General features: G+C 61.3%; 45 protein-coding genes, 3 tRNA genes, 3 pseudogenes and 1 riboswitch. Of the genes and pseudogenes, 30 read left to right on the top strand and 21 right to left on the bottom strand.

Annotated features, from left to right (window positions below; translation table 11 throughout):
* The first annotated feature begins 158 nt into the window (after positions 1-158).
* The 5 genes from J9889_RS00730 (at position 159) to J9889_RS00750 (ending at position 4,461) form a co-directional block, all read left to right on the top strand.
* Positions 159-584, top strand: a complete 426-nt coding sequence (locus tag J9889_RS00730; RefSeq protein ID WP_246878004.1) for a hypothetical protein — start codon at positions 159-161, stop codon at positions 582-584.
* Between the two features lie 201 nt (positions 585-785).
* Entirely contained in the window at positions 786-1,745 is a 960-nt protein-coding gene (locus tag J9889_RS00735; protein ID WP_210555817.1) for a hypothetical protein, read from the top strand.
* 52 nt (positions 1,746-1,797) lie between these two features.
* Entirely contained in the window at positions 1,798-2,481 is a 684-nt protein-coding gene (locus J9889_RS00740; RefSeq protein WP_010673557.1) for a C39 family peptidase, read from the top strand.
* Between the two features lie 7 nt (positions 2,482-2,488).
* Entirely contained in the window at positions 2,489-3,136 is a 648-nt protein-coding gene (locus J9889_RS00745; RefSeq protein WP_210555818.1) for a hypothetical protein, read from the top strand.
* Between the two features lie 74 nt (positions 3,137-3,210).
* Positions 3,211-4,461, top strand: a complete 1,251-nt coding sequence (locus J9889_RS00750) for a transporter (RefSeq protein ID WP_246878005.1) — start codon at positions 3,211-3,213, stop codon at positions 4,459-4,461.
* A 51-nt stretch (positions 4,462-4,512) separates the two neighbouring features.
* On the opposite strand, the gene J9889_RS00755 is transcribed toward J9889_RS00750, so the two are convergent.
* Together J9889_RS00755 and puuR are read right to left on the bottom strand one after the other, a co-directional pair.
* Entirely contained in the window at positions 4,513-5,790 is a 1,278-nt protein-coding gene (locus J9889_RS00755; RefSeq protein ID WP_103244474.1) for an FAD-binding oxidoreductase, read from the bottom strand.
* A 49-nt stretch (positions 5,791-5,839) separates the two neighbouring features.
* Positions 5,840-6,448: an HTH-type transcriptional regulator PuuR gene (puuR, locus tag J9889_RS00760; protein WP_029314011.1), complete on the bottom strand. Its 609-nt coding sequence runs from the start codon at positions 6,446-6,448 to the stop codon at positions 5,840-5,842.
* 309 nt (positions 6,449-6,757) lie between these two features.
* Here puuR and J9889_RS00765 point away from each other — a divergent pair, with 309 nt between their 5' ends.
* The 5 genes from J9889_RS00765 (at position 6,758) to J9889_RS00785 (ending at position 13,272) form a co-directional block, all read left to right on the top strand.
* The gene (locus J9889_RS00765) at positions 6,758-8,221 is read left to right on the top strand and encodes an NAD-dependent succinate-semialdehyde dehydrogenase (protein ID WP_182721696.1); all 1,464 of its coding nucleotides are present in this window, start codon (positions 6,758-6,760) and stop codon (positions 8,219-8,221) included.
* 232 nt (positions 8,222-8,453) lie between these two features.
* Positions 8,454-9,743 carry a 4-aminobutyrate--2-oxoglutarate transaminase gene (gene gabT / locus J9889_RS00770; RefSeq protein WP_042014742.1) on the top strand — a complete coding sequence of 430 codons (1,290 nt, stop codon included), beginning with the start codon at positions 8,454-8,456 and terminating at the stop codon, positions 9,741-9,743.
* Positions 9,744-9,976: 233 nt separating this feature from the next.
* Positions 9,977-10,114, top strand: coding sequence for a hypothetical protein (locus tag J9889_RS00775; protein WP_010673549.1), 138 nt, complete (start codon positions 9,977-9,979; stop codon positions 10,112-10,114).
* Positions 10,114-11,457, top strand: a complete 1,344-nt coding sequence (locus tag J9889_RS00780) for an APC family permease (protein WP_210555819.1) — start codon at positions 10,114-10,116, stop codon at positions 11,455-11,457. The genes J9889_RS00775 and J9889_RS00780 overlap by 1 nt, the downstream gene beginning before the upstream one ends.
* Before the next feature lie 471 nt (positions 11,458-11,928).
* The gene (locus J9889_RS00785; RefSeq protein WP_039039328.1) at positions 11,929-13,272 is read left to right on the top strand and encodes an APC family permease; all 1,344 of its coding nucleotides are present in this window, start codon (positions 11,929-11,931) and stop codon (positions 13,270-13,272) included.
* 75 nt (positions 13,273-13,347) lie between these two features.
* Here the strand turns inward: J9889_RS00785 and J9889_RS00790 are convergent, their stop codons facing one another.
* On the bottom strand, positions 13,348-13,761 hold the full coding sequence (locus J9889_RS00790) for a hypothetical protein (protein ID WP_128314149.1): 414 nt from the start codon (positions 13,759-13,761) through the stop codon (positions 13,348-13,350).
* 251 nt (positions 13,762-14,012) lie between these two features.
* Between J9889_RS00790 and J9889_RS00795 the strand changes: the two genes are divergently transcribed.
* The 7 genes from J9889_RS00795 (at position 14,013) to J9889_RS23955 (ending at position 20,208) form a co-directional block, all read left to right on the top strand.
* Positions 14,013-15,167, top strand: a complete 1,155-nt coding sequence (locus tag J9889_RS00795; RefSeq protein WP_210555820.1) for a Na/Pi symporter — start codon at positions 14,013-14,015, stop codon at positions 15,165-15,167.
* A 141-nt stretch (positions 15,168-15,308) separates the two neighbouring features.
* Positions 15,309-15,779, top strand: coding sequence for an FKBP-type peptidyl-prolyl cis-trans isomerase (locus tag J9889_RS00800; protein ID WP_010673545.1), 471 nt, complete (start codon positions 15,309-15,311; stop codon positions 15,777-15,779).
* 298 nt (positions 15,780-16,077) lie between these two features.
* Positions 16,078-16,845, top strand: coding sequence for a class III extradiol ring-cleavage dioxygenase (locus J9889_RS00805; RefSeq protein WP_041213317.1), 768 nt, complete (start codon positions 16,078-16,080; stop codon positions 16,843-16,845).
* Between the two features lie 103 nt (positions 16,846-16,948).
* Positions 16,949-17,374, top strand: coding sequence for a hypothetical protein (locus tag J9889_RS23940; protein ID WP_223931064.1), 426 nt, complete (start codon positions 16,949-16,951; stop codon positions 17,372-17,374).
* 35 nt (positions 17,375-17,409) lie between these two features.
* Positions 17,410-18,495, top strand: a complete 1,086-nt coding sequence (locus J9889_RS23945) for a transporter substrate-binding domain-containing protein (protein ID WP_264787513.1) — start codon at positions 17,410-17,412, stop codon at positions 18,493-18,495.
* The gene (locus tag J9889_RS23950) at positions 18,492-19,871 is read left to right on the top strand and encodes a PAS domain-containing protein (protein ID WP_246878006.1); all 1,380 of its coding nucleotides are present in this window, start codon (positions 18,492-18,494) and stop codon (positions 19,869-19,871) included. The genes J9889_RS23945 and J9889_RS23950 overlap by 4 nt, the downstream gene beginning before the upstream one ends.
* Positions 19,861-20,208, top strand: a complete 348-nt coding sequence (locus tag J9889_RS23955) for a response regulator (protein ID WP_279988955.1) — start codon at positions 19,861-19,863, stop codon at positions 20,206-20,208. The genes J9889_RS23950 and J9889_RS23955 overlap by 11 nt, the downstream gene beginning before the upstream one ends.
* 309 nt (positions 20,209-20,517) lie before the next feature.
* Here J9889_RS23955 and J9889_RS00815 read toward each other — a convergent pair whose 3' ends face one another.
* Entirely contained in the window at positions 20,518-20,718 is a 201-nt protein-coding gene (locus tag J9889_RS00815; RefSeq protein WP_045523888.1) for a YbfA family protein, read from the bottom strand.
* A gap of 214 nt (positions 20,719-20,932) precedes the next feature.
* Between J9889_RS00815 and J9889_RS00820 the strand changes: the two genes are divergently transcribed.
* Positions 20,933-21,220, top strand: a complete 288-nt coding sequence (locus J9889_RS00820) for a hypothetical protein (RefSeq protein ID WP_203764560.1) — start codon at positions 20,933-20,935, stop codon at positions 21,218-21,220.
* A gap of 63 nt (positions 21,221-21,283) precedes the next feature.
* Here the strand turns inward: J9889_RS00820 and J9889_RS00825 are convergent.
* Together J9889_RS00825 and J9889_RS00830 are read right to left on the bottom strand one after the other, a co-directional pair.
* A tRNA-Cys gene (locus J9889_RS00825) sits at positions 21,284-21,357 on the bottom strand.
* A gap of 55 nt (positions 21,358-21,412) precedes the next feature.
* Positions 21,413-21,488, bottom strand: a tRNA-Gly gene (locus tag J9889_RS00830).
* Positions 21,489-21,737: 249 nt separating this feature from the next.
* On the opposite strand from J9889_RS00830, the gene J9889_RS00835 reads away from it, so the two are divergent.
* On the top strand, positions 21,738-25,175 hold the full coding sequence (locus J9889_RS00835; RefSeq protein WP_210555821.1) for an ATP-binding protein: 3,438 nt from the start codon (positions 21,738-21,740) through the stop codon (positions 25,173-25,175).
* A gap of 388 nt (positions 25,176-25,563) precedes the next feature.
* On the opposite strand, the gene J9889_RS00840 is transcribed toward J9889_RS00835, so the two are convergent.
* Positions 25,564-25,653, bottom strand: a tRNA-Ser gene (locus J9889_RS00840).
* 340 nt (positions 25,654-25,993) lie between these two features.
* Here J9889_RS00840 and J9889_RS00845 point away from each other — a divergent pair.
* Together J9889_RS00845 and J9889_RS00850 are read left to right on the top strand one after the other, a co-directional pair.
* On the top strand, positions 25,994-26,911 hold the full coding sequence (locus tag J9889_RS00845; RefSeq protein WP_104454528.1) for a L,D-transpeptidase family protein: 918 nt from the start codon (positions 25,994-25,996) through the stop codon (positions 26,909-26,911).
* Positions 26,912-26,924: 13 nt separating this feature from the next.
* Entirely contained in the window at positions 26,925-27,917 is a 993-nt protein-coding gene (locus J9889_RS00850) for a DUF481 domain-containing protein (RefSeq protein WP_042864215.1), read from the top strand.
* A gap of 63 nt (positions 27,918-27,980) precedes the next feature.
* On the opposite strand, the gene J9889_RS00855 is transcribed toward J9889_RS00850, so the two are convergent.
* The 3 genes from J9889_RS00855 to J9889_RS00865 all read right to left on the bottom strand — a co-directional run bounded on the left by J9889_RS00855 (position 27,981) and on the right by J9889_RS00865 (position 30,530).
* Entirely contained in the window at positions 27,981-28,706 is a 726-nt protein-coding gene (locus tag J9889_RS00855) for a MaoC family dehydratase (protein WP_042864216.1), read from the bottom strand.
* 236 nt (positions 28,707-28,942) lie between these two features.
* Positions 28,943-29,890: a 23S rRNA (adenine(1618)-N(6))-methyltransferase RlmF gene (rlmF, locus tag J9889_RS00860; protein ID WP_104454529.1), complete on the bottom strand. Its 948-nt coding sequence runs from the start codon at positions 29,888-29,890 to the stop codon at positions 28,943-28,945.
* A gap of 151 nt (positions 29,891-30,041) precedes the next feature.
* Complete coding sequence (locus J9889_RS00865) at positions 30,042-30,530, bottom strand: NlpC/P60 family protein (RefSeq protein ID WP_039039319.1); 489 nt, start codon at positions 30,528-30,530, stop codon at positions 30,042-30,044.
* A gap of 276 nt (positions 30,531-30,806) precedes the next feature.
* Between J9889_RS00865 and J9889_RS00870 the strand changes: the two genes are divergently transcribed.
* Positions 30,807-31,529, top strand: a complete 723-nt coding sequence (locus J9889_RS00870; RefSeq protein ID WP_210555822.1) for a 4'-phosphopantetheinyl transferase superfamily protein — start codon at positions 30,807-30,809, stop codon at positions 31,527-31,529.
* Positions 31,526-32,374, top strand: a complete 849-nt coding sequence (locus tag J9889_RS00875) for a tetratricopeptide repeat protein (RefSeq protein WP_201890182.1) — start codon at positions 31,526-31,528, stop codon at positions 32,372-32,374. The genes J9889_RS00870 and J9889_RS00875 overlap by 4 nt, the downstream gene beginning before the upstream one ends.
* A 139-nt stretch (positions 32,375-32,513) precedes the next feature.
* Here J9889_RS00875 and J9889_RS00880 read toward each other — a convergent pair whose 3' ends face one another.
* A complete protein-coding gene (locus J9889_RS00880) occupies positions 32,514-32,756 on the bottom strand; it encodes an Lpp/OprI family alanine-zipper lipoprotein (RefSeq protein ID WP_010634682.1) in 243 nt (80 codons plus the stop codon).
* A gap of 225 nt (positions 32,757-32,981) precedes the next feature.
* Entirely contained in the window at positions 32,982-33,635 is a 654-nt protein-coding gene (gene ribB, locus J9889_RS00885; protein WP_010673523.1) for a 3,4-dihydroxy-2-butanone-4-phosphate synthase, read from the bottom strand.
* 104 nt (positions 33,636-33,739) lie between these two features.
* Positions 33,740-33,897: riboswitch (FMN riboswitch) on the bottom strand.
* 209 nt (positions 33,898-34,106) lie between these two features.
* On the opposite strand from ribB, the gene purU reads away from it, so the two are divergent.
* Entirely contained in the window at positions 34,107-34,943 is an 837-nt protein-coding gene (purU, locus tag J9889_RS00890) for a formyltetrahydrofolate deformylase (protein WP_029313992.1), read from the top strand.
* A gap of 58 nt (positions 34,944-35,001) precedes the next feature.
* On the opposite strand, the gene J9889_RS00895 is transcribed toward purU, so the two are convergent.
* The gene (locus J9889_RS00895; protein WP_102948767.1) at positions 35,002-36,270 is read right to left on the bottom strand and encodes a DUF945 family protein; all 1,269 of its coding nucleotides are present in this window, start codon (positions 36,268-36,270) and stop codon (positions 35,002-35,004) included.
* A 109-nt stretch (positions 36,271-36,379) separates the two neighbouring features.
* Positions 36,380-37,861, bottom strand: a complete 1,482-nt coding sequence (gene cls / locus J9889_RS00900; RefSeq protein ID WP_010673520.1) for a cardiolipin synthase — start codon at positions 37,859-37,861, stop codon at positions 36,380-36,382.
* Between the two features lie 96 nt (positions 37,862-37,957).
* Here cls and J9889_RS00905 point away from each other — a divergent pair, with 96 nt between their 5' ends.
* A complete protein-coding gene (locus tag J9889_RS00905; RefSeq protein ID WP_029313991.1) occupies positions 37,958-38,500 on the top strand; it encodes a DUF1439 domain-containing protein in 543 nt (180 codons plus the stop codon).
* Between the two features lie 4 nt (positions 38,501-38,504).
* On the opposite strand, the gene J9889_RS00910 is transcribed toward J9889_RS00905, so the two are convergent.
* Positions 38,505-38,963 (bottom strand): GNAT family N-acetyltransferase, encoded by a 459-nt coding sequence (locus J9889_RS00910; RefSeq protein ID WP_029313989.1) that lies wholly within the window; start codon positions 38,961-38,963, stop codon positions 38,505-38,507.
* 324 nt (positions 38,964-39,287) lie between these two features.
* Between J9889_RS00910 and J9889_RS00915 the strand changes: the two are divergent.
* Positions 39,288-40,027, top strand: a pseudogene (locus J9889_RS00915) (lytic transglycosylase domain-containing protein).
* Between the two features lie 105 nt (positions 40,028-40,132).
* Here the strand turns inward: J9889_RS00915 and aqpZ are convergent.
* The 4 genes and pseudogenes from aqpZ to J9889_RS00935 all read right to left on the bottom strand — a co-directional run bounded on the left by aqpZ (position 40,133) and on the right by J9889_RS00935 (position 43,280).
* Positions 40,133-40,818 (bottom strand): annotated as a pseudogene (aqpZ, locus tag J9889_RS00920) (aquaporin Z).
* 293 nt (positions 40,819-41,111) lie between these two features.
* Positions 41,112-41,633, bottom strand: a complete 522-nt coding sequence (gene ruvC, locus J9889_RS00925; protein WP_210555823.1) for a crossover junction endodeoxyribonuclease RuvC — start codon at positions 41,631-41,633, stop codon at positions 41,112-41,114.
* 233 nt (positions 41,634-41,866) lie between these two features.
* A complete protein-coding gene (locus tag J9889_RS00930) occupies positions 41,867-42,775 on the bottom strand; it encodes a Gfo/Idh/MocA family oxidoreductase (RefSeq protein WP_210555824.1) in 909 nt (302 codons plus the stop codon).
* Positions 42,776-43,052: 277 nt separating this feature from the next.
* On the bottom strand, positions 43,053-43,280 hold the full coding sequence (locus J9889_RS00935) for a hypothetical protein (RefSeq protein WP_041214736.1): 228 nt from the start codon (positions 43,278-43,280) through the stop codon (positions 43,053-43,055).
* Positions 43,281-43,914: 634 nt separating this feature from the next.
* Here J9889_RS00935 and J9889_RS00940 point away from each other — a divergent pair.
* The 4 genes from J9889_RS00940 to J9889_RS00955 all read left to right on the top strand — a co-directional run bounded on the left by J9889_RS00940 (position 43,915) and on the right by J9889_RS00955 (position 49,027).
* Positions 43,915-45,453, top strand: coding sequence for an OmpA family protein (locus J9889_RS00940; RefSeq protein WP_167825447.1), 1,539 nt, complete (start codon positions 43,915-43,917; stop codon positions 45,451-45,453).
* A 17-nt stretch (positions 45,454-45,470) separates the two neighbouring features.
* Complete coding sequence (locus J9889_RS00945) at positions 45,471-47,066, top strand: hypothetical protein (protein WP_161469719.1); 1,596 nt, start codon at positions 45,471-45,473, stop codon at positions 47,064-47,066.
* Between the two features lie 2 nt (positions 47,067-47,068).
* Positions 47,069-47,902 (top strand): hypothetical protein, encoded by an 834-nt coding sequence (locus J9889_RS00950; RefSeq protein WP_210555825.1) that lies wholly within the window; start codon positions 47,069-47,071, stop codon positions 47,900-47,902.
* A gap of 801 nt (positions 47,903-48,703) precedes the next feature.
* A complete protein-coding gene (locus J9889_RS00955) occupies positions 48,704-49,027 on the top strand; it encodes a hypothetical protein (protein WP_210555826.1) in 324 nt (107 codons plus the stop codon).
* On the opposite strand, the gene J9889_RS00960 is transcribed toward J9889_RS00955, so the two are convergent.
* Complete coding sequence (locus tag J9889_RS00960; RefSeq protein ID WP_246878007.1) at positions 49,000-49,944, bottom strand: transposase; 945 nt, start codon at positions 49,942-49,944, stop codon at positions 49,000-49,002. The genes J9889_RS00955 and J9889_RS00960 overlap by 28 nt on opposite strands.
* Before the next feature lie 81 nt (positions 49,945-50,025).
* Positions 50,026-50,839, bottom strand: a pseudogene (locus J9889_RS00965) (alpha-amylase family glycosyl hydrolase); the annotation flags it as partial.
* Positions 50,840-51,462 lie beyond the last annotated feature (623 nt).

Below are 51,462 nucleotides of genomic sequence, written 5' to 3' on the forward strand. Positions count from 1 at the left end.
GGGCATTCCCGCGGAATGCATGGTGTTTTTGCTCATGGGGGGAGCGTATCTAAGGAGCAGGATCAAGCAAGCAGGAAAGTGGGATCAAGAGACGATCGTCTCATTTTTCCTGTGTCAATACTGTTCCGGTGAATACTTACGATCTCGGTGCTCAGGCATTGAGCAATATTCGTGGTTCCATGGGCGTCAATATGGTTGCCGGCAATAACAACCAACAAGGCAATCTTGCCGCCATCGCCATTTCGGGTCCGGCCGTCATTCAATTTGGTCAGCTGAATCAATCCACCACCAATCTGAACGGCAGCCAGAGCGTCGCCATCCTGGGCTCGGCCCTGAGCCAGAACCGGGGACTGGTCGGCATCAATCAGGGGGCGGGTGAGGGCAACCAGCAACTGAACGCCTTCGCCCTGTCCCTCGATGACAGCGGCCTGGGTGTCGTGACCGACATCAATCTCAGCTCCAGCGTCGCGAAGACCCCAGGGGGAAAGCCCCCCGCCAACACCACTACCAGCATCTATCTGGATGACACCGCCCTCACGGGCAGCAAGGGGGTCATTCAGGTGAACCAGGTCACGGGGCAGTAACGGCATCCCCATGATGCCGCAGGGATAGGAAGCCAGGCCCGGGGGTATCAGCCGATGGGCATATCTTCCGCTGAAAGTTCAATGGAGAGACTCATTATGCGTGGACTTATTTATAGCTCATTAGCCGCCGCGGTCATCATGGCCATGTCGGGCACTGCATCCGCCGATTACCGCGGTGACAGAGATGAGACAGGGGCAACCTTGACCAAGAAGGTCAAGGCAGAAGTCGATGTGGAATACGAAGGCAGGGTCAATGTCGGCGGCTACATCAACGTCAACAAACTCGGCATGGCCGTCGTGGACAACCAGCAGTCCAGTTCCATGATAGGCACCGCCAATACAAGAACGGAGAACACGAGCAAGATCGACGGCTCGTTCAAGGGTGCATCCGGTAACATCGGCGCCAACATCGCAGCCGGTGACTCCAACGTACAGGGCAACAGCGCTTCCCTGGCCGCCTATGACGAGGTCGATGCCGAGTTCATCATGGGTCGTGGTCAACAACAACATGGCGCCCCTGGCGGATCGTCGGATGCCGAGGTCTTCTCCACCCAGAGCGCCAGCAACAACTGGACGACCAATCACGGCCATCAGAACAAGGCCGGTGTGGGCGATGGGGCCTTCAAGGATGCCGCAGGCAACATCGGGGTCAACGTGACCTCGGGCTCGGGTAACGTCCAGGCCAACAACATGGCAGCGTCCGTGTCCACCGGCAACATGGCCGTGGCCACCGTGGCCAACAGCCAGAGCGTCTCCAAGAACATGACCGAAAACCAAAGCCTGAGTGCAACCAAGACGGTTGACAAGGCGGGTGTGTTCCTCGGTCTCAAGGCTTGGGGCGATTACGAGGGGGGCGGTACCGGTCATGATGTCAAGAAAGGACATGACCACAACAATGACAACGACAGGTACGGCAACAACAACCCGAAAGATGATGGCAAGTTCGAGTTCAAGGAAGAGGGTGACATCAAGCTCAGTGGGTACGCCGTCGGGTATATTCCCGTGGTCAACACCTACACCAGCCGCGAAACCTTCAACCGGGCAACCATCGATGGCGGCGCCTTCAACGGTGCTGTGGGCAACATCGGGGTGAACGTCTCCTCGGGGACCAACAACCTGCAAGCGAACAATCTCTCGCTGGCCGCAGGGTTTGCCAAGTAAGTCGATGCGAGGGGGCCCAGTGCCCCCTTTTTCCCTGACACTGGAGGTCTGAATGCGCTGGCTGTTGCTGTTGCTGTTGCTGTGCTGTCCTGCCGTCTGGGCGGGCTCGGTGCCACTGGGGGAGCATCTTCCGGCGCTGGGGGATCTCAACAAACCGGTGCAGAGCATTCTGGAGCGCCGGTACGCCAACATCGAGCGCCAACATACGGATTTCAGCTGCGGGGCCGCCGCCGTCGCCACCATCTTGCGCTACGCCTACGGCCATGCAACCAATGAACGCTGGGTCATGGATGGCATGCTTGCCATGGCAGACCCGGAGCAGGTCAAGCACTACGGCTTCTCCATGCTCGACATGAAGCAGTACCTGCAAATGCTCGGCATGCGGGTCAGAGGGTATCGACTGGGCGATGAAAAACTGCGCCAGGTGAGGGTGCCCACCATCGTCCTGCTCAACATTCGCGGCTATCAGCACTTTGCCGTGCTGCGGGCCATCGATCGCCACGATCGCGTCTATCTGGCAGACCCGGCCCTCGGCAACCGGGTGATCACCTTCAAGGAGTTCAAGGAGAGCTGGAACGGCATCCTCCTCGCCGTCATCGGCGCGGGCTATCGTCCCGATGCCCCCCTTGCCAACCCCTCTCCCCCGCTCTCTGTCAGAGGCAAGGATGGGCTCTTCGCCCCGGTCAATGAAACATCCCTGCTGGAATTCGGTTTTCAGCACAAAGAGCTAATGTGAGGTCATCATGAATACCCGACCCGCCCTATGCCTCCTCTGCAGCCTGGGTGGCATCGCCTCTCCGCTGCTGGCAGCACCGGACCCGCTGGCCCATCTGTCAGACCACTTTGCGCCCGAACTGGCGGACGGGGAGCTGGCCCACCTGCGCGGCCGCTATGTCAGCAGCCATGGCATCAGCTACTTCGGCATCGAGTTCATCTCGTCACTGACCACGGCCCAGGCCCAGCAGACGGCGGCCATGAACCTGGCGCTGAGCATTGTGCAAAACAAGCCCAAGCTGGATGTGCGCGTCAAGGATGAGGTCAAGCCCGCGGCCACGCCCGCCAAGGAGGCCCAGGTGCAGGGGGCCGGGCTGGTGCAGGTCGTTCAACTGGAGGGGAGTGGCAACAGCTCGGTCAACCAGGCCGGTATTGAACTGACCACCCCGACCATGACGGGACACCTGGTTCAGGCGGGCAGCTACGAGCACCAGGGCGATCTTGGTACCGCCACCTATCGGGTCTCGGGGAATTATGCCGGCTTGCAACTACACTCTTCCGACGGCCGGGTCCTGCTGGAGCAGAGCCTGCGCGGTACCGACTTCAGCCGGGGGCTGCTGCAGTTCAACAAGGTCAGAGGGGACGGTTTGCAGACGCTCAATCAGACCCGCATCTAGTTTTCGCGCTGAGCACCGGTGAGCCCGGGGGCTGAACCATCAGAAAGGATGATAAACAACAAGGACGTATCCAGATGAAACAGTCTCGCATGCTGTTGATTGCCCTCGCCCCCTTCGCCTGCTGGGGGGCCACGGCCGAAGAGGAGTCCCTGCAACAACAGCTGGATCTCCTGCGCCAGCAACTGATCCAGCAAAACCAGGCCCTCCATCAGCTCCAGGCCCGCCTGGAGGCCGTCAAGGCCGCCGGTGCCACGACGGCAACCGCCGGGGTCGGAGCCGGGGCCGCCGTCGCCTCCACCCAGCAGGACGCCTCACGGCGCACGCCGGAAGTCGGCCGCAGTACCGAAGACCTGATGATCGAACAGCACAATGTGTTCGACCGCGCCCTGACCGTCGATGTGGGCCTCTCCTATCAGCACTACAACCGCAAGGATCTCGCCCTGCGCGGCTTCCTCGCCCTGGACGCCATCTTCCTTGGCGAAATCAACCTGGATCGGGTGCGCTCCGATCAGTGGACGGCGGATGTCATCACCCGCTACACCCTAAACGATCGCTGGCAACTGGAGCTGGCCCTCCCCTACATGTTCCGCAACACCAACTACCAGAGCACCGGCAAGGAGAACTCCAGCCGCGACTTCGAGGAGCAGAGCGTCAGCGATGGCGGTCTGGGGGATCTCAGCCTCGCCATCTACTACAGGGTCATGGCAGAGAGCGAGGATTGGCCGGATCTGGTGTGGAACTTCCGGGCCAAGGCGCCGACCGGCAAGGATCCTTACGGCATCGAGATCAACACCTCGGAATCGGGCAACCTGGTGACCCCCAAGGAGCTCGCCACCGGCAACGGGCTCTGGCAGCTCTCCACCGGCTTCTCCCTGGTCAAGACCATGGATCCCGCCATCCTGTTTGCCAGCCTCAACTATGGTCACAGCCTCAAGCAGGACTTTGACGATATCTCCTACCAGCCCGGCAACCAGCCCGGCAGCATCCAGCTGGGGGACTGGTATGAATATGGCCTGGGGGTCGCATTCGCCCTCAACGAACGCTTCAGCCTCTCCTTCAACATCAACCAGCGCGTCACCATGGAGTCCGAGCAGGGGTCCGAAGGCTTTGCCATGGAGAAGGTCACCGGCTCCGATGCCAACGCCGCCAGCTTTGGCATGGGGTCGACCTGGGCCATCACCGACAACCTCTCCATGGCGGTCAACTGGTCTGCCGGGCTCACCACGGACGCACCGGACTACACCCATCGGGATCCGCTTCCCCTACCGCTTCTAGCCCCGTCAGGACCCCGTCAGGTTGACGACAAAAAAACGAGGGAGGCATAACGCCTCCCTCTTCTTGTTGACGCCAGCCTGCCTGGCGGGCCATCGGTGACATCACACCCCCAGGCGATCGCGCAGGGTGTACCAGGCGGCGCCGGCGGCGGTGAAGGGGATGCGCAGCAGGCGGCCACCCGGGAAGGGGTAGTGCGGCAGCCTGGCGAACGCATCGAAGCGCTCCGCCTGACCGCTCAGCACCTCGGAGAGCAGCTTGCCCGCCAGATGGGTACAGGTGACGCCGTGGCCGCTGTAGCCCTGCATGTAGTAGATGTTGTGACCGATGCGGCCAAACTGCGGCAGGCGCGACAGGGTGAGCAGGAAGTTGCCGGTCCAGGTGTACTCCACCTTGACGTCGGCCAGCTGCGGGAAAGTCTTGAGCATCTTGGGGATGATCAGCCGCTCGATGTCCGCCGGATCCCGCGCCCCGTAGACCACGCCGCCGCCATAGATGAGCCGGTGATCGCCGGAGGTGCGGTAGTAGTCGAGCAGGTAGTTGCAATCCTCCAGGCAGTAGTTTTGCGGCAGCAGTGAGCGGGCCCGCTCCTCCCCCAGCACCTCGGTGGCGATCACCTGAGTGCCGCAGGGCATGCTCTTGCCGGCGAGCTCGGGCACCAGGTTGCCGAGATAGGCGTTGCCGGCCACCACGATAAAGCGTGCCTTCACCGCCCCCTTGGCGGTCTTGACCAGGGCGGGTTGACCCGGCGTGATGCTGGTGACGGCGGACTGCTCGAAGATAAGCCCCCCCTGCATGCGGATGGCTTCCGCCTCCCCCAGCGCCAGGTTGAGGGGATGGATATGGCCGCCGCTCTTGTCCAGCAGGGCGCCGACGTAACGATCGCTCGCGACCACCTCGCGCACCCCGTCGGCATCGAGCAGCTCCAGCTGGTCGTTGCCCCACTTCTCCCAGCGCGCCTTCTGCGCCTTGAGCTCGTGCAGCTGCTTCTCGGTCTCGGCGGCAAAGACGCCCCCCTCCTGCAGATCGCACTGGATGTTGTAGCGCTTGATCCGCTCGCGGATGATCTGGCCCCCCTCAAACAACATGGAGCCGAGCAGCCTGGCCTGATCCGGCGGGCAGTTCGCTTCGATGGTGTCGATGTCGCGGCTGTAGGAGTTGACGATCTGGCCGCCGTTGCGGCCGCTGGCGCCAAAGCCGACCCTGGCCGCCTCCAGCACCACCACCTTGTACCCCTTCTCCACCAGATGCAGCGCACTGGAGAGGCCGGTATACCCCGCTCCGATGACGCAGACGTCGCACTCCAGCTGCTCGGTGAGCGTGGGATAGGGCGCGTGTTTGTTGGCACTGGCTGCGTAGTAACTCTTTACATGTTCGGTCATGATCCCTGTTTCCTTACCGGTTCGTTTCCAACACAACGGGTTGTTCACATTAAAAGCTGGCCGGGGTGTGAGCGCTGACGATGCGGCAGACCTGCCCCGAGGGATTGCTGAAACTGTGGGGCTCGCCGGTGTCGATGACATAACTGTCCCCGGCGCACAGTTCATAGGTCTGGCCGGCCAAGGTCAGCAGCACCGACCCTTCCAGCACGGTGCCCACCTCCTCCCCCTGATGCTTCACCACGCCGCCGGTGTCGGTGCCGGGGGCATAGGTCTCCAGCATGAAGCCGAGCTGGCGCCGATTGTTGCCGTTGTGCACCAGCTTCATGGAGACCCCCTGGCTGCCAAGCTCGATGAGCTGCTCCGCCTTGATCACCACGCTGGGCGTGCTCGCCACCTCCTCTTCGGCGAAGAAGCGCGACAACGGCAGCTCGTAGACGCTCAGCAGCTTTTGCAGGGAGGCCACCGAGGGGCTCACCTTGTTCTGCTCTATCATGCAGATGGCGCCGTGGGTCAGGCCGCTCAGCTCCGCCACCCGGCGCTGGGAGAGCCCGAGCTCCCTGCGGATCCGGGCGAGCCGCTCCCCCATGTTTCTCTCGTGCTCCGCCAGGGGGTTGTCCGTCATGGTCCGCCACCGGACCTCGCCACGGGATTGCTCCATCGCCCACCTCCTTCCATGGTCATTCGAATACCTGGGGCCAACTGGTCAATATAGTGAGTCAGGCACGTCAGCCCCGTTCACTATCCTGCACAACCCAGAGCGTTCATTATTTTGCACACCCTGCGCGATGAAAACCGCTACAATCGCGCTCACAGCCCCATTTTTAGCATGTGACGCCCAGTTTACTCAAATATATTTAACACTTGAAAAACATTTCGGCTCATTTTATGGTCGTTACGTGCTTATTATTCTATACGGCGGTGCCCACATAAACGCGCCACCCAGACCCACTATCGAGGCCCCTTACTTATGTCAGCATCACAACCTGCTCTCTCCCTGATCAAATCCCTGGCCTATGTCGACGGCCGCTGGTGCGAGTCCCTGGGCGGGCGCCGGTTCGATGTCCTGAACCCGGCCACCGGCCAGGTCATCACCCAGGTGCCCGACATGGACGGGGAGGATACCCGCCTCGCCATCGCGGCGGCCCACGCGGCGCAACCCGCCTGGGCGGCCCTCACCGCCAAGGAGCGCAGCAGCAAACTCTACGCCTGGTTCGAGCGCATCATGGCCAACCAGGAGGAGCTCGCCCGCATCATGACCTGCGAGCAGGGCAAGCCGCTGGCGGAAGCCAAAGGAGAGGTGGCCTACGGCGCCAGCTTCATCCAGTGGTTCGCGGAAGAGGGCAAGCGTGCCTATGGCCGCACCATCCCCGGCTTCTCCGCCGATCGGCGCCTGGCCACCATCAAGCAGCCGGTGGGGGTCGTGGCCGCCATCACCCCCTGGAACTTCCCCATCGCCATGATCACCCGCAAGGCGGGTCCGGCGCTGGCCGCCGGTTGCACCATCGTCATCAAGCCCGCCGCCGAAACGCCCCTCTGCGCCCTGGCGCTGGCGGTACTGGCGGAGCAGGCGGGCATTCCCGCCGGGGTCATCAACATCGTCACCTCCCATCAGGCGAGCGCGGTGGGCAACGAGCTGTGCAGCAACCCCGTGGTGCGCAAGCTCTCCTTCACCGGCTCCACCCGCATCGGCAAACTGCTGATGCGCCAGTGCGCCGACACCATGAAGCGCCTCTCCCTGGAGCTTGGCGGCAACGCCCCCTTCATCGTCTTTGACGACGCCGACCTCGACGCCGCCGTGGCCGGGGCCCTGGCGTCCAAATACCGCAACGCCGGCCAGACCTGCGTCTGCGCCAACCGCATCCTGGTGCAGGCCAGCGTCTATGACGCCTTCGCCGAGAAGCTCGCCGCCGCGGTCAAAGCCTTCAAGGTCGGGGACGGCATGGGCGAGGGCGTCCAGATCGGGCCCCTCATCAACCCGGCCGCCGCCAGCAAGGTGGCCGAGCTGGTGCAGCAATCGGTCGCCGCCGGTGCCCGGGTGCTGGTGGGGGGCGACGCCCACCCCGCCGGTCCCCTCTTCTATCACCCCACCATCCTGACCGGGGTCACCCGGGGCAACCCCATTCTGGACGAGGAGATCTTCGGGCCCGTCGCCCCCCTGGTGCGCTTCGAGACGGAAGCCGAGGCCATTGCGCTTGCCAACGACACCCCCTATGGCCTGGCCGCCTACTTCTATGGCCGCGACATCGCCCGGGTGTGGCGGGTGGCCGAGGGGCTCGAATACGGCATGGTGGGGATCAACGAGGGGATCATCTCCACCGAACTGGCCCCCTTTGGCGGGATCAAGGAGTCGGGACTGGGCCGGGAAGGGGCGGCCGAAGGGCTGGAGGAGTACCTGGAGACCAAATACCTCTGCTTTGGCGGCATTCGCTGAGGGAAATGAAAGGGCAATCGCATCGTTAAAACAGATGCGTTATGACACAGCCCATCGCTTTTACAGATAGAAAGAGGGGGCCGCCGGTCACGACCGAGCGCCTTGTGGGCCCTGAGGGCACGCCCGGGGCCCCCTTTTGCGAACAGGCCGCCCTGCCCGAGGGCAGTTGGCGGCACACATATGGCCAGATGGCACAGGAACAGCGGGGGCCCATGCCCCTCAGGGAGGAAAGATGAGTCATTCAAGCAACAACCAGCAGTGGCAGGCCCGCCGCGAAGCGGCCGTGGTCCAGGGGGTGGGCACCCTGCTGCCGGTCTTCATCGACCGGGCGCACAACGCCGAGCTGTGGGACGTGGAGGGCAACCGCTACATCGACTTTGCCTCCGGCATCGCCGTGCTCAACACCGGCCACAACCACCCCAAGGTGGTGGCGGCGGTGCGCGAGCAGCTCGAGAAGTTCAGCCACACCTGCTTCCAGGTCACCCCCTACTCCGGCTATATCGAGCTGGCGGAGAAGTTGAATGCCCTGGTGCCCGGCCCCACCCCCAAGCGCACCCTCTTCCTCTCCACCGGCGCCGAGGCGGTGGAGAACGCCATCAAGATCGCCCGCGCCCACACCGGTCGCAGCGGCACCATCGCCTTCAAGGGGGGCTTCCACGGCCGCACCATGATGGGCATGGCCCTCACCGGCAAGGTGGTTCCCTACAAGACCGGCTTCGGCCCCTTCCCGGGGGAGGTCTATCACCTCCCCTTCCCCGCCGACTACCTGGGAGTGAGTGAAGACGATGCCCTGGCCGCGCTGGATCTCTGCTTCAGCGCCGACATCGAACCCACCCGGGTGGCCGCCATCATCATCGAGCCGGTGCAGGGGGAAGGGGGCTTCTACCCCGCCTCCGCCAGCTTCATGCAGCGCCTGCGCCAGGTGTGCGACCAGCACGGCATCCTGCTTATCTGCGACGAGATCCAGACCGGTTTCTGTCGCACCGGCAAGACCTTCGCCACCGAATACAGCGGTGTCGAACCCGACATCATGACCCTCGCCAAGAGCCTGGCCGGCGGCTTCCCGCTCTCTGCCGTGGTGGGCAAGAGCGAGGTGATGAATGCCGCCAAGCCCGGTGGCCTGGGGGGCACCTATGCGGGCTCCCCCATCGCCTGCGCCGCCGCCCTGGCGGTGCTGGAGGTGATCGAGGAGGAGCGCCTGAACCAGAAGGCCCTGGCCCAGGGGGAGCAGATCAAGGCACGCCTGCACCAGCTGGCGACACGGTTTGACTGCATCGGCAACATCCGCGGCCCCGGCGCCATGGTGGCCATGGAGCTGGTGAAGGAGGGGGATGCCGCCAGACCGGACCCGGATCTCACCAAGCGGCTGGTGGCCGAGGCGGGCAAGCGGGGGCTGGTGCTGCTGGCCTGCGGCGTGCGTGGCAACGTGATCCGTTTCCTCGCCCCCCTGACCGCCCCGGCAGCCATCGTCGACGAGGGACTGGACCTGCTGGAGCAGGCCCTGTCCGCCTCCCTGGCCTGATCCGGAAGACCGCGTTCACCCACGTGCAAAAAAATGCGTTTTTGCTCCCTTGATATGCTTGTCAAGGGGGCATCACGAATGCACAATGCGCCGCCGTATTCAAGGACCGTCCGCTCATCGGAGCCCGGTTCTTTTTTTGCGCCAAACAAATCCATAACGAGGCCGGAACAGACCGGAAATGATAACGAGGTGGCACGCCATCTCACGACACCCGCTTCTTAGTGAGGAACTCCATGGGGCATATCATCGCTTTCCTGCCGGCCCGCGCCGGTCTGCGCCATCCGTCCGCATCCCGGACTGGCGCCCCCACCGTGCAGGATGACCTCACCGTCAGCCTGATCCCGTCAGCCTGCCTGCGGGGGATCGCCTGATGCACCCGCACCCCGCCGGTCTGAAAAAAAGCCTGAAACTCTGGCACGTGGTCATCATGGGGCTGGCCTATCTCACCCCCATGGCGGTGTTCGACACCTTCGGCATCGTCACCGAAATCACCGAAGGCCATGTGCCGACCGCCTACCTGCTCGCCCTCATCGGCATGCTGTTCACCGCCATGAGCTACGGCCACCTGGTGCGCAAGTTCCCCTCGGCAGGCTCCGCCTACACCTATGCCCAGAAGGTGTTCCACCCCTATGTGGGTTTCATGGTGGGCTGGGTCTCCCTGCTCGACTACATGTTCATGCCCATGATCAACATGCTGCTGGCCAAGATCTACATGGAGGCCCTCTTCCCCGGCGTGGCCCCCTGGACCTACATCCTGGCCCTGGCCGCCGTCATGACCTTCCTGAACCTGCGGGGCATCAAGCTGGTGGCGAACTTCAACAGCCTGATCGTCATCATGCAGTTCAGCATCATCGCCGTCTTCATCGGCCTCATCGCCTGGGGCGTGAGCCACGGCGAGGGGCTCGGCACGATGGCGAGCAGCCGCCCCTTCTTCTCCGAGCAGATGCACATCAATCCCCTGCTGACCGGCGCCTCCATCCTCTGCCTGTCGTTCCTCGGGTTTGACGCCATCACCACCCTGTCGGAGGAGACCCCGAACGCGGATCGGGTGATCCCCCGGGCCATCGTGCTCACCGCCCTCATCGGCGGCGTGCTCTTCATCTCCGTCTCCTACTTCCTGCAACTCTTCTTCCCGGACATCTCCCGCTTCCAGCAGCCGGATGCGGTGCTGCCGGAGATCGCCCTCTATGTGGGCGGCAAGCTGTTCCAGGCGGTGGTGCTGGTCTGCACCACGGTGGCGGTGCTCGCCTCGGGGCTCGCCTCCCACGCCGGGGTATCGCGCCTGCTCTATGTGATGGGCCGGGATCGCGCCCTGCCGAGCCGCGTCTTCGGCTACATCCACCCCACCTGGCAGACCCCGGCTCTCAACGTGCTGCTGGTGGGCATGCTGGCCCTCTCGGCGGTGGTCTTCGATCTGGAGATGGCGCTGGCGCTCATCAACTTCGGCGCCCTGGTGGCCTTCACCTTCGTCAACCTGGCGGTGATTGCCCACTTCTATCTCAAGCTGGGTCACAACAAGACCCTGAAGGATCACCTGCTGTTCCTCGCCCTGCCCCTGTGCGGCGCCGCCTGCATCGGGGTGCTCTGGCTCAACCTGGAGCCCGCCTCCTTCGAGCTGGGGCTGGTCTGGGCCGCCCTCGGCGCCATCTACCTGCTGCTGCGCCTCACCGTGTTCCGGGTCCGACTCGGCCGCCCCGAGCAGGACGCCTCCTGAGCGAAACCGGCGCCCCCAGGGCGCCGGTTTCACATGGCGGCAAAGCAGGGCCCCGCCTGATGACAAGGTTGTCATCGACTTTTCGGCAGCGGTGGCGAAGTGATCGCTCACGGGGGGAACAAATTCCCCGCTGGCGGCCTTTTTCGCTTGTCTCCTCCCCCCCCCTGAGGGCACAATACGGCGCCCCTTGAGAGCCGATGTTTCAACAACATCGGTTCTTTGCTTTTCTGGGGCACACCACCATTCACCAAGAGGCCGGCCATGTGCCGGAATTGATACCCAGATTGCCAAGCAATCTCCCGACGTTGTGAGGAAAAACATGGGGCATTTCACTGCTTTCCTGCCGGTCCCCGCCGGCGTGCGCCACGCATCTGTGCCACAGATGGGCGCCCCCTGTGTCCAGCGACGCGTTCCCGCGTCCCTGATCCCGTCCCATTTCGCCCACGGGGCCTGTGCAGAGGAGAAAGCGTGATGGCCGGTGCCAAGCTGCTCAAGACCCTCACCCTGTTCCAGGTCGTGGTGATGGGTCTGGCTTACCTCACGCCCATGGCGGTATTCGATACCTTCGCCATCGTCGGTGACATCACGGATGGTCGCGTGGCCACCGCCTACCTGCTGGCGCTCGGCGGCATCCTGCTGACCGCGTTCAGCTACGGCCACCTGGTGCGCCGCTTCCCGTCCGCAGGCTCCGCCTACACCTATGCCCAGAAGGTGTTTCACCCCTACGTGGGCTTCATGGTGGGCTGGTCTTCCCTGCTGGACTACATGTTCATGCCGATGATCAACATCCTGCTGGCCAAGATCTACCTGACCGCCATGTTCCCCACCGTGGAGCCCTGGATCTTCATCTTCGGTCTGGTGACCGTGATGACCTTCCTGAACCTGCGCGGCATCAAGCTGGTGGCGAACCTCAACGGCTTCATCGTCTTCATCCAGATCGCCATCATCGTCACCTTCCTCGGCCTCATCGCCTGGGGCCTGAGTCACGGTGAAGGGGCCGGCACCCTGATGAGCAGCCGTCCGTTCCATGTGGAGTCTGCCAGCATGCTGCCGCTGTTTACCGGCGCCACCATCCTCTGCTTCTCGTTCCTGGGCTTCGACGGCCTGAGCTCCCTCTCCGAAGAGACCCCGAATGCCGGCAAGGTGATCCCCCGTGCCATCGTGCTGACGGCCCTCATCGGCGGCATCATCTTCGTCACCGTCTCCTACAGCCTGCAGCTCTTCTTCCCGGATCTGGCCCGCTTCAAGGAGCCGGACGCCGTGCTGCCGGAGATCGCCCTCTACGTGGGCGGCACCCTGTTCCAGAGCGTGGTGCTGGTGTGCACCACCGCGGCCGTGCTCGCCTCCGGCATGGCGGCCCACGCCGGCGTGTCGCGCATCCTCTACGTGATGGGGCGCGATCGCATGATCCCGGAGCGGGTGTTCGGCTATATCCACCCCACCTGGCGCACCCCGGCCATCAACGTGCTGCTGGTGGGGGCCCTGGCCCTCTCCGCGGTCTCCTTCGATCTGGACATGGCCCTGGCCCTGGTGAACTTCGGCGCCCTGGTGGCCTTCACCTTCGTCAACCTCTCGGTGATCGGCCAGTTCTGGGTGCGCGAGAAGCGCAACAAGAGCCTCAAGGAGCACCTGCTGTTCCTGGTGCTGCCGCTGCTGGGGGCCGCCACCATCGGCGCCCTCTGGATCAACCTGGAGCAGAGCTCCCTGGAGCTTGGCCTCATCTGGGCGGGGATCGGGGTCACCTACCTCTTCCTGCGCCTCGCCGTGTTCCGCATCCCCTTCCGTCAGTACGAGGAAGCGGCCGACGGCCAGTAAGGCGGCACACACGCCCAAACAGAAGGGGAGCCCATGGCTCCCCTTCTTGCATTCAGACGTCCGGTGCGCGGACCCTCACCCCTGATTGAGCACGGCCGTGGCAGCAGCCTTGACCGGATCCTTGGTCACGGCCTTCACGTTCTTCTCGGTCTGGTTGACTTTCTGCCGGGTCGCCTTCAGCTCCTCGTTGGTCTCCTTGAGGCCGGAGGTCTTCTTGTCCAGCGTGTCCGTGGCGTTTTTCTTCGCCTCTTTCAGCCCCGCCGTCTTCTTGTCCAGCACATCCGTGGTGTGTTTCTTCACCTCGGCATTGGCCTTCTCCTTCTGCTGGCGCACCAGCTTGTCGGCATCGCAGTTGCCCTTGACCCCCAGGGTGGCGTTCATCGCCTCGTTCCTGACCGCCTTGTCGAGGTTGCACTCGGACTTGAACACGCTGGCCTGCGCACCGGCAGACAGCAGACCCAGGGAGAGGCACAAAACCCATGCACGCATCATCACTTCCTCAGTTTCAAGACAGGAAAGTCCGGCAGCATATAACCCTGGGATCCCAGTGCAAGGGCGGGGGCCGGTGATGAGCCGGATGGCGTCATATCGGCGTTTGCTCCGACACCTTTTGTCTGCGACGCCCCCTGCCGCCCTGTCACCAAAGCATCATAAAAGTGTCACATTGTCATATTTCTGTCATGGAGCCTTGTTGTAATGCGCCCGTCCATTTTCAACGCAGAACGACCCCAAGAGGCCATATGCACAGCACCGCATCTTCCGCACCCCAGCAGATCCGTCGTCCCGGCCCCCTGTTCAACTGGCTCGCGGTGATCACGCTGATCTACCTGATCCTGGTCGCCGTTGGCGCCGTCTCCCACGGCTTCAAGGGCTTCTCCGGCGGCGCCGAGGGCGCGGCCCAGATCTTCGCCTTTGCCAACAACCCCTTCGTCGCGCTGCTGCTCGGCATCCTGGCCACCGCCCTGGTGCAATCCTCCAGCACCGTCACCTCGGTGATCGTCGGTCTGGTGGCAGGGGGCCTGCCCATGGCCATGGCCATCCCCATGGTGATGGGGGCTAACCTCGGCACCACCATCACCAACACCATCGTCTCCCTGGGGCACATCCGGGACAGAGGCGAGTTTCGCCGCGCCTTCGCCGCCGCCACCGTGCACGACTTCTTCAACCTGCTGGCGGTCTTCATCTTCCTGCCCCTGGAGCTGATGTTCGGTCTGCTGCAAAAGAGTGCGGAAGGGATTGCCAGCCTGCTGCTGGGCTCCGCCGACATGTCGATGAAGGGGATGGATTTCATGAAGCCCCTCATCTCCCCGTCCCTGGATCTCATCGACAGCGCCGTCGCCTTCCTGCCGGGCAAGGGGGGCGCCATCGCCACCATTCTCATCGGGATTCTGCTCATCCTGTTCTGCGTCACCGCCCTTGGCAAGGTGCTGCAACAGGTCATGGTGGGCCGTGCCAAGGAGCTGCTGCACAAGGCCCTGGGCCGTGGCCCGCTCACCGGCATCGCCTCCGGCACCCTGGTCACCGTGATGGTGCAGTCCTCCTCCACCACCACCAGCCTGATGATCCCCCTGGCGGGAGGCGGCGTGTTCAACACCCGTCAGCTCTACCCCTTCACCCTGGGGGCCAACATCGGCACCACCATCACCGCCCTGCTGGCCGCCACCGCCATCAGCGGTGCCGGTGCCCAGCTCGCCCTGACCATCGCCCTGGTCCACGTGCTGTTCAACCTCTTCGCCGTGGTGCTCATCTATGGCGTGCCCTTCCTGCGGGAATTGCCCATCAAGGCCGCCGAAACCCTGGCCCGGGTCGGCAGCGAGAACAAGCTGCTGGCGCTGGGTTACGTGGCCGGGCTCTTCTTCGCCCTGCCCGCCCTGATGATGGTGGCCGTCAAGTAACCCCGCGGCGGGGGCAATCAGCTGTCCCCGCCCCCTTGCCCGCCAGGTCACATCCCGGGGCGCCTCCCCTCGCCCTCTCCCCCTGGCTGGGATAAGATGCCCCCTCACTCGCACTCTGATTTCAAGGAACAGGAAAACCCGATGAAATTCATTCTGATAGCCCTTCTTATCGCCGGCGCCGCCTACTACTTCTACTCCAGCAGCAACAACCGGAAGCTGGCGGAAGAGAACGTGCGCAAGGGGGCCGAGTTCCTCGCCAGCAACCAGGAAAAACCCCTGGTGACCACCACCGCCTCCGGCCTGCAGTACGAAGTGCTGACACCGGGCACCGGTACCGTTCACCCCACCGCCACCAGCAAGGTGAAGGTGCACTACGAGGGCAAGCTGCTGGACGGCACCGTGTTCGACAGCTCCGTCGCCCGTGGCGAACCCATCGAGTTCGGCCTCAACCAGGTGATCAAGGGCTGGACCGAAGGGGTGCAACTGATGGTGGAAGGGGAAAAGACCCGCTTCTACATCCCCGCCAACCTGGCCTATGGCGACAGAGCCGCCGGCAAGATCCCGCCGGGCTCAGTCCTCATCTTCGACGTGGAGCTGCTGGGCATTCAATAAACCCGCCCTGGGCCCGCGTTGATCTTGGCGGTGGCGCTGCGGGGCATCCCGTCAGAGGCCACGTCCGACGGACCCTGATCACAACGCCGGCGCACTGCGCCGGCGTTGTCGTTTCTGCCCCGGTCTCCCTCGCCCTGATGCCAGATTATCAACCAAAAGTGAAGAGTGCTTATCCATAAAGCCTGATTGTTAACCCACCAATAGGGGCAGATAATGACCACATCGTCAGCGGCATGTCGCCCTGGCCTCGGGTTGTCGGTGCGCCACGCGCATCGGCACAACGCATATGGAGTCTGTCATGTCTATCGCCCCTGTCTGGTTCATCTCCCACGGCGCCCCGGATCTGGTCCTGCGCGATCAGCCCGCGACCCGGTTCCTGAAGCAACTGCGCCTCGAGGGTGCCAGAGGGCTGGTGGTGATCTCGGCCCACTGGTTCAGCCGAAGCGAGCTGCAGATCAACGTCGAGCCCAGCCCGGCCCTGATGTACGACTTCTACGGCTTCCCCGAGCCCCTCTACCAGATCCGCTGGCCCGCGACGAGCCCGCAATGGTTGCAGGAAGCGGTGAGCGATCAGCTGCTGCTGGCCGGCCTGCCCGCCACCCCGGTGCGCCGCGAGCTCGATCACGGAGTCTGGTCCCCCCTCTCCCTGATGGATCCGGACAGTGAACTCCCCCTGGTGCAGATCGCCATCCCGGCCAGCTTCACCCCGGCCCAGCTGTGGCAACTGGGGGAGGCATTGCAGGGGCTGCGCGAGCAAGGGATCGGCATTCTCGCCTCCGGCGCCATCACCCACAACCTGCGTGCCCTCGGGCCGGACGGCTCGCCGGTTCCCCAGTGGGCCAGTCAGTTTGCTCGCTGGCTGGAGCAGACCATGGCAGAGGGAGACAGGGGGGCGCTGGAAGATTACCGGGCCCGGGCGCCGGGCGCGGTGGAATCCCATCCCCACGACGATCACCTGCGCCCCCTGTTTGTGGCGCTCGGCGCGGCGGGGGCCGACAGACCCCGAAAGCTGCACGACAGCTGGGATTACGGCAGCCTCTACATGGGGGCCTACCAGTTCGGTTGAGGGCGGGGCGGCCAGGCCGCCCTGCTTGACGTGCTCTCGCCGACGCGCGTGGAGAAATAGCGGACTCGTTATAGCCATTTTCCGGTAGAATGGCCGCCATTGGATGAGGCTTGGCAGGGATGGCTGTCGCGTCGGGTGGCTAGATGAACCTATATCGAACACTGATCCTGCTCTGTCTGCTCTGCCTTCAACCTGTGCAGGCCCTGACCCTGCACAGCGCTACGATCCCGCCCCGCTGCCTCCCCGCTGGTCGGAGGGGGAGCTCGGATGGCTGCGCCAGCAGTCCCAACTGCGGGTCGGCATCCTGCAAGAGGACTACCGCCCCTTCACCATGATCGCTCGCCAGCGCGTCGAGGGGCTCAGTGCCGACTACATCGACCTGCTGGCCCGGATGCTGGACAAACCCGTTGCCCTGAGCGCCTTCCCCGACAAGGCGCACCTGCTCCGTGCCCTGGCACGGGGGAGATACACCTCGCCAGCCTCGGCAATCTCACCCTGGCGGACAGTGACACCCGGGCGATCCGCCTGAGCAACCCCTATTTCAGCAGCCCCCTCGTCTTCTCCGTGCCCAGACGTTATCGGGGGGCACTGCTCACACCGGGACAGCGGGTAGCCGCCGTCCGGGATCAGATAGACAGGGCGCGCTTTGGCCGCTACTACTCCACTCTCACCCTGGTGACCTATCCCTCCAACATGGAGGCGTTCGATGCGGTCTTCTTCGGCCGCGACGACATCCTGCTGGGGGATGCCCACGCCACCCACTACCTCAACAGCGAACGCTTCGACAACCTTCGCCAGCGGGGCGAGGCCCCGCCCGATCTGGCGCCTGCCGAATTCCGCTTTGCCGTCCCGGCCACCGAGCCCGCCCTGCTCAGCCTGGTCAACCGGGGGCTGGCGGCCATCGACGACCGGGCGCGCAACACCCTCTTCACCCAGTGGAACGGGCCCATCCGCGACATGAACGAGCGAAGCGCCGATCTCTATGATGCCGCCGAGCGGGCCTGGATGCGGCAAGCGCCCCCCATCAGGGTGTGGCTGATGGACAACCTCTACCCCTATGGCGCCCTGGATCATGACGGCCAGCTGGTCGGCATGACGGTGGACATGCTGGACAAGATCCGCACACGCACCGGCCTCACCTTCGAGTTCGTGCGGGCAGACTCCGAGCGTCAACTGGCAAAAGCCATGCAGTCAGGCGCCATCGACCTCATCGGCGCCATCTCCCAGCAGGTGGCTGAACACTACGGGCTGCGCACCTCGGTGCCCTACGCCACCGACAACATCTATGTGATCCTCACCCGCCAGGAGGAACAAGGGATCGACACCATCCGGAGTCTGGCGGGCAAGACGGTGGCGATGACGCACCATGTGCCCCTCGCACAGAGACTGGAGGGCAGCCGCATCACCCAGGTGGAGAGTGCCGCAGAAGCGATGGAGGTGCTCGCCCAGGGACAGGTGGATGCCGCCATCGTGCCCCTCTATTTTGCCCGCCATGCGCTGGACAATGATCCCCAGAGCCCGCTGCGCATCGCCGGCCCCGCCGATGACGAACCAATCCGGATGGGGTTTGCCAGCCTGCCCGGACAGGGGATGCTGATGGGGATCCTCGACAAGACCATCCTCGCCATCCCCCCAACGAGCTCGCCATGATGAGTTACGAGTGGCGCAACCGCAAACTGCCGGTGCCCGGCTTCATGGATCGCCACGCCCACATCGTCTACCTGGTGTTCGTGGGGCTCCTCACCCTGGCGCTGGTGCTGCTCTATCGCAACCGCATGTTCAAGCGGATGGCTAGCGCCGAGCAGGCTTCCCGCCAGCAACTGGAGGCCCATGTCAGGTTCATCCGGGCGCTGGGGGAGAGCCTGCCCCACCCCATCGTCGTGCGGGACAAGAGCGGCAAGGTGCTGCTGTGCAACAGCAAATACCTGGCCCAGCTCGGCGCCGAGCCAAAGGCCATCCTGGGTCAGCCCTTCGCCCAGGGGCTGTCAGGGGTGCTCGATGCAGACAGCATCGCCGTGCTGGAGCAGGACTTTGCCAGGGTATTGCAGGAGGGGCAGCCCATCTTTGCGGATCGCCTCTTCCATCACAGGGGAACCCAGAGCGACATCTATCACTGGATGGTGCCCTATTTCGACGGGGAGGGGGCCATCAGCGGGGTGATCGACGGCTGGATAGACATCACGGACCGCAAGCGGCTGGAAGAGGAGATGCGCGAGGCCAAACAGCAGGCCGACAGCGCCAGCCGCGCCAAGAGCGACTTCCTCGCCACCATGAGCCACGAGATCCGCACCCCCATGAACGCCATCCTCGGCATGCTGGAGCTGGCCACCGAGGATCCCGCTCTCAGCCGTCACAGCGGCGAGCTGCTGCGCATCGCCGCCGACTCCGCCAACGGCCTGCTGGATCTGCTGGGGGACAGCCTGGATATCGCCTCCATAGAGGCGGGCCAGATGACCCTGACTCCCACCCCCTGCGATCTCGCTCCCCTGCTCTCGTCCGTCACCCGGGTCTTTGCGGGCATGGCCGAGCAGAAGGGGCTGACCTATGAGGTCAGGCTACCCGACACCCCCATGCCAAGGGTGCTGATCGATCCCCTTCGCCTGCGCCAGATCCTCTTCAATCTCATCGGCAACGCCATCAAGTTCACCGAGCAGGGCCGGGTCGCCATCACCGCCACCCTGACCGGGGGCGAGCAGCCTCCTGTGCTGCACCTCACCATCACCGACACCGGAGCCGGCATTCCCGCGGACAAGCTGCCCCGGCTCTTCACCCCCTTCTATCGCGCCCACGGCCAGGGCCAGTTCCCCGGCAGCGGGCTGGGCCTCAATATCGCCCGCATCCTGTGCCAGATGATGGGGGGGGGAGATAGCCGTTCACAGCCAGGTCGGCGAGGGCACCCGCCTCGAGATAAGACTGCCCCTCACGCTCGCCCAGCAACCCCCCGCCCCGATCACGGCAATGCCGGCGCCCCAGCCCCACCAGGCTCAACCCCTCCCCCATCGGCTGCATATCCTGGTGGTCGATGACAATCACGCCAACCAGATCCTGCTGCGCCAGCAGCTCAAGCACTTGGGACACGACGTCAGTGTGCGCAGCAATGGCCTGGAGGCCCTGCGCGCCCTCGCCAGCCACCCCTTCGATCTGGTCATCACCGACTGCCAGATGCCGGTGATGGACGGCTTCGAGCTGACCCGCAACCTGCGAGCCCTCGGCCATGACCTGCCCGTCTGGGGCTTCACCGCCCATGCCCAGCCTCGCGAGCGGGAGCTTTGCCTCGCCGCCGGCATGAACGACTGCCTGTTCAAGCCCATCGGCCTCGCCCGTCTGCGCGCGGCGCTGGCCACCCTGGGGCCAGCGCCCTGAGAACCCCCAGCCCTTCCTCCCGTCATGTCGCACGGGCGCGACTGAGAATGTGGCTGAGAGTGCGGCTGAGAGTGCGCCGGCGTTTGCGGCATAAAGGGTCGCCCACAGAAACAAGAGACAAGAGACAAGAGACAAGAGACAAGAGACAAGAGACAAGAGACAACGTGGACCAGCCATGGATACAAGGCCGGTGGCGGTTCGAGCCCCATAAAAAAACCGACACCAGGGTGTCGGTTTTTTTATATCGGGAGGTGCGCCCTGCCTGCCACGCCAGTCTGGCGCCGGGTGAAGCGGGCGTCACGGGGAGGATCAGTAGAAGATCCGCTCCCCTCGCTCGCTCATCTTGAGCCAGACCGGCTTGGTGCTGGTCTTGCTCCAGATGCGGTGCAGGTAACTGTAGAAACGGGCGCGATCCCGGCGAAACAGCATCACCGGGAAGGCGAGCAAACCCGCCACCAAGACGAAGATGCGGCGAAGGATTATCTGAGTCAGGGAGAAGGGATGAAACATGATGTAACGCCTCACTGGTAAGACCACTGAACAAAGATTACGCCAATCATTGTAGGATTACTACATCGACAGCGCCATTTTTTGATAAAAAACGGGGCTAAAAGCCTAAAAATGAAACCGGGTTACATTCTTTAACTAAAAAACAACAAAGGTGGCAAAACGCGGCCCCTGTTCCAGAGTTAACGAGGACTGGACCAGAACGGGGGAACACAGGATGAAACTTGTGGATGCAGTGCTGCTGGGGGCATTGGGCGTGCTCGCCTGGAGCCAGTGGCAGGAGTGGCGGCTCAATCGTGACGATGCCATCGACATCCCCTATCACGGGGTCCCCACCGCCAGCCTGTGGCAATGCGGTTTGCTGATAAAGGAGATGGCCGCGCTGGCAGAACAGGGGAGCGAAGAGAGGTCCGGATCCAGGGGCGAGGCATTGGCCGAGATGGATATACATCTGCACAAGACGTGGCAACGGGAGGGTTGTTCACGGCTGACTGACATGCAATGAAGCATCATCCTGGGCCGCCATGGCGGATGGACAACGTCAGGGATATGGAAAACAGGCAGAAGATGGAGGCACGTTCCGGAGTCGAACCGGACTAAACGGATTTGCAATCCGCTGCATAACCGCTTTGCTAACGCGCCATGCTGACAAGGCATTGCCTTGAGAGTGATGTCCATGGTTGGTGCCATGGAGTATTGGAGCGGGAAACGAGACTCGAACTCGCGACCCCGACCTTGGCAAGGTCGTGCTCTACCAACTGAGCTATTCCCGCATGACTGCTTGCGTGCCAGTTACCTGACAACGAGGCGCATTATACGTACCCCGAGCCCGGGCACAACCCTTTTTTCTCACTTTGAGCCCTTTCTCGTGCTGTTTGCTCACCCTTTAGACGCCTTGGTCGAAAATCCCCCCGCTCCCTGTGACCCGACGAGCGAATTTAAGATAAAGCCATTGAAATAGTTAGCCTTTAGTCAGAAACTCATCGCGCTTAGTAACTGGATTCTCAATTGAAAATCATGCGATGAAATGGAACTTCAGGCCTCGGGGGCTCAGACCGCAGCTGATGCTGGCTTTTTTCATGTTGGGCCTGGTGCCCTTCCTGGTCGTCACCCTGTTTTTCCTCTATAGCCACGGCAAGGATCTCACCACCCAGACCTCCAACCATCTGGTCTCGGTGCGCAACATCAAGAAAAACCAGCTGCAAGACTACTTCGGCAACCTCAAGGAGCAGATCATCAACTTCTCCCAGCAGGACTTTGCCGGCAACAGTATCGGTCGCTTCTACGGTTTCACCGGTGCCTTCGAGAAGCTCGGCACCACGCCGCAGGAGGCCCGTGCCCGCGCCCAGGCCCGCTATGTGCCGGGCTCCTGGGACAAGCTGCAACAACCTGACAGTCAGGTGGAGATAGAGCCCTCCATCAGCGCCCTCATCCTGGCGGACGAGATGTATGGCCGCGTCCACCAGCGCTTCCATCGCGGCTACGCCGACATGGTGCGCAAATCCAACTACAGCGACATCTTCCTGGTCGACCTCAACGGTGACGTGGTCTACTCGGTCACCAAGCAGGCCAACTTCGCCACCAACCTGCTCTCGGGCCCCTACCAGTCCAGCGGTCTTGGCAACACCTTCGCCAAGATCAAGCGCCGCCTCGATGGCGGCCAGAAGCCCCAGCAGATCTTCGAGTTCACCGATTTTGGCCGCAACGAGCTGACCGGCCAGGTGGTCGCCTACCTCGCCGCTCCCGTGATGCAGTACGACTATGTGCGCGGCGTGGTCATCTTCGAGCTGCTGCCGGACAAGCTCAACCAGATCATGGCGGAGCGGGAGGGGCTCGGCGCAACCGGCGAGACCATTCTCATCGGCCCGGACAAGCGGATGCGCGCCAACGCCTGGCTCGCCCCCGAATTCAGCGTGGAGAACAGCTTCAGCCCCGACTTCCGACCGCTGCAGACCCCCCTCATCATCAAGGCCCTCTCCGGGGAGCAGGGGGTCGGCCCCTTCCTCTCCTACCACGATGACGAGGTGCTGGCCGCCTATACCCAGGTGAAGGTGTTCGATACCGAGTGGGCCTTCATCGCCGAGATCTCCACCAGCGAGGCCTATGCCCCCATCCGCCAGCTCGAGACCCTGGTGATCCTGCTGGGGGCAGGCTCACTGCTGCTGCTGATCCTCTTCTCCCGCTGGCTCTCCCACTCCATCACGGCGCCCCTGCGATCCCTCACCGCCGCCGCCGAACAGGTGGCGGACGGCGCCCTGGATCACCCCATCACCATCCCCCGCACCGACGATGACATCGACCGGCTGGCCCAGGCGTTTCGCCACATGCAGCGCTCGGTGAAGGACAAGATCGAGCTCATCGAACGCCAGACCCAGGAGCTGCAACAGCAGGTCAAGCTGACCCACAAGCAGAACCTCAGCCTGCAACAGGCGGACAAGCTCAAAGACGAACTCCTGGCCAACACCTCCCACGAGCTGCGCACCCCCATCCACGGCATCAAGGGGATGGCCGAGTCCATGCTCGCCAGCCAGCAGGACCTGACCGAAGGGCAGCAGAAACAGCTCGGCCTCATCATCAAGAGCGCCGACGGTCTGGCGCGCCTCGTGGACGACTTGCTCGACTACCACCAGATGCGCTACGGCCAGCTGGAGATCCACCCCCAGCCGGTCTCCTCCAAGGGGGTCATCCGGCTGGTGCTGGATCTCTGCCAGCACCTGGTACAGGCCAAGCCCCTCACCCTGGTGGACAAGAGCCCCGCCGAGCTGCCCCCTGTACTGGCGGACGAGCAGCGCCTCGAGCAGGTGCTCTACAACCTGGTGGGCAACGCCATCAAGTACACCCCCCAGGGCAAGGTGGTGCTGAGCGCCCTGGTGGAGGGCAACTTCCTGCGCATCAAGGTGACCGATACCGGCATCGGCATCGCCAGGGACCATCTGGAGCACATCTTCGAGCCCCTGGTGCAGATGAGCCCGGAAGTGAGCAAGCAGGGAGCGGGCCTCGGTCTCTCCATCACCCGCCAGCTGGTGCACCTGATGGGGGGGGAGCTGTTCGTGGAAAGCGAGCCGAGCGTCGGCTCCACCTTCGCCTTCACCCTGCCGCTGGCCAGCGGCAAGGCGGGCAGTCTGACCCTCGACAGCCGCCAGATAGAGCACCAGCTGGTACGCCAGCAGCCCGTCATCCTGCCGGACTGGGAGAGCGAGGATCTGCCGCCCCCGCCGCAAGATGCCCCCGTCATCCTGGTGGTGGATGACGAGCCCATCAATTTGCACATACTGCGCCACCTGCTACAGCCCTGCGGTTATCGCATCCTGCCCAGCAGCGACGGCCACGACGCCCTGACCAAGCTGGCTCAGGAGCCGGTGGATCTCATCCTGCTTGATGTGATGATGCCCACCCTCTCGGGCTTCGACGTCTGCCGCCGTCTGCGCCAGCAGCACCCCAAGGAGAAGCTGCCGGTGCTGCTGCTCACCGCCCTCAACCAGCCCAAGGAGATTGAAGAGGGTTTCAACGCCGGGGCCAACGACTATCTGGTGAAACCCTTCTGCAAGGAGGAGCTGTTCGCCCGGGTGAGAGCCCTGCTGGAGGCCAGCGCCGGGCGCGCCTCCCTGGTGGAGAACCGCCTGCTCAAACAGGAGATAGAGCACCGTCTGCTGCTCCAGGAGCAACTGCACCAGGATCAGGAGCGGCTCCTCGCCCTGCTAGGCGAGGGGGCCGACCCCATGGTCTTCCTCGATGAGCAAGGAGGGGTGCTGTTTGCCTCCCGGGCCCTGGCGCGCCTGCTGGGTCAGGAGCCGGAAGCCATGGAGGGGCAGATGCTGGACGAGTGGCTGGCCGCCCCGCTGGCAAGCCACTGGCCCGACATGACCACGCAGCCGGTGCGGGAGCTGGACTTCCTGGTGGCGGGCCAGCGAGACACCCTCAACGCCCGCGCCCTGCCCATCAACCTGGGGGGGCAGCACGCCTATGCGCTGACCCTTGGCACCGAACCGCGCCAGGACGACAATCGCATGGCTGCACTGGAGAACGCCCTCAAGAGCCTCTCTCGCCAGGCCATCATCGAGGATGGTCAGTTGCTGGGGGAACTGAGCCGCCTGGGAGGGGAGTTCAGGTCGCTGGCGGACGACCTCATTCGCCAGCAGGATGACGAACCTCTGCGCCGCGCCCTGGTGGACACCATGCGTCTCACCCTGGAGACCTGGCAGCAGAGCACCGGCAAGGGCAAGATAGTGCTGGCGGAGAAGAGCAAGCTGTGGCGGGTCTACATGGACCGCTCCAGTCCCCAGACCCGCACCCTCGACAAGTACCTGAACCTCGACACCCTGCCCAAGGCTCCGCGCTGGAAGACGGTGGTGGCCAGCGCCGAGTACGTGCTCAAGCACTGCGCCCTGAACGAGGTGCAGCACCAGAGTCTGCACCAGAGCACCCAGCGCCTTCGCCAGCTCGCCAGCCGCAAGGCATGAGTCTCCAACCCGCAGCCACGTTGCTCTGATGATGGCTGCGGGATAGAAAACCAAGCACCAATAGCCAACTCTGGACACATCTACTCGCAGGCTTTCTGCGCCTATCAGGGGGATCGCGATGGCTGAGCTCGCGGGGTCGGCCAGATGACCCTGCAGGTGCGGGCCCATGCCCCATCACCATGTTGGTGATGACCCCGGGAGACCTGTCTGGGCCGGCAAGTGGCTAATCAGGTGAATAGACATTCGAGAGAATGGGGTGAGACTTCGCGACCCCGTGACCACAGGCCCCAAATCGGAAAAGACATTGGGAGATGGCTGAGCCGGGGGATGGACAGAGATGAGATAGAAATGACAAACCCGCGACGGACGCGGGCTTGAGGGGAATAAATGGCGGAGAGACAGGGATTCGAACCCTGGGTGGCATTGCTGCCACAATTGATTTCGAGTCAATCCCGTTCGGCCACTCCGGCATCTCTCCACGGGCACTCATATTGACCCAACCCTAGCCGGGAAATCAATGTAAATCTCGTTGCAGATCAGACGACTGGCGATAAAACCGCCATCCGGCGATCCCGCCCCTCCCAACGCCAGTGACTTTCACCCGGCTGCGCCTCCTCGCTCACTGCCTCCACCCTGTACCCGGTTCCGGGCGGGTGAATACGGCGAGCCTGATGGGCCAGTGACACCCTGTGACGCGCTCGCCTCCGCCCTCCCGGCAGTCATGGTGCCGGACTGGTAATCCCCGCGGGATTCGTTGACAATCTCTGCTCATTTTTTGGAAGGGAACCCGTCCCTCGCCCCAGCCGATAGGAACAACCATGCTCAACACTCGTATCGTCTCACTGCTGCTGGCCGCCGCCAGCCTCTGGGCCGCACCTGTCTGGTCCAACACCTATCCCCTGCCGCCAGCGGACAGCCGTCTCATCGGCGCCCTGGAAGATTACATCGTACAGCCTGGCGATCATCTGGAACTGGTCGGCAAGCATACCCGGACAGGCTTTCTGGCACTGCTCGAAGCCAATCCCGGCGTAGACCCCTATCTGCCCCCCCCGGGCACCCGGCTCACTCTGCCGACCCAGATGCTGCTGCCCGACGTGCCGCGAGAAGGCATCGTCATCAACCTGCCTGAACTTCGCCTCTACTACTTCCCCAAGGGCAAGCAGGAGGTGATGGTGCTGCCCATCGGGATCGGTGACATCGGCCGCGAGACGCCGGAGATGACCACCACCGTCATTGCGAAAAATCCCAACCCGACCTGGGTGCCCGGCCCCATGGTCCGCAAGTCCTGGCTGGAGCAGAAGGGGATCGATCTGCCCGCCGTGGTCCCCCCCGGCCCCGACAATCCCCTCGGCAAGTTCGCCATGCGTCTTGGCTATGGCAACAAGGACTACCTCATCCACGGCACCAACAAGGATTTCGGGGTCGGTCTGCGAGTCAGCGCGGGTTGTATCCGGCTGCGCCCGGATGACATCGAAACCCTGTTTGGTCTTGTTCCCGTCGGCACCCCGGTCCGGGTCATCAACCAGCCGGTCAAGATGGCGGTGGAACCCGACGGTCGTCGCTGGCTGGAGGTACACTCCCCCCTCTCCCGCACCGAAGCGGAGATGGCACAGGGGGCGCCGCTGGTACTCTCCCCCGAAGCCGAGCAGTTCATCGCTGCCCCCGACATCGACAGTGCCCGGGTGACCGCCCTGCTCGAGCACAAGAGCGGGCTGCCCAAGCCCGTGAGCGGCTGAAGGCCTGACCACCATGAACAGAACGGGTCATGTGGTTTGCCTGTTGCTTCTGCTGCCTGGCTCCGCGGCGATGGCGGACATCCTCTGGATGCGCAACGGCGATCGTCTGAGCGGGACCATAGAGGAGATCACGGACGAGCAGATCCGTATCAAGCCCGCCTACAGCCAGGCCATGACGGTCCCGCGCCACGCCATCAAACGCTGGCGTCTGGACAAGCAGGAGAAACCCAAGCCGCTCACCAAGACGGGGATCCCCCTGCTGGACTCTCCTGACGAGGCCAATGCCTGGCTGCTGACAGGGAACGGGGATCTCAACATCAAGCTCAAGGAGAACACCAAGAAGACCAACAACGTCAATCTCAAGGTCTCCACCGAGTTTGCCAATCTGGACTGGCGTTACAGCCTGGATGGCGAGTACATCTACGAAACGGCGAACAACATCACCGACAGCCACGAATACAAGCTCAAACCCAAGCTCGACTTTTTCTTCGACGATCACTGGTTCCTGCGCTCTTCCGTCGACATCGATTACAACATGATCGATGCCGGCTATCTGGAGATTGACTATGCTTCCGGCCCCGGCTACCGCTTCTGGAATGACAGGCAACGCCGGCTGGAGATCATCAGCCAGCTCGGCCTGGAGCGGGCCTATTTCAGGCCGGAGGTGTGGAGCAACTCAGACCTGTTTGACGACAGGATCATCAATTACCCCTTCGTCAGCCTGGGTTGGGACTACCGGCAGCCCTTGGCACTCTGGGAAGAGAAGTTCGAGCTGTTTGGCAAGGGCAGTTATGAAAAATTCGTCGATCAACCCTCCCCCTACCTGACCAGAAAACAGTCCGTCAGCGGCAGCCTGGGCCTCAGGTACTATTTCAACGATCACCTGCGCCTCTCCTGGTCAAGCGAACTGGATTGGGACGATGCCTGGCTCGACTACCATGGCCTGAACATGGATGTGAGCGAGAAGGAGTGGCGTCACCTCATCACCCTGGGGGCGAGTTTTTAACCCGCCAGAAACGACACAGGCCCACCGAAGTGGGCCTGTGTTCATGGGTGCAAGACGAGCGCGTCAGAAATAGATCCGGGTGACCGACTCGATGACGCAGCCAGGGCGACGGATCCCCTCGATCTCTATCTTGATCTCCTTGAGGAGCTCGATGCCTCCCTTGATGGGCGTGACACGCGACAGCTTGGTACGGGCGCGGATGTTGCTGTCCACCTTGATAGGATAAGGGAAGCGGACCTGTTCCAGGCCGAAATTCACCACCATGCGGGCGGTCGGGAACTCCGGCGTGCTCTCGTCCACCGAACCGGTCAACTGGGGCAGCAGGGCCAGAGTCAGGAAGCCATGGGCAATGGTGGTCTTGAAGGGAGACTCGGCTGCCGCACGCTCGGGATCGGTGTGGATCCACTGATGATCGCCGGTCACGGTCGCGAACTGGTTGATCAACGCCTGGGTGACCTGCAACCACTCACCCACATGGGTCTCTTCACCGATGCGGGTCTGCAACTCGGCATAGAGTGCCGCCGCTTCGCCTTCGAGCTCCACCACGGGATCCTGCGCCAGGGCAGGCTGGCCATTCGCGACCTGGGTGACTCTGGCAGCCTCTTGCTGGCGGGTATCCTGGGACTCCCCCTGCAGATCCAGCACTCTTCCCAGCAAGGGGTGAAGGTGTGCCTTTTGCTGAAACTCACGCCAGTAGTCGCGGATCGCCGGAGAGAGCCAATCCTTGAGCTCAAAGGGGTGTTGCGCCAGAATTTCGCGCTTGTGCTTCAGAAAATCGACAACTTTCATTTACCGATCCCTATTCGATTCAAAGCCTGTAAAGAGGTCTAACCAGTCCTATTTTATGAAAGTTTCATCAGCAAGTACAAAAAAATCTCGGCGTACACCTGTACCAGGCGCGAGAGTGGTCACTAACATGCGAGCAAACACGGGCAGGAAAACGATTGAATGGAAGGCTGCAAACGAATCAACATCTGATCTGAAAAAGAGACAGGGCCCGTGTCGCCACTGAGCCCCGTCCTCGATCATCTCCCCTGGGCTGTCCACCAGGACTTGCGCTGCCCATCGTCCAGGAAACTCCAGGCGAGGACCCGGCTCACCTTGTTGCCTTGCGCCATGTCGATCACCCTGACATCCTGCGCCCCCACCCGAGCCAACGCCTTTCGTGCGGCAGGCAGGTTTTCCTTTTTCGACACCAGCGAGCTGAACCAGAGGCATTGGCTGGCAAACTCCTTGCTCTGCTCTATCATGGCCGCCAGAAACGCCGCCTCGCCCCCCTCGCACCAGAGCTCGGCCTTCTGGCCGCCGAAATTGAGCACGGGCGCCCCGGCCACTGCCTGGCCCTTGCCCAGGTTGCGCAGCTTTCGCTCCGTCCCCTTGCTCGCTTCCGCCAGAGAAGCATGAAACGGCGGGTTGCACAGAGTCAGGGCAAAGTGCTCCTTCGGCCCCAGGATCCCGCGAAAGACATGCTTGGGGTTACCCTGATGACGGCATGTGATCTGGTTGCCCAATCCATTGCTGGTGGCCAGCAGGGTCGCCGCCTTCACCGACACAGGATCGATGTCTGAGCCCACGAAGCGCCAGCCATACTCCCGGGCGCCCAGCAAGGGATAGATGCAGTTGGCCCCGACACCGACATCCAGCACTCGAACCTGCTTGCCCGTCGGTACGCATCCCGCGCTCTCGGCCAGCAGATCCGCGGCTCGATGCAGGTAGTCTACCCGGCCCGGAATGGGCGGGCAGAGATAGCCGGGGGGCAGATCCCAATGCGCAATGCCATAGTGCAGTGCCAGCAATGCCCGGTTGAGCGTCTTGACGGCGGCCGGATCGGCAAAGTCCAGGGTTCGGGTGCCGTGCTCGTTGGTGAACACGAAAGGCGTCAACGCCGGGGTACGCTGGCAGAGCGCGTCGAAGTCGTAGGGTGCCTGATGGCGATTGCGCGGGTGTAATCCGGTTTTCTGCTGGGGTGTCATGCTGGACCTGCCGAGGATCAAGGGGGCCACACTATAGAGAGTCGACCAGGGAAAGTCTAAACGAGGGTCATAAAAAAACCGGGCCCTGAGGGCCCGGTTCAAGTGAGGTTGGAAAAACAGTCCGTACTGCGAGCCGTTTGTCCAGCCTGACTCAGATGTCTATCCGGCGTGCCTGCCAGAATTTGCTGCGCCAGTAACTGCTGTCGAGCTTGGAGCGTGTCACCCCGGCGCGGGTGGAGGCATGGATGAATTCGCCATTGCCGACATAGATGCCTACGTGATTGAGGCGGCGGTTGATCTTGAAGAAGACCAGGTCTCCTTCGACCAGATCCTGTTTGGAAACCCGAGTGCCTTCATGGACCTGGGAGCGGGTATCACGGGGTAATTCGATGCCGACTGCATTGCGGAACACTTCACGGGCGAAGGCGGAGCAATCGATGCCTCGCTGGCTGCTGCCTCCCATCCGGTAAGGAACGCCGCGCCACTCTTTGTATACGGTCAGGATTTCGTTGACGTCAGGGGTTGGTGAAACTTCGGGTTCAATCACGGGTTCCATCATGGAAACCTCGATCTTGCTCGCGACCTCGGGTTGGGGTGCCGATGCACAACCCACCATTCCGAGCGCGACCAGCAGTAGCATCAGGTGGCGCAATCCTTTATCCCCGCAAAAAGAGTGAAACTTGTTAAAATGCAGCCCGAAAGGGCAATTTATAAGGCAACAGCACCCGACTATATCCAAGAATTCTATCGAGGCAAGCGAAAATCCCAATCGACCTCACATTTTTGCAAGGAAATGCTCTGTTTAGCGCAATTTATGTGATCATGCCCAAACAATATACAATCTTGAAAGCATCGGTTTTAAGCGCATCAAACGGACTGTTATCACTATTTCACCCCCATTTTTAAGTGAAATATTATGCTATCTGCGGATCTCTATTTGTTAAATACGGCAAGCGTTGATGCAGACCTGGTGATCAGGCTGGCATCCGAACTCGCCCCGGATGAACGCCGTCACTGGCACGAGATCCACCAGGCGGGTCGCCAGCATGAGTACCTGCTCGGCCGGGTGCTGCTGCGCCGCCTGCTGGCCGAGCGACTCCATTGCCGGGCCGATGCCCTGACTTTTGGCATCGGTGCGCATGGCAAACCGACACTGCTCAGTCATCGCTGGCAGTTCAACCTCAGCCACAGCGGAGAGTGGCTGGTGATCGCCCTCTGTGAGGAGGGCCCCCTTGGGGTGGACATCGAGATGGGATTGCGTCACCGCCCCATACTGCCGCTGGCCAAACGCTTCTATGCGCCAAGCGAATACCAATGGTTGAACACCCAGCCTCGAGAGGAGCAACATTCGGCCTTCTATCGGCTATGGTCTCGCAAGGAAGCTGTGCTCAAGGCGCATGGCGACGGTATTTCCGCCGGACTCGACAAGATCTGCTTCCTTCCGGAGCAGGCATGGCAGCTCAATAATCATCTCGACAATCGCCACTATGAAATCCGTGACTGGCCCACGGGCAGCGGATGGCTCAGCCTGGCTGCCCCGACCCGCCGGGTCGATGCCCATCTGCTGGATGCACGCTTGAATTCCACCCCGCTGGACCCCATGTTGATCCACACCATTTTTCGAGAGTCAGCCTCATGATCGTCGACATCACTCCCCAGAACTTCCACGCAGAATTGCTCGATGCGTCCATGAAAAAGCCGGTCGTCATCTATTTCCACGCCCCCCAGATGCCGGAGTGCCAGGCCATGACCCCGCAAGTGGAAGCGCTGGTCGGCCCGGCCAATGCGGCGGTGACCCTTGCCAAAGTCGACATGAACGACCCCCAGTTGCAGCCTCTGGCCAGCCAGCTTGCCTTGCGCGCACTGCCCGCGCTGGTGCTGTTCCATCAGGGGCGCCCGGATGAACAGGCCATTCTGGAAGGGCCGCAGGATGAAGCCACATTGCGCCAATATTTCGCCGCCTTTGCCCCCAAAGAGGAGGAGTTACTGCTCGATAAGGCAAAGCAGGCGCTGGAGAACGGGCAAGCCGATGTGGCGCACACCCATCTTGGCCAGGCCCATCGCCTCGCCCCCGAGCGTCACGACATCACGCTCTGGCTGATACAGGCCGCGCTGGATCTCAATCTCCTTGACGAGGCGCAGAGCCTGCTTTCGACCATCCCCATGGTGGCACAGGATGATCATTACCAGACCCTGAGCTCCCGCCTCTCGCTGGCGCTGCAGGCCAGCGACAGTCCTGAGCTACGCGCCCTGGAGCTGCGCCACGCTGAACAGCCGGATGACCATGCCCTCGCCCAGGAGCTGGCGGTGCTCTACAGCCAGGTTGGTCGACAGGAAGAGGCATTGGCCCTGTTGTTCACCATACTCAAACGTGATCTCGCCTTTGGCGATGCCAAGAAGATCTATCTCGATGTGCTGGCAACCATGGGCGCGCACCCGGCGGCGCAGAGTTATCGTCGCAAGCTCTACAGCCTGCTCTATTGAGCGACAGGAAAATCAGAAGAGGGGATGCCGATTCGTCGGCATTGCCTTGTCAGGCGGGTTTCAGCGGGGAAACGCGGTAATTTGATGAATTTCAGGCAAAAAAAATGGCGCATTGAAATGCGCCATTTTTTCGCATGGATTACTTCTTGTAGGAAGTAGCCATGTTGTCGATGCGCTGGTTAGCACGCATAGCTTCTTGCTTGGCTTCTGCAACATCAGCAGCGATCTTGGACTGATCAGCACGAACAGCGCTAACATCTTGAGCCAGTTGGTCAACTTTGTTAGACAGATTCTGAACGGAAGTTTCCAGTTCGCTGGTGTTTGCACAACCGCCCAGCAGAGCGGACAGACCAACAACACCTACCAACAACATTTTTTTCATTTTTAAAAGCTCCCTTTAACTCGCCAGACGTTTAGCAAGCGGCGTGATTATGGCACAAAAAAATCATAGTTTGGATAGGCCTCATCACAGATAAATGCGTTAAAACCCTCATTTTTTTTTAGCTGCACACTTTCCGTACAAACTTTAAGCAAAAATGAGTGTCCCTGGATGAGGTTCGCACAAAGCGTAACCAAAATTTGGGCTTATTACAATTTCGTATGAGGCTCAGGCTGAACGTTCTGACAGCAATTGACGATATTGCACCAGATCTTCGATGGTCAGGACCGGCATCCGGTGCTGGCGACCGAAGGCCACCAGGTCCGGCAACCTGGCCATGGAGCCATCTTCCTTGGTCAACTCGCACAATACTCCGTAAGGTTTGAGCCCGGCGAGCTGCATCAGATCGACGGTCGCTTCGGTGTGACCACGGCGGGTCAGCACCCCACCCGTGCGGGCGCGCAGCGGGAAGACATGGCCGGGTCGATGCAGATCGGAGGGCCGGGCACCGTCGGCGATGGCCGCACGGATGGTGGTGATGCGATCGGCGGCGGACACCCCGGTGGTCACCCCCTGCGCCGCTTCGATGGTCACAGTGAAGGCAGTCTGATAGTGGCTGGAGTTGGCCTCCACCATCATCGGCAGCTCGAGCTGGCGAACCCGCTCGTCGGTCAGACAGAGGCAGACGATGCCGGAGCACTCGCGGATCATCATGGCCATCTGCTCGTTGGTCATGGTTTCTGCGGCAAAGATGAGATCGCCTTCGTTCTCACGATCTTCATCATCGGCCACCAGCACACCCTGACCGGCACGCAGGGCGGCCAGCGCGGCTTCGACGCGAGCAATGGGATCACCGAATTCACTGAGTAGAGACTGATTCATGGTAAGACTCCTAAAAAAGACAAGGACCAGAATCAGGGCATGGAAAGGCAGACAGAAGTAGCCATGCGGCGGCCAACCCGGCAGGGTCTGGCCAGCAATATCTGTCTTATCCTCTTTCATCCGGACTATGACCGTCGGCTCCGGCATCTCACCGGATCTGCTGACCCCGTCCCGGATGAATGCCGGGTCGGGCGCTCGCGGGCTCCCCGAGTCACATCGGGATACCGCCGGTGGGGAATTTCGCCCCGCCCTGAGAATAAGCGCAGACAGCCTAAAGAAAAAAGACGCAGGATGCCAGCCAAAAACCCATCAAAGACAAACCGGGTGCTGGCTGCACGGCAATTTTCGCGCGAGCACCACCCGATACACGGCGCGCTGTCCTTTCTGATTTCGTTTGTGGCATAGTGCCAGCAAAAACGCGCGCGCCCGCGCAGACCGGGTGCCAACATCACAAACGGAATCATGACAGAGATGGAAAAGAAAATACTGCTGACCGATTGCCCCGACGCCAAGGGTCTCATCGCCAAGATCACCAACATCTGCTACAAGCACCAGCTCAACATCAACAAGAACGACGAGTTCGTGGATCACGAAAACGGCCGCTTCTTCATGCGCACCGAGCTGGAAGGGCGCTTCAACGACGAGACCCTGCTGGCCGACCTCGATGATGCCCTGCCTGCCGGCGCCCAGCGTCGTCTCGTCAAGGCGGGCAAGAAGCGCATCGTCATCCTGGTGACCAAGGAGACTCACTGCCTCGGCGACATCCTGATGAAAAACTATGCCGGCGCCCTGGACATGGACATCGTCGCGGTCATCGGCAACTACGACACCCTCGCCGAGCTGACCGGCAAGTTCGACATCCCCTTCCACTGCGTGAGCCACGAGGATCTCAGCCGCACCGAGCATGAGGAGCAAGTGCGCACGCTCATTGATGGCTACCAGCCGGATTACGTCATCCTGGCCAAATACATGCGTGTGCTGACCCCAAGCTTCGTGGAAGCCTATCCGCGCAAGATCATCAATATCCACCACTCCTTCCTGCCTGCCTTCATCGGTGCCCGCCCCTATCGTCAGGCCTTCGACCGCGGGGTCAAGCTGATTGGTGCCACCGCCCACTTCGTCACCGACGATCTGGATGAAGGCCCCATCGTCGAGCAGGACGTGATCCACGTCGATCACACCTTCAGTGCCGATGACATGGCCAAGGCCGGACGCGACGTGGAGAAATCCGTGCTGAGCCGGGCGCTGGAACTGGTGCTGAACGAGCGGGTCTTCGTCTACGGCAACAAGACCGTCGTGTTCAAGTAAGCGGCTGCGCGCCCCCAGAAAAAAGGCTCCCGAGGGAGCCTTTTTCATTGCGCGGCACTCACGGGTGCAGCGGCAGACCATTGACGGTCACGGCCCCTTTGTCGAGCTTGAGCTCGGCCTGAAGCTGTGACTCCTGCGCCTTCAGATATCCCATGGCAGTGAATTGCTCCAGCATGGGGGCCAACTGGGGAACGGCCTGGCCCAGCTTCTCCCCAAGGTGGGCATGAAGCAGACCGGAGAGTGCCTGCATCCCCTCCTCGCTGCCCATCAACTGTGCCAGGGTGGTGGGCGCCAGCTTGGCCTCCCCTTGCAGGCTGACAGGCTCACCGTTCAATCGCGCACTCAGATCCGCCAGTTCCAGCGTGGCCCCTCTCTGGAGCATCTTGTCCAGCGCTTCCTGGATGGCCGCTTCGTCCACCCGTTTGCTGCTGGCCTCTTGCAGCGTCTGATACCCCTCGAGATCCAGCCCCTTGAGGGAGAGATCCAGATTTCCCTGGGTCAGCGCGAGCCGGTCTTCCTCGCTCTCCATGTTGAGGGTCGCCACCTTCATCTGATAGCGAGTGGAGAGCGTCTGAAGATCGTCCCCCGCCAGCTCGGTGGCCGTGGTCAGCCCCTCCAGCGTGATCTTGACGTTCCCCGGCTGGGTCAGGGTGAAGGCCGTGAGGGTCGCATCGCTGCGGGGAGAGAGCCAGAGCCCGCTGATCTCGGCCATGTCGGCACTGCCCTTGAGATCCGCCAAGGCCAGATCTGTCTTGCTCTGGGCATCGTGGACCGTCATCCCCAACCAGTGGGCGGTGAGATGGCCATTGCCGTCGAGATCCCCGCGATAGTCGCCGTTCAAGGGCAGGAAGGTGAACTCGTTGAGCCCCTCCTTGACCTTGAAGTCACTCACCCAGAAGCGGGAACTGTTGCTCATGGTCCAGAGGCTGCTCGCCGATTCTGCCCCCAGTTGCCACTGCTGCATCCCCAGAGAGGTCAGGATGGGCGCCAGCGTGCCCTGTGCGGTATCAAGCTGGAGGTGGCTCTTGATATAGAGCGGCAACAGGCGGCTGTTGAACGCGAACTGCATCTCGATGGGTTCGCTTCCCGCCAGCTGGGGATCAAAACTCGCCAGCGTCTGGGGCGGCACCACCACCTTGAGCACGCCGTCGCGGGTGAACAGATTCTCCGTCTCCGGGCTCCAGGTGACCTCGATCCCGCTCTCCTGCTGCGCCCTGGCGATCTGCTCGGCCAGGATCCGGTCGAACGTATTGCCCGTGTACCAGCAGGCGCCAAGCCCTCCCACCACCAACACGGCTCCGACGGCCAAGGCCACTTTTTTCTTCATCAGTTCTGTTTCTCCACAATGGTTCAATGGCGGGTGCATGGGCGCACTCTACGGGGAGGATGGGCATCAACACAAGCCAGACAACGGCTTGGGGCCAACGCTCTGGCTGTCACAGCAGGGGGCTGAACAGGTAGAAAATGTTCTCAAGCAATTTTTTGTACCAGGGGCGGGCACGCCACCTGGTCAGTGACATGGGGGTCGCCTCCAGCATGTAGCCCTGCACCAGCTGGTTCATCTCGGCGACAAACACCGGGTTGTCGATGAGCAGGGTGATCTCGAAATTGAGCCAGAGACTGCGCCGGTCGAGGTTGACCGTGCCCACCAGGGCGAAATCATCGTCCACCAGCACGCTCTTGGTGTGCAGCAGTCCGGCATCATAGCGGTATATCTCCACTCCTGCCGCCAGCAGATCCTCCATGAAGGAGTTGCTGGCGTGGTTGGCCATCAGTGAGTCGTTGCGCGCAGGCAGAACTAACTGCACCAGCACGCCGCGGGCCGCCGCCGAAGAGAGGGCCGCAGCCAGCGGATCGTCCGGCACGAAATAGGGGGTGGTCAGCACCAAATGATGACGAGCCTGGTAGATGGCGAGCAGCAGGCTCTGCTGGATGCAGTCACCGCCGACGAAGGGGCCGGAGGGAATGAGCTGGGCCCGATAGTTGGTCTGTGGCCAGGCTTCCGGCTCATGTTGCAGACTGTCGAGCAGCCGTTCGCCGGTCTCCATCTCCCAGTCCCAGACGAAGGTGGACCACATCAACGGCACCACGGGGCCCTGCACCCGGATCATGATGTCGACCCACTGGCCGACCCCGGCATCCTGCTTGAAGAAACGGGGATCCACCATGTTCATGGAGCCGGTGTAACCAACCTTGTCATCGATCACCACCAGCTTGCGGTGCATGCGCAAGTCCTGGCGCTGAAACGGGATACGCCAGGCGCCGACCGGCAACACTTCCACGACTTTGACACCAGCGGCACGCAGGGTTTTAGGCCAGGAGGAGCGGAAGAAAGTCTTGCTGCCGATGGAGTCGAGCAAGACACGACAATCCACGCCGCGTGCCGCCACCTCCATCAACGCCTCGCATACCTCGTCCACATCCCCGCCGGGGTGCCAGATGTAGAACTCCAGATAACAGGATTGGGAGGAGCCCCGGATGTCGCGCACTATCTCCTCTACGATGCTCTTGGGCTTGTGCAGCAGGGTCATCCGGTTGCCCGAGAGCATGGGCATGGCCAAGCGCCCCTGGATAAGATCGTGGAGCGGGCGTGCCTTGCTGCCCACCTCGCAGCAGTGCTGGGGGAAGAGGCGCGCGAGCTGGCGGATCCAGATGGCGTAAGGACGGTACATGGCCTGGGCCCGCTCCGCCCGCTTGCGACCGAGGCGAATCTCGCCAAACAGCACGTAGAAACCGACCCCGGCGAAGGGGATGGCATAGATGAGGGCCAACCAGGCGAGGGATACCCCGATGGGACGTCGCTTCATCACCACCCGCAGGGAGATCCCTGCCACGATCACGGTGTGAAACAACAGCAACAACCAGCCGAGAAAGCGGGAAAACAGCAACTGAATGTCGTATTCCAGACCGTCGAGCAAGGCGACTCCTTGGTGTATTGGACAGATGGCACGGGCAGACCCCACAGGGTCGGGATGGTATGCTATGGGGCACACCCATTCTATCAGGTCGTTAGCATGATCCTGCAATCTATGCTGCTGAGTCTGGCCATGCTAGGTCAAGGCTCATATGACATCAATGAGCAGCAGATAAATCAGTACCTGCAGTCCCAGGTGCAAGTGGACAAACAGCTGGAATTGCCCGGCATCATCAAGGCCCATGTGCAACTCGAGCAGAGCGATGTGCAGATTGGTCGCCAGAGCCCGGATACCGCCAGGGTGTTTGGCAAAGGCAAGCTGAAAATCGCGCTCCCGGATCAGACCGAGTACGACGCGCGCCTCAACATGACCTATGAGGCGAGGCCTCGCTACGACAAGGCCAGGAGTGCGCTCTTCCTCGACAACATGAAGCTCATCGATTACAAGCTGGAGCCTGCCGCGGCGGAACAGAAGTTTGGTTTCATGCTGAGGATGCTGCTGCAGAGCATGGAGAAACGGCTGGAGACCCAGCCTGTCTACAAGCTGGATGACAAGGATCCCAATCAGGCCTGGCTCAAGGAAAATCTGCTGGGGCTGGAGCTGTCACCAGGCAAGATCCACCTGCTGACCAAACCCCAATAAGACGTCAGTTGAAAACAGGCGCCTTCGCCTGGCGCACCAGCAGCTCGATCTGGTAACCCTGTTCGTGCTGCTGGTGATAGAGAGAGTGGAGGGGCCCGTCGAGTTCATGCAGGGGAAGGTGGTCAAATCCCGCCTTGAGGTAGAAGGGTTTCTCGAACGGCAGGGCATGACAGATCACGGGCTTGTCGGAAAGATCGCGGCAGGCATGTTGCAGCAAGCGGGACCCCAGCCCCAGGGACTGGTAGTGAGGGAGCAGACGAAAGCCGCACAAGTGGTAATAATCCTGTTCATCGCGCAGGCGCACCGCCCCCACCAGCCAGTGCGCGTCACGGACCACAAAAATCCGTTCTGCCAAATCCGGCACATAGTGGGAAAACGTCGTCTCGTAATAGTCTCTGATGAGGGAAAGATCCGCATCACAGTACTCTTCGAATCTGAGCTCCATCGCTCGCCTGCTTGTCATGCCCATTTCGCTCTGGCCATACCGGCCCTCTCCTGCTCGCTCGCTGGCTCCACGAAGAGATCAGACCAGAGTGGAGCAACAGCAAGATAACACGCCTTTAACTTACAAAAAAGCCAATAACTCGATGGAAAAGACGAGGTTGCGATCATCCGCCCCTTGACGCCATGAGCCGCGCCCCTTGTCCTGAGTGAGCACTCAGGTGGGACGTCCCTCTGCCATCACATTTCCAGCCTCCCCTGTTCACGGGCACTTGTTCTGCGCCATCCCGAATGCTTTACTCAACGTGGCTAACGAGGCTTAAGGAGCAAGCCGTTGAAAGCATGGATGTTGCTGGGCATGATGCCGCTGTTTTCCCACGCAGCCCCGGCTCAGATACCGCCGCCGGCAGAGGTGGTGATCCTGACCCCGGAGACGGCTGTCTCCTCCCCGGTTCCCACGCTGCGTACCGTGGCGCTCACCACGGCGCCGCTCCCCTCCCCTGAACCCGCCAAGCCTGCAAGCCGTCAGATCCAGGTCTACAAGTCGGTACAAAAGAACGGGGTCATACGCTATTCCGACATGATGCCGGAGCAGGGTCACTACGAACTGCTGCTGTTCAACGACTGCTATGCCTGCGATCCGGCGTCCAAGGTCAACTGGCACACGACAGGCCTCTTCCTCTATGACTACGCCAGCACTATACAGGCGGCAGCCAAGACTTATCAGGTCGAGCCTGCCCTCATCCGGGCGCTGATCCATGCCGAGTCCGCCTTCAATCCCCTGGCCGTCTCCCGCAAGGGCGCCATGGGACTGACCCAGCTGATGCCCGCCACGGCGCGCGAGCTCGGGGTCGGCAACGCCCTGCTGGCGGAGCAGAACATCTTTGGCGGGGTGAAATACCTGGCGGGTCTGCTCAAGCAGTATGACGGCAATGTGGCCCTGGCCACCGCCGCCTACAATGCAGGCGCCGGTGCGGTGCAAAAACACGGCGGCATCCCTCATTGGCCGAAACCCGGGCCTATGTGGAACGAGTCAAGCTGCTGCATCAGCGCTACAAAGAGATGCTGAGCGCCAAGGGACTGTGATCATGCCGTACCCTATCGTCAGCATGGCGCCCTGCCCGGTATTCCTTCAGGCATAAAAAAACACGCCCGGGGGCGTGTCGATACCACACGTTAACTAGCAACACATCACTCTTTCGTGGCGATCACACGATAGGCCAATGCACCCAGAATGGCACCGACAATGGGGGCAACCCAGAACAGCCAGAGCTGGCCCACGGCCCAGTCACCGACAAAAAGCGCCACGCCAGTGCTGCGCGCCGGGTTGACCGAGGTGTTGGTCACCGGAATGCTGATGAGGTGGATGAGGGTCAGGCACAGACCGATGGCGATGGGAGCAAACCCGGCCGGCGCACGGCTGTCGGTGGCCCCCATGATGACAAACAGGAAGAAACCGGTCATCACCACTTCACACACCAGTGCGGCCAGCAGGCTGTAACCACCGGGGGAATGCTCGCCATAGCCGTTGGAAGCAAAGCCTGCGCTCACATCAAAACCCGCCTGTCCGCTGGCAATGACATAGAGCACGCCACCTGCCACGATCCCGCCAAGCACCTGGGCCACGATGTAGGGCAGCACGTTGGAGGCCGGGAAGCGACCACCAGCCCAAAGTCCGACGGTCACGGCCGGGTTCAGGTGGCAACCCGAGATATGACCGATGGCATAGGCCATGGTCAGCACGGTCAGGCCGAACGCCAGGGCCACGCCCAGCAGGCCAATCCCCACATTGGGGAAGGCAGCAGCCAGCACGGCGCCCCGCAGCCCCCCAGCACCAGCCAGAAGGCTCCCATAAATTCAGCAGCAAAAGGTTTCACTCTTGTCTCTCCCATGATGATTAACACGAGAGCCAGAAAGGCTCATACGGACACAGTTATTGAACAGGCGCCATATTATGGGAGTGTGGCGGAGCAAGACGAAACCGACCCGGCTCATCGCGGATATGTGATGAATGTCACAAGTTATTGATAAAGTAGAAAGATATTCATCCGCTCGGTGCGCTTCTCCATGGGAGTCCCATCGAGGGATGCGACAGATTGTGACCCGACCAGCGATTTTGCCAGCAGCTCCCCGCGCTCCCCTGCCAACACCAGAAGCCCTCCCCCGGGGATCAGCGATAACGGCCGCGCACCGATCCGCTGGCCCGCCCAGCCATGCGAATGAGGCTCTGACTGGTGTGGAAGTGGCAAAGCGCCACCCCGAGGGCATCCGCCGCATCCGCCTGGGGGGTGGCAGAGAGCTTGAGCAGATGAGTCACCATGTGCTGCACCTGCTCCTTGGCTGCGCCACCGGTGCCCACCACCGCCTGCTTGATCTGGGTGGCCGAGTACTCGCTCACCGGCAGCAGGGCGTTGACCGCCGCGACGATGGCACTTCCCCTGGCCTGGCCGAGCTTCAGGGCCGAGTCCGCGTTGCGCGCCATGAAGACCCGCTCGATGGCGAACTCGTCCGGCTTGAACTGGGTGATGATCTCGCTCACCCCGTCATAGACCTGCTTCAGGCGAGACGGCAGCTCCCCCAGATCGGTGCGGATGCAGCCCGATCCCAGGTATTCCGCCTTGCCCGCGACGATGCGAATGACCCCGTAACCGGTGATGCGCGAACCGGGATCGATCCCCAGAATGATGCTCATGAACGGAATACCCCGCCCACTGCGGTCAGCCATCTCATCTTCGACACCTTCTTCATTGCGATCTCTTGCCCTGCAGCTCTTGATGGCCGCCAAGATAACAAACCCGCCTTCGCTTGGCTCGCTCGCTGGCACCTTTCCCGGCTGACTGCGCAAGGAGCCACCATCTCATACAGTGCTCTGCCGCTTCTCTGGCCAGTGATGCCTGCCGGCGTCACCAGCCCCTTGCCTCCGGGTCATCCCTTTGCCAGGGCGACGAGGCGCTCCGCCAGTCGATGGCTTTTCAGGTAGCTCTCGACCAGCGCCCCGTCTGCCCGCCCGACGTCAATCTGCCCATACCAGTGCTCGAGCATGGCGACAAAGCCTCGGCTCGCCAGCACGGGCTGCCAGTCGCCCGGAGCCAGAGTCTGCACTGTGTTGTCTCGCGCAAGCAGGCCACGGGTGCAATTCTCGATATGCAATGAGAGGTTGTCGCCATAGGCATCGATGCGCTCCTCGGTCATGCCGGCGCTGCGATTCATGCTGCCGCTCACCGCCATCTGCCCGCGCTGCCAGGCAACGCTCACCCCGGCCAGCAGCTCGGGCTGCTCACTGCTGCGTCGCAGCACCGCATGCAGCTCCCCGTCCGGCTCGCCGCCATAACAGCAGAGGCTGTCGAGCACATGGATACAGTCGTCGAACAAGAACTGGCGAGGCGCCCCCGGCAGGGCGTGCCTGTGCTTTTGCCAATGGAGCTCGGTCAGCGGCTGGCCGCGTGCGGCGGCCATGGCGGGCAGATAGCGACGGTTGAAGCCCACAAACAGCGGGCAGTCCCTAGCGATGGCGAGATTGGCGAGCGCCTCCACCTCTCCTGCGTTGTCACACAGCGGCTTGTCCACAAAGGTGGGAATGCCTGCACGCAGGCACAGCTCCGCCAGTTTGCCGTGCACGGCGGTGGCTGCGTGGATCATCACCGCATCAGGTCGGCTCGCCAGCAGCGCATCGACCTCGGTAAAACACTCGCCAATCCGGTACTGGCGCGCCAGTTTGCCGAGCACCGAGGGACTCCGGGTACAGAGCAGCGGGGTGACTCGCTCGTCGTTTGCAAGCAGCGGCAGATAGGCCTTCCGGGCGATATCGCCAAGGCCAATCAGGGCAATGCGCATGGGCACTCCTCTCAAGGGGATAACCAGATAACTGCCTGCACGATCTCAGGATTTCCCTCGCAGATCCAGCCTTGGCGCATCTCGCTCCAGGCGCCTTCTGATGCAATGCGGCATCGCCCCGCGACACCCTGGCCACCTTCCTCCATCGCAGCAAACCCCGGCGGCGCTTGAGCGGCAAACCGCGATAGCAAAACAGGCAGGGCGACAACAGTCGCCCTGCCTGTTACACCCGCACACACCACCGCACTCGGGCGATTGGCGCTCTTCTCACGTCGAGTTACTCTGCCGATCCGGCCTGCTCTTTGGCATCCCGCCACTTGCCAATCCTGGCGCCCAGCTCGGCGCAAAGCATGGCGCTGACCATGGCACCTATCATCCGGGTCATATCCGACATCTCTGTTGCAACCGGAAGCAGGGGCACGATCAGGTTAAAGGCGATGAGCCCCATCACCAGCCCGAGCCCGCTGCCAATCTTCTCTCTTCGGGATCGCGTTGTTATCGCCATCTGATTGCTCCTGACCAAACCCTTTCGACAATATTATCAAACAATGCGTTCAACAGAGGTCTTGCAATGCTTCGAACTGCCTGTGCCCCACTCTATAAACTGTTATCAGACATATTTATCGACAATTAATCCATTATATAAACGGGCTGCCAGACGTTATTCTGCCCATGAACATTATTTCGCCAGCACTGTCAGTGGGGGCGACCACATACTTCCCCCAACAGCCCTCATCCTCAATAGCGATAATCGGCCTGCGCCTTTCACAAACCACAAGAGCGTCGCCATATCGCTCTTTGTGTTCAGCGTCGGGGAGATGGGCAAAGATATTGGAAAGTCGATGTTTTTCCTATGGTTGCATCACTTTTCCACTCGCATGATCAGGTTCGTTTGGCTTATCATAGCCACTCGATACCTATTGAACCGCATAGATAATTGCCTCTTCTGACACTCAGGACATATCAGACACAGCCGCTTGCGAGAATGAGCACGCCTGGCGCCGATATTAAACATCAGCCCGCGTTAATATCTCTTATATCAGCAAGTGTCGATATTTCACTCCACCCGAAGACGCTTTTCTCTGGCCTCACTGGCATGTCTGAATCTCGCTATTAAATATAAATGGCAAGGAATCGCTATGGATAAATCGTTTCGTCTTGCACCTCTCAGCTGTGTATTGATTGCCGCCGTGGGTTGCAGCTCTCAGCAGATGCAGAATTTCAAATCCACGGTCAATGATATCGGCAAGGATTACGGCATGCCGGTGCTTTGTGGGGCTGGCATGATTGCAGGAGGGGCTGCGGGCTACGCCATCAACGGGAAAAAAGGGGCTGTCGCGGGGGTTGCCCTCGGTGGGGCGCTGGGCTGCGCAGCAGGCTATATGTGGCAGTCCAGGCTACAAGAGCTTGACCGGATAGCAAAGGAAGAGAATCTCAACATCGCTACCGAGAAACTGACCGTTGCCGAGCCAGCCGCAGTGACCGGTGTCCCTCAGGACGCCGGCCTTGTGGCCCAGATCCCCGATTCCGGCATGTTCTCGAGTGGTTCTGCCCAGCTCACAGAAAGCGGCCTGCGCGTGGTCACGAAACTGGCCCAGCTCTATGCCAAACCCGCAGCCGCAGACGCCTCGGATCAGCGCCGTATCCTTCTCGTCGGCCACAGTGACGCCACCGGCCCTGCAGAACTCAACCTGCGACTCTCCGAGCAACGTGCGCGAGCCGTCGGCAAGGTCCTGGTCGCATCGGGGATCCCGGCCTCTTCCATTTACTATCAAGGCGCGGGTTCGTCGCGTCCCATCGCAGACAACAGCGACCCCTTGCTTCGCGGTCAGAATCGCCGGGTCGAAATTGTAGAACTGGCGAACGAGCAGGCTCTGGTCATGCGGGCCCAATCCGAAGAGAACAACACCCGCTATCTGCGTTATGGCGCTTCCGATACGGCCAAGCCTCGTGTGGCTGCGACCAAACCGGCGGCTCAGTCCGCAAGCGGTTCAAGCAAGGTGGCGGCCACGTCGCAAACCGCCCCTCGCCAACCCGCCGCCAAGCAGAGCGCCTCAAACACCAGCACGACCAAGGCCCTGCCCAATGCCAAGGCCGCAGTGGACTTCGGCGGCAAGCCTGCCGGCACCTATCAGTGGAACATGGCCCAGAACATCAAACCCAAGGCGAGTGGTTTTGCACTGATCAGCAGCGCATACGCAAGCGACATGCCGATGTCGAGCTGTGAGGCAGATAAGCCACGCAGTGCAGGCCAGGTACTGAGCATGGCAGACGACAAGCCTCTCCCGCGCCATGCCACCAAGGAGTACATGCCCGGCTATAACAATCGCGTCTGGGCCAATACCGTCAACGGCCACCTGGTGACTGTCTCTCCGGTTTCCATCTTGCGTGACAACGCCCAGGTCGATCGTCAACCGATCCTGCAAGTCGTTCAGGGTTACAAATCCTCGAATCAGAAGAAGCCCCAGACCCTCAAGGCGGTGGCCAACACCTATGAGGGCGAGAGTGAGGTGCTATACCGCGTCTTCACCAGCGATCCCAAGGCGTCGGTGTCCTGCATGGACCTCGTGTTCAGCAAAGGCAACGCCAAGGTCAGCCAGGGAGCCCTGTTCTACCCGGCAGGTTCCGAGGCTTATGTGGCTTCGTACCTGCCCATTCCCGCCACCCATTCCAAATAAGAAAACGGAGAAACTTAGTGGAAGACTTTTCTTTGGCAGCGCTCAAGACGCTGATCCTCGCCAACCAGATGCTGACCGTTGGCATTGTTTCATTCCTCGTCAGCGCCGTGGTGGTGTGGCGGCATTGGGAGCATGTCTCCTACTTCCTGATCCGGGTATGGCACAGCCTGCCGCTGATCGGCACAGTGGCCCGTCTCGCCCGCAAGCCGGCCTCGGTCGATGGCGATGGCTGGATCAACCATGAAGTGACCCTGTCGAATGTGTACTACCGCGAATACAAGAAGCATTTAAAGGGAACAGATGCCTACAACGCCTCCCTCGACTACCTTGCCAAGGCAGGAGAGGCCGGCCGCTCCCCGCGCCCGGCGTGGGTGCTTGCTCTGGTACTGGTGCTGGTGCTGGTCGAGGCAATGGGCTTTGCCTACGTGCTGGCAGGCTGGATGAACATGGATGCCTCCACCAATGACCGTCATCTGCTGGCAGCCGCGACGGCTCTGTTGCTCGCCGTTGCATCCGCATTCCTGGCTGAAGTGGCCGGACACTCCCTGCATCACAACAGCCTGATCGCCCGAGCGCGCCACTGGTGGCAAGGGGAAGAGCCCTCAAAACGCTCCCGTACCCTCAAGGCAAACAAGGCCATCAATCTGGAAGATTCCTTCTCGGACTCTGACAAACCTGACTACGAGCAGCTGCTGGCCCGCCTGAAAGACGTGAATTCAGGTGTCAGCCGCAAGTTTGTCTGGCTGATTGTCTGTGCTTCGTTTGTTGCCTGCATGGCCGTGGGCGCCTTCGTGGTGCGTTCAGCCACCCTCGACAGCATCGAAACCGAGATGGTCAACAACATGCGCGCCGAAACAACGGCACAGAGTGACAGCAGCATGGGGTCGCCGTTTGATCTGCCGGAAGAGTCTCAAGCCATCAACAACGAGGCGGAAGAGGCCACCATCGAAGACAAGATGCAGGCCATCCGTGAGGCCAGCCTGACCACCTACGTCATGCTGTCGCTCATCTACATCGCCATCCAGGGGATCAGCATCTGGCTTGCCAGCAAATACCACTTTGCGGGCACCCATTCCAAAACAGCCTGGCGTCTGACACACGAATACGCGACCGCCGAAGAGATGCTGGACGCGATGGACCAGCAACGCACCGCCATTGCCAGCCATGCCGATGACAAGCTCCGCCGCTTGCAGACCCTGTTGTCGAGCCGTGACCATACCAACTCGGGTGTGCTGGGGGCGCTGGAAGGGGAGAAATCCGCCCATCGCAATTTCCTGGCCTTTATCGAGTACAAGGCAGGCACCGTGCCGCCCAAGCCGGCCCCTCAGGCGGCCCCCCAGGTCGCACCGGCAGCGCAAGCCGAGCCGGCACCCGCCGTACAACCGGCCGTTGCGCAGGCAGAGGCGGCTCTCCCGCCCACCACTGACGCCCCCGGCCAGACCGGCGCTGCCGTCAAGGCCGCCGATTTCCATGATGTCACTGGCCTGCCCGAAGAGAGTCTGGCAGCAGCCAGCCGCGCACTGGGGGTGGACGAAGCGCAGTTGCGTGATATCCGTGAACAGCAGATGGCCCTCAAGACCCTGGGCCTCTTTCCCACCAAGCAGAGCGCCTAATCGTGAAGATCACCCAGGTATTGCTACTGGCGTTGACGCTGCCTTGTGCAGCGTTGGCGGCCGAGCGTAACGACATACAGAGCTGCTATGAGCGCAATGGCCTGACCGACATCAAGCCTGCGGGCACCGGTCGCGAACTGGTGGTCATCATCGACCAGACCATTCCGATGCCTGACGATCTGCAACGCAGCAGTTGGGGGCAGATAGAGCGGTTCGTGCAGGCTGGCGATCGCGTCAAGCTCTATACCTTCTCCGCCTTCTTGCCTGGCGAATACCTTCGCCTGGCCTACGCGGGGCAACTGGATATGCCGCTGGAAGGGGAGATCCGGGACGATGTCAGCATGCGCAAATTGCGCGGCCTGGACACCTGCCTGACGACGCAGACCAAGGTCTTTCGTAACGGCTTTGGCAAACAGTTCGTGAAAGCACTGCGTGATGCCCGCCAGGACATCCCCAAGAGCGAGATCATGAACTCGCTGCGCAAGGTGGGTGAAGATATGAAGGCCGAGCAAGGCGTCAATGACCGCGTCGTGTTCCTCATTTCGGACATGCTGGAGCACTCCGATTACACCAGCTTCTATGCCACCAACAAGATCAAGCAGCTCAATGTCGGTGACGAGCTCAAGCAGGCCAAGAGCAAGGGGCTGTTTGCCGATCTGCAAGACGCTCGCGTCTACGTCACGGGCGCCGGGCTGGTGACCGACGCGGTGAAACACGCCTATCGTTCCGGCAAGACCATGGATGCACTCGGTGACTTCTGGTCACAGTACTTCGAGCACTCCCATGCCACCCTGGTGAACTTCGGCGCCCCCAGCCTGAGCACGGACTTGCAATAACCGTCACGTCACAGGCAGAGCACGCGCTTCTGCCCATCACACAAGGGCGACCAACTGGTCGCCCTTGTTATTTATTGCCAACACTGCCCCCCTTCGAGATATAGGCCAACCCGCCCCTTGGCATCAGGTTTGGTCATGTGAGCCAAAGGTGGGTCCCCATATTTGCCGACTCTCGTAAAAGATCCCCAAGGGACGTCGTCATCTCCCCCCTTCTCCATGGACCGAGCAAGATAAGCTCCCTTTTTATTTGGGACAGCCATCTTTGTGTACGGATTGTTCCATTGGAGGAACCATATCACCCACTCTGTTTCACTGATGCAAAAATCACCTGCTCAAGCAACACCCACGGTGTCGCAGCGTTGTGAAAAAACGGCCTGATAACAAAGGGCCGATAGCCCCTTTTCCCCAACCCGCCTTATCAGGACAGCCATATTTTGGAGAAAGAGTTATCAAGACAGCCATCTTTTAGAGAAAGCTCTCATCCAGCGCCCAGCACAACTCGTCATCCAGCATTTGCGATGGTATTTGTGGAACTCGGGGGGATTAAAGAGAATGTCTTGGCATCGATGACGCCAATTCATGGCGCCTTATCAGGACAGCCACCTTTTGGAGAAAGCCTTCATCCAGCGCCCAGCACAACTCGTCATCCAGCATTTGCGATGGCATTTGTGAAACTCGGGGGATTAAAGAGAATGTCTTGGCATCGATGACGCCAATTCAGATGCGATCACACAGGCGGGGTGCTGGCGCGATACCGGACGTTGCTATGACACAAGTATTCATCACTCAAAGGGATGGTTGATGACATCGTCGCTGGCCACAGTGCCAGGCAAACTGCTGACAATGCTCTTTGTCACCCACCACTCTGATACCCTGGCGCCGAAACAGCGTCACTTGCTTGAGCCAGCGCTGCGTATTCCGGTGAAGTTGAACAGTGATTCCGGAATCTGTGAACACCATTTCCGGAAAGTATGCGGACAGGGATTCTTCGAGCAGAAGCTGAGCTTTGAGGGGAGGCATCTTTTCGACTCACTGAACAAGCCAGCAGCCAAGCGCAGCGCGGCAGTTGTGGAACCAAGACGTTGGAACAGGACGGTTCATCTGACATCAGAGTACGTGCACTGAGGTGTCCGGAATCGGTGTACACGCAAGCCGGAATCAGCGTTCATTTTAAACCGGAATAGGTGTTCATTTTCGACCGGAATATGCAAGCGCACCTCGTCCAACCCCAGCCGCACCAGGATGGGGGCAAGAGAAGCCGGGATATGACCCCGTTTGTCCACTCGGATGGCGCGACCTGTCCAGTCCACCAGCATCAGGTAATCCGCAAAGGCATATGGCAGGCTATCGGGTCGCGCGTCGTGCGCGAATGGCAACAGCAACGGCGGCAATGGGGCGGCGGACTGCTCGCCATCGAGACGCTGCTTGAGGCTGGTGTAATCGCTCTGTTCAGGCCGGTCGGACAATCCCGCTCGTATCGGATTGAGATCAACATAGGCCATGCAGGCCAGCAGGGCTGATTCGGTGAGCAAGGCCTGGCTCTTGAAGCGCCCTTCCCAGAAATGGCCCTTACAACCATCTTCCCGATTGGCCTGCCGAGCCAGGTTTTCGTTGAGCAACCGCACAAACCAGCTGATGGAATGTAACCGCTCCCGCCACTGCCCTATCAGTTGTTGCACCACGGCCAGTTCGGGCTCAATCAGGGATTCCCCCTGATACCAGCGTCGTACCAGCAGCGGCCACTGGAACAGCGCAGCCCAACGCTCGGCCACCTCCCGCTCGCTCCAATTGGCAGCGGTATCCGACTCGACCTTGAGCACCAGGTGATAGTGATTGCTCATCACCGCATAGGCACAAACACCGATGGCAAACAGTCGCGACAATTGGCCCAACTTGTCCACTACCCACTGGCGCCGATGCTCGTAACTCTGGCCGGAGTGGGCATCTTCCCCGCACAGAAACGCCCGCCGCACACAGCGACTGACCACATGATAGTAAGGCGTATCCTGCAAACTGATTTGACGTGAACGGGCAATGGTCATGGCTCACCCCCTGGGCAGTGACACCTCAAGCCAAGTACAGGGCTACGCCGCTGTCAAAAAGGTGGGTGTCCCAGATTTCTCCAACCGGGCCAAAATGGGAGCAAGGTGGGCCGGAATATGGCCGCACTTATCTGTTCTGATGGCACGGCCGGTCCAGTCCACCAGCATCAGATAATCGGTAAAGGCATAAGGCAGATCATCCGGTTTGCGCTGGCTGGCAAACGGCAGCAACAAAGGTGGCAATGATGGTGCTGCGGGTTGTTCACCATCGAGCCGCTGCTTGATACTGGTGTAGTCGCTCTGTTCAGGCCAGTCGGCCAATCCAGCTCGTATCGGGTTGAGGTCAACATACGCCATGCAGGCCAGCAGGGCTGACTCGGTCAGCAGTGCCTGGCTCCTGAAACGCCCTTCCCAGAAATGGCCTTTGCAACCATCTTCACGATTGGCCTGCCGTGCCAGGGTTTCATTGAGCAGCCGTACAAACCAACTGATGGAATAGAGCCTCGTGCGCCACTCCCCTATCAGTTGCTGTACAACCAACAACTCGGGCTCAATCAGAGATTCCCCCTGATACCAACGCCGTACCAACAGCGGCCACTGGAACAGCGCTGCCCAACGCTCGGCCACCTCCCGCTCGCTCCAGCTGGCAGCAGTATCGGGCTCTACCTTAAGCACCAGGTGATAGTGGTTGCTCATCACCGCATAGGCACACACCGATGGCAAACAGTCGCGACAGTTGCCCCAGCTTGTCGAGCACCCACTGGCGCCTGTGCTCGTAGCTCTGGCCGGAATGGGCATCTTCCCCACACAGAAAAGCCCGCCGCACGCAGCGACTGACCACGTGGTAATAAGGCGTATCTTGCAGACTGATTTGACGTAAACGGGCAATGGTCATGGCACATCCCTCGACGGCGACCTTTCAAGTCAAGAACAGCGCTACGCCGCTGTCAAAAAGGTGGGCAAAAAGGTGGGTGTCCCAGATTTCGTCCATTTCAACCCAGTCAAACACGGGTATTGCATCAAGCCTGTCGACTGGCCTTATTCCTCCATCCACCTTTATATCAGGCGAGGATGGATAAAGAGCGATTGGGCCATTGCTATTGATTTGGACGTAGAGTGATGATCATGATTACGAGGTTAATATTGATTGAAAAATAATTTCTCAACTTATCAAGGTTTAAAATTTTTGGGATAAACGTTGGGCTTCGCTCCGCTCAGCCACAACCTACGATACTAATTGGCCGTGTAGGTTGGCGCTGAGCTTGCAAAGCCCAACATACGAGATACGACATTAATTAGGGAAGGTGCGAATAAGCGGGGAAATTCTTCTCGGCTGACGCAGTCATTTCATTTCTTCATGTTTGAGCCGATTTTTTCTCCCGTAAATGCCTTGAATCAGCCTATTTAGACCGTTTCTTCGCCATTTAAGGCGTTATTCCCAGTTTTTAGTGAGATCTCTCCCACTGACGTATCATTTGGTCCGCCCGAAACAGGTTGGCCAGCGTGAATAACATCGCC

Source organism: Aeromonas sp. PrichA-15 (assembly GCF_017939245.1).
GTDB lineage: Bacteria > Pseudomonadota > Gammaproteobacteria > Enterobacterales > Aeromonadaceae > Aeromonas > Aeromonas caviae.

Coding starts and splice junctions, on each gene's coding strand:
- J9889_RS00740 (WP_010673557.1), top strand. CDS start 1,798: ATGCGCTGGCTGTTGCTGTTGCTGTTGCTGTGCTGTCCTGCCGTCTGG.
- J9889_RS00745 (WP_210555818.1), top strand. CDS start 2,489: ATGAATACCCGACCCGCCCTATGCCTCCTCTGCAGCCTGGGTGGCATC.
- J9889_RS00750 (WP_246878005.1), top strand. CDS start 3,211: ATGAAACAGTCTCGCATGCTGTTGATTGCCCTCGCCCCCTTCGCCTGC.
- J9889_RS00755 (WP_103244474.1), bottom strand. CDS start 5,790: ATGACCGAACATGTAAAGAGTTACTACGCAGCCAGTGCCAACAAACAC.
- puuR (WP_029314011.1), bottom strand. CDS start 6,448: ATGGAGCAATCCCGTGGCGAGGTCCGGTGGCGGACCATGACGGACAAC.
- J9889_RS00765 (WP_182721696.1), top strand. CDS start 6,758: ATGTCAGCATCACAACCTGCTCTCTCCCTGATCAAATCCCTGGCCTAT.
- gabT (WP_042014742.1), top strand. CDS start 8,454: ATGAGTCATTCAAGCAACAACCAGCAGTGGCAGGCCCGCCGCGAAGCG.
- J9889_RS00775 (WP_010673549.1), top strand. CDS start 9,977: ATGGGGCATATCATCGCTTTCCTGCCGGCCCGCGCCGGTCTGCGCCAT.
- J9889_RS00780 (WP_210555819.1), top strand. CDS start 10,114: ATGCACCCGCACCCCGCCGGTCTGAAAAAAAGCCTGAAACTCTGGCAC.
- J9889_RS00785 (WP_039039328.1), top strand. CDS start 11,929: ATGGCCGGTGCCAAGCTGCTCAAGACCCTCACCCTGTTCCAGGTCGTG.
- J9889_RS00790 (WP_128314149.1), bottom strand. CDS start 13,761: ATGCGTGCATGGGTTTTGTGCCTCTCCCTGGGTCTGCTGTCTGCCGGT.
- J9889_RS00795 (WP_210555820.1), top strand. CDS start 14,013: ATGCACAGCACCGCATCTTCCGCACCCCAGCAGATCCGTCGTCCCGGC.
- J9889_RS00800 (WP_010673545.1), top strand. CDS start 15,309: ATGAAATTCATTCTGATAGCCCTTCTTATCGCCGGCGCCGCCTACTAC.
- J9889_RS00805 (WP_041213317.1), top strand. CDS start 16,078: ATGTCTATCGCCCCTGTCTGGTTCATCTCCCACGGCGCCCCGGATCTG.
- J9889_RS23940 (WP_223931064.1), top strand. CDS start 16,949: ATGAGGCTTGGCAGGGATGGCTGTCGCGTCGGGTGGCTAGATGAACCT.
- J9889_RS23950 (WP_246878006.1), top strand. CDS start 18,492: ATGATGAGTTACGAGTGGCGCAACCGCAAACTGCCGGTGCCCGGCTTC.
- J9889_RS00815 (WP_045523888.1), bottom strand. CDS start 20,718: ATGTTTCATCCCTTCTCCCTGACTCAGATAATCCTTCGCCGCATCTTC.
- J9889_RS00820 (WP_203764560.1), top strand. CDS start 20,933: ATGAAACTTGTGGATGCAGTGCTGCTGGGGGCATTGGGCGTGCTCGCC.
- J9889_RS00835 (WP_210555821.1), top strand. CDS start 21,738: ATGAAATGGAACTTCAGGCCTCGGGGGCTCAGACCGCAGCTGATGCTG.
- J9889_RS00845 (WP_104454528.1), top strand. CDS start 25,994: ATGCTCAACACTCGTATCGTCTCACTGCTGCTGGCCGCCGCCAGCCTC.
- J9889_RS00850 (WP_042864215.1), top strand. CDS start 26,925: ATGAACAGAACGGGTCATGTGGTTTGCCTGTTGCTTCTGCTGCCTGGC.
- J9889_RS00855 (WP_042864216.1), bottom strand. CDS start 28,706: ATGAAAGTTGTCGATTTTCTGAAGCACAAGCGCGAAATTCTGGCGCAA.
- rlmF (WP_104454529.1), bottom strand. CDS start 29,890: ATGACACCCCAGCAGAAAACCGGATTACACCCGCGCAATCGCCATCAG.
- J9889_RS00865 (WP_039039319.1), bottom strand. CDS start 30,530: ATGCTACTGCTGGTCGCGCTCGGAATGGTGGGTTGTGCATCGGCACCC.
- J9889_RS00870 (WP_210555822.1), top strand. CDS start 30,807: ATGCTATCTGCGGATCTCTATTTGTTAAATACGGCAAGCGTTGATGCA.
- J9889_RS00875 (WP_201890182.1), top strand. CDS start 31,526: ATGATCGTCGACATCACTCCCCAGAACTTCCACGCAGAATTGCTCGAT.
- J9889_RS00880 (WP_010634682.1), bottom strand. CDS start 32,756: ATGAAAAAAATGTTGTTGGTAGGTGTTGTTGGTCTGTCCGCTCTGCTG.
- ribB (WP_010673523.1), bottom strand. CDS start 33,635: ATGAATCAGTCTCTACTCAGTGAATTCGGTGATCCCATTGCTCGCGTC.
- purU (WP_029313992.1), top strand. CDS start 34,107: ATGGAAAAGAAAATACTGCTGACCGATTGCCCCGACGCCAAGGGTCTC.
- J9889_RS00895 (WP_102948767.1), bottom strand. CDS start 36,270: ATGAAGAAAAAAGTGGCCTTGGCCGTCGGAGCCGTGTTGGTGGTGGGA.
- J9889_RS00905 (WP_029313991.1), top strand. CDS start 37,958: ATGATCCTGCAATCTATGCTGCTGAGTCTGGCCATGCTAGGTCAAGGC.
- J9889_RS00910 (WP_029313989.1), bottom strand. CDS start 38,963: ATGACAAGCAGGCGAGCGATGGAGCTCAGATTCGAAGAGTACTGTGAT.
- ruvC (WP_210555823.1), bottom strand. CDS start 41,633: ATGAGCATCATTCTGGGGATCGATCCCGGTTCGCGCATCACCGGTTAC.
- J9889_RS00930 (WP_210555824.1), bottom strand. CDS start 42,775: ATGCGCATTGCCCTGATTGGCCTTGGCGATATCGCCCGGAAGGCCTAT.
- J9889_RS00935 (WP_041214736.1), bottom strand. CDS start 43,280: ATGGCGATAACAACGCGATCCCGAAGAGAGAAGATTGGCAGCGGGCTC.
- J9889_RS00940 (WP_167825447.1), top strand. CDS start 43,915: ATGGATAAATCGTTTCGTCTTGCACCTCTCAGCTGTGTATTGATTGCC.
- J9889_RS00955 (WP_210555826.1), top strand. CDS start 48,704: ATGACATCGTCGCTGGCCACAGTGCCAGGCAAACTGCTGACAATGCTC.
- J9889_RS00960 (WP_246878007.1), bottom strand. CDS start 49,944: ATGACCATTGCCCGTTCACGTCAAATCAGTTTGCAGGATACGCCTTAC.